Here is a 56,427-nt window from a genome sequence, read left to right on the forward strand (position 1 = left end):
TGGTCATCGAGCATTGCCGGGACCGCTGGGCCAGCGAGGAGCTGCTTCTCGCGCGCCTCGACGAGCTCAAGGGACTACAGCGTGGCGAGATTCGCATCGTCGCCGGGGAAGGATTTCTCGAACAACTCAGCCAGACGCTGACACTCGACTTCTGCAAGCGCTATCCGAACATCAACCTGAAGCTCGACCAGGTCAGCAGCTATGAGGTGGTGCGCATGGTGCTGGAGGACGAGGCGCATATCGGCATTGCGTACTGCTCGCCCGAGAGTGGATCCGTACGCCTGCTGCGGTCACGATCGCTACCGGTGGGGCTGATCGCGGCGCCCGGGCATCCGTTGGCACGAATGCGGGCACCCATCGCGCTTAAGGATGTGCTGCCGCACCGCGTGGCGCTGATGCAGGAACAGTTTGGTGTCAGGCAGTTGCTGGTGTCCGCCGAGTACGCGGAGGGAATCCAGTTCGTCCCGCACTTCAGCTCGAACTCGCTCGCCGCCGTGAAGAATCACGTGAAATCCGGCGCAACGGTCACCTTTCTGTCGGCCAACGCGGTCGCACGCGAGGTTGCCACCGGGGAACTGGTCCATATCCCTATCCGGAACAGCATCCTGGAGGCCGCCACGGTCCAGCTGATCGTTCGCGCCGGGCGAGCGTCTTCGGCCGCCCTGCAGGAAGTACAGCGGTGCATTACGCAGATGCCGCTTTTCGCCGGCGGGACCTAGGTCGGGGGGCGCAGTGTCGCCGAATCGTTGACCACAGGGCAACGATTTAGCGGCGGCGACTGCATTGATTCGGAGGGCGGCGGAAACCAATAATAGGTTCGCCGGCCGCAGGTTCGGCCACGCGACCGTTACCCGAATCATCCATTTCGCATGACTGCCATCATGAAGCGCCTTGCCCTCCCCCTTCTCGCCGCGACCGCCCTGCTCCTGCCGCTACTGGGAAAGGCCCAGTCCGACTCCCACTACCCGACCAAGCCCGTCCGGCTCATCATCGGCTACGCACCGGGCGGATCCGCAGATTCGCTCGCGCGGCTGATCGCCAATCGCCTGTCCGTCCAGATGGGACAGACCTTCGTCGTCGACAACCGGCCTGGCGCCGCAAGCAGCATCGGCGCCAATGCAGTCGCCAAGTCGAATCCTGACGGCTACACGATCTTTCTTGGCTCGAACGCGAACACCATCAACGTCACGCTCTACAAGAAGCTGCCATTCGACCTGCAGAAGGATCTTGCACCGATCGGGCTCGTGGCGAGTTTCCCGAACATCATGGTCGTCAGTCCTTCGCTTCCCGTGAAGAGCGTCAGCGACTTCATTGCCTATGCGAAGGCGCACCCGAACGCCGTCAACTATGGCTCGTCGGGACTCGGCTCTTCCACTTTCATCGCGGGCGAAATGTTCCGTTCCATGGCGGGCATCGAGATGCAGCACGTGCAGTACAAGGGTAGCGCTCCAGCGTTGACGGACCTGATGGCAGGACAGGTGCAGGTGATGTTCGACAATGCGCCATCCGTGCTGCCGTTCGTCCAGAGCGGAAAACTGCGCGCGCTTGCCGTCACCAGCCCGCAGCCGCAGGGCTTTCTCCCGGGTGTGCCCACCATGACGTCGTCCGGACTTCCCGGGTACGAGATCTCTTCCTGGTATGGGCTCTTCGCACCGGCCGCCACGCCTTCGGCCATCGTCGCGGCTCTGAACAAGGAACTCAATATCGCGCTGCAGGACAAGAGCCTGCGCGAAAAACTCGCGGCACTGGGCGCCACGCCCGAGGGTGGCACCGCCGAGGCGTTCAAGGCGCATGTCTCAAAGGAAATCCCGAAATGGGCAACGCTGATCCGCAACTCCGGCGCAAGCGCGGAGTGACACTGCACGATGCGAGCATCCAGCATGACCGTTTCAGTCCAGACCGCCGCTGAAGCCCTGACCGAACTGGTCGGCGCCGCCAACTGCACCGTAGCCGCACAGGACAAGCGGCCTTATCTCACGGATTACCGCGGCATCTTCCACGGCGAGGCCATGGTGGTGGTAACGCCTGTTTCGACGCAGCAGGTGGGCGATGTCGTATCGTGGTGTTACCGGCACGACGTCCCGGTCGTACCGCAGGGCGGCAATACGTCGCTGATGGGTGGCGCGGTCCCCGACGATACCGGCACGGCCGTCGTCATCAGCCTGCGAAAGCTGAACCGCGTGCTGTCGGTCGATGTCGTCAACGACACCATGACGGTGCAGGCCGGCGTCACCCTCGCGGCTGCGCGCGAGGCCGCGGAGAACGCGCAGCGACTCTTCCCGCTGCGCATTGGCTCCGAAGGATCGTGCCAGATCGGGGGCAATGTCTCCACCAATGCGGGCGGCACCGCCGTACTGCGGTACGGCAATATGCGAGACCTCGTGCTCGGCATCGAAGTCGTGCTGCCGGACGGCCGTATTTATTCGTCGCTCAAGGGGCTGCGCAAAGACAATACGGGCTACGACCTCAAGCAACTTTTCATTGGTGCCGAGGGGACGTTGGGCATTGTCACCGCCGTGGTGCTGAAGCTCGCGCCGCAGCCGAGGGCTACCGCGGCGGCTTTCATCGCGGTAAAGAACCCGCATGCGGCAGTCGCGCTCCTTCAGGCCGCGAAAATCGGCTCTGGCAACGCCGTGAGCGCATTCGAGCTCGTGTCCGCTCCCGCGCTAGAACTTGTTCTGGACTACCTTGGCGATGCGAAATCGCCTCTGCAACACGCGCACGAATGGATGGTTCTGATGGAGCTGACATCGGGCGGCACCGACGAGGCATTGCACGCGGCACTATTGGACATTCTCGAGCTCGGCTTCGCGGAAGGGCTGATCGAAGACGCCGCAATAGCGGCGAGCCTTGCCGATATTCAGGCTTTCTGGCGCATTCGCGAAGACATCTCCGATGCGCAAACGCGCGCGGGCGGCAGTATCAAGTGCGATGTGTCCGTACCGATCTCGCGCATTGCCGATTTTATCGACGCCGCGTCGGCCGAGGTGCTAGCGCTCGACCCCGAGATTCGCCTCGTCATCTACGGTCACCTGGGCGATGGCAATGTCCATTTCAATCCTCTGAGGCCTCGAGACCAGCAGGCGGCCGAGTTTCTGGCGCGGCACTACAGGGTAGTATCGGAGACCGTCGACGGCCTCGCACACCGTGAGCACGGTTCTATTTCCGCGGAGCACGGTATCGGTGTGGTGAAGCGCGACGACCTGCGGAAGTACAAGTCTGAGGTGGAACTGCAGTTGATGTGGCAAGTAAAACGGGCGCTGGACCCGAAGAATCTATTGAACCCTGGGCGTGTACTTCCCGAGCCCGACGACCCATGCGCCATCCACTGAGGACACCCAAGGAAGAGTTATCCGTATTGCTCGATGAAGTGAGGAACCGGCGGCAGGAAATACTGCGAGACGCTCGACACCGCCTTCCTCGGAGTGCGGGCGAAGGCGAGTACTGGCCGCTCGTCCTCGCCTCCCTCGGACATCAAATGAATGCGCGGACGATCAGGCAACAAGTCATCGGACTCGCCTGTGCCGTGGAGTTCGGCTTGCGAGTCTCGCCGCCTGCCGATCTGGCCGCACGCCTCCAGGCAGAAGCGGCGCCCCTCCGGACGCTGTACTGGGTCGCTCAACGGCGACTGCGATTGACAGCGACGCACCGAGATTACGGTCGGTAACGGCGTGATGAACGTGCTGGTTAGCGCAGGGCCGATGGCCCACGGACTGGCACATCGGCGCCGTGAATGAGCTCGTTGCGAAACTGTGGTCCCGGCATCGGAGCTTGACGCCGCGATTAAGGAAATCAAGAAACTGCAGCGCCTACTCGGGAAGACGACAATGGAGGTCGAAACATATCGACTAGGAGGCGACACACTTGCATCCCTCGCAAGGAGAGAGAGTGGGGTGCGATCCCAAAAAATGAAAAAGCCTTCCGCACTGAGAGCTTAGATGCGCAAGGCGCATCAGATCCGCACTTCCTGCACCCGAGTGGGTGCAAGTGACTACGCTGTCTTTCGGCGTGCACCACCGCCCTTCAACTGCGCGGCCTTCTCACGTTTCGCACGGCAGGCGGATGGAGATTGCCTGCATGCCTAAAGGCGAATCGACTTGCTCCTGAAGCGCCGTCGGTGCGACCTGCACGTATTGCTCATCCGCGCCCAGCGTACCGTTGTCCCATGCCTCGTCGGTACCTGGGATTTTGTTGGCTTGCGTCATGGCTTCTCCTGATTCCATCCTGTCACCGTGGGTGCCAGGCATGCAGAGCCTGCGTGGCAGGTCGCCAGTGTACATACGAGCGCGTGTGCTGCGTGATCTGCCCGATGTGGAGCGCCGCATTTAAAGGATCGCCCATCCAACCAATTCTCATCTATACCGATAACAAATACTATCGATACCGTCGCACTGCGCGCCTGCGACGAGGCCGTTCCTCGCGGGTCGCTGTTGAGCGCAACTGGCGTGAGCACGGACCCCTAGAGATCTCTTCGATTCAGAGACCAATGGGTGACACGACCACCGTCTGGTCCCATTGGACGCAAGTGACGAAAGGCCGCTGAGGGGGGCCACGATCTAACCCGCGGCGAGGCGCTCCGACATGCTGCCTTGCGCCAATAACGTCACGCCACCGACGCCCCGTCCTCCACACATGCCTCCCCGTCCCGCCACCCCCTCCAGACGACGCGGTTTCGGCCTTCTCTTTTGGCCTGGTAAAGGGCGTCGTCCGCCGATTTGGTCAGGTGGTCGATGGAGCCGGCGGGGGACCAGCGGGTCGTGGTGCCGCCGATGCTGACGGTGAATGGTGGGTGCGCTGACGACCCCTGACGTTCCACGTCATGGCGGATGGCCTCGGCGATGCGGATGCCGGTGCCTTCGTCGGTCTTGGGTAAGACAACCACGAATTCTTCGCCGCCGTAGCGGGCGGCGAGGCCATTGTGTTGTGTTGCATGACGCAGAAGGTGCGAGGCCAGTCGCTTGAGGGCCTCGTCTCCGATGGCGTGGCCGAACGCGTCGTTGTAGTCCTTGAAGTTGTCCGCGTCCACGAAAAGCACCGACAGGACCGCTGCGTGCCCGTCGCTCCTCTGCAATCGCGCCCACTCGCTTTCCAGCGCGGCGGACAACGCGCGGCGATTCTTCAGGCCGGTCAGGGAATCCGTTTGCGTGAGTTCCATCAGGTGCTGCTGCGCCCTCACCCGATCCCTGAGCGCGAAGGAAAGCAACCATACGACCGTGCAGAAGGCCACGCTGATCGCGAATGACGCGCTGCCAACGCCCCAGCATAGCCGCGTCCAGGACGCCAACGCCTCTTCTTTCGCGGGTGCCATGACCGCGATGAACGGTGTCCCCGGCACGCGCTGGTACGTGTAGAGCCGCACGACGCCGTCGATGGACGAACGGGCTTCATAGAAGCCCGATTGCTGGTTCACCATTCTGGGAAACGTTGGCGACAGCTTGAGGTCAGGCGCCGGCATGACGCCCGAGGATGGATTGCGCGCGATCACGCTGCCGTCGATACGCACGATCGCCGTCGCGCCGCGGCGGCCGACATCGAGCTGGGCAAGGAGCTGCCGGAAGTAATCGACGTCGATCGCAAGGACCGCCACCCCTGCAAACTCCCCGTCGGGCCGGGCGATTCGCCGACTCAGGGCGATGGCTTCGACGCCGCCGCGCGAGCGCGCCCGGTAGGCGGCAGACACGTAGAGCCCCACGTCTGCCCCGCTTCGATGCACCCGAAAGTAGTCTCTGTCGCGGAAGTCCCACTTGTGCGTGCTCGAGCAGCAGCCATCGATAAGCTGCCCCCGATCGTCCGTCACGCCCATCCCCGTCACGTACCTGGCCGCCGCCGTGCCGTTGAACAGCACTTCATGGCGCGTCTTCGGGTCCATGGCCCGAATGCCCGGCCTGGCCAATGCCGCGATCAGCATTTGCAGCGACTGGTCCGACGAGTCCATGGTCCTGGCAATGTTGTTGACCAGCACCGCAGCCACGTTCTTCGACGTCTCGTGGGCATGCAACAGCGCGGTTTCACGCGCTGACCAGAGCGTCAGCATGGAAATGCCAAACGCGACGAGAGTCAGCAAGGTACCGAGGACACCGACGAGCACCGGATGGCGACCCACCCAGGGGGCAACTGCTTTGGCGTGAATACGAGATAACACGATGAAAAGTCAGGACAGCTTGTCACATGCCCGTCAAAAAGCCTTCCTCCCACGGGAAAGACACCTCCGAGGCATGCGCCTGCCATGCGGGACGATAGCCAACCTCCCATGTTAACGGCGGTGCATGACAAAGATGAAGATGGGACATCCTCCCCCGGCGCGAATCGCCGTCGATTGTTGGCGAATGCCGGATGCTGTAACCAGCGCACGGGATTTATCGCCGAGCCAGGATCCTCAATACTCCTCGCACCAACACCGCAACCACACAGGAGTACTGCCATGCCATTCGCCAACTTCAAGTTTCCGGAGGGGATTCTCGATCATGCCCGCAAGGAGGAAATCATCCACCGCACCACGGCGATGTTCGTCGAGTATTTCGGTGAGGGCGTCCGCCCTTATTCGATGGTGCTCGTCGAGGAAGTCGCGGACGGCGGCTGGGGGCGCGCCGACGAGACGCTGACGCTGGAAAAGATGGGACTCGGAACTCGGGCCGACAAGGGCGGCGCGTAGTCCCCAGTCGCATCCGTCGCCGGCGCGGCAAACACGGGGATAGCCTCCAGGCTAGCCGAACTGCGCGGCGAATCGCTTCAGCGCGGCGTTCGTCTCCGCGGCGGCGAAGCAGAACTCGAGCGGCAACGGCACCGACAGGTCCCGCAACGCCACGAAGCGCACGCGCGCCGGCGGACGGTCGCGATTCGCGGCATTGACGATGGCGGCGCCCATGCCCGCCGATACCAGCGACAGGATTGCAGTCTCCGTCGAGGCTTCCTGGCGGATGTCGAGCGTGAGGCCGGCCGCCGCGCACACGGATAGCAAATGGTCGTGATATGCGGGATAGACGCGCCGCGGAAATGCGATGAACGGCTTTCCCGCCAACTCGGCGGCCGCAACGGAGGCCAGGCTAGCGAGCGGCCACGCCGCCGGCACGGCCAGCACGACGTTCTGCTCGAGGATGCGAACGCTCGCGATGCCTTCCGGCAGCGTGCCGAAGCGATAGCAGAAGCCTCCATCGAGGCGCCCTGCTGAAATCGCCTCCAGCTGTTCCGGCGTGTTCATCGGCATGAGCTCGAGCGCGATATGCGGTGCCGCTTGCTCGAAGGCATGAAGCGCGTCCGAGACGACGCCGCTCCACGCCGCGTTTTCCACGAAGCCGATACGCAGATGGCCCTGCACGCCTTCCGCGATCCTGCGTGCGAGGCGGTTGGCCGCATCGACGCGCGCGAGGATCTCGCGCGCTTCCTCCAGGTAAGCCTGCCCCGCCGGCGTCAGCTTGAGGCCGCGCGGGGTGCGCTCGAACAGCGCGGCGCCTATCGACTCTTCGAGATCCTGGATCTGCCGCGAGATGGCGGGTTGCGTCACGTGCAGCTGTTCCGATGCGGCCCGCACGCTGCGCAGTTCCGCGACGGCGGTGAAATAGCGAAGATGCCGGAGTTCCATGATGTTCCCGAACGGAGCGAAACGTCTGGCGATGATACCGTCACGCCATGGTGCGGGCGGGCAGAAACGTTGTATCTTCCCGCGAGAGCAACTGCACCACCGCGACTGCCACCACCCGACCGCCATGAAAAGCACCACTGGACGCCATCTTCCCGCGCTGACCAATCTCGTTGCCCTGGAGACCACTGCCCGCCTGGGCAGCGTGACGGGCGCGTCCGAGGAGCTTTGCCTGACGCAAGGCGCCGTCAGCAAGCAGATCACGGAGCTGGAGGACTTTCTCGGCGTGCGATTGCTGAATCGCCGCAAGGGCGCGATGGCCGCCACCCCAATCGGCGAGGAGTACCTGAAGACCGTGCGCAAGGCGCTAGCGATGTTGGAGGAAGCGACCCGCGAGGTGCAATCCGGATGGGCCGCAGGAGGCAGGCTGAACCTCTCCGTGCCGGTATCGCTCGGCAACATCTGGCTGCTGCCGCGGCTGCTCCGGTTCGCGAAAGAACAGCCGCAGATCCAGCTGAACGTGACCACGAAGGTCGGACCCATCGATCTCGAGAACGCCCAGCAGGATGCCGCGATCATGTACTGTTCGGACCCGCCGCCGCAGCATTACTCGATGAAGGTCATGCCGCTCGAGCTCTTCCCGGTCTGTGCCCCCGAGCTGCTGCCGGCCGGAGCGACGCTGGCCACGGCCACGAAGAAGCGCCTGCCGCTGCTGCATCAGATGGCGGCGCTCGAAGCCTGGCCGTCCTATCTGAAGCAGCAAGGCATCCGGCAACCCGAGCGCGACGGCCCACGCTACGGCCTGCTGACCATGGGTCTGCAGGCCGCGCTGGGCGGCATGGGTGTCGCGTTGTTGCCCGACTACGTGACGGGCGAGGATATTCGGGCAGGACGATTGATCCGCCTCTCGTCCACCGCTTACGTGTCGCCGAAGTCGTACTACTTCGTCTGCCTCGAAGAGAAGCTGGCCCACCCCGCGATGCACACCTTCATTGCATGGCTGCGCGAGCAGCGTTCGGAGGAGATGCCGGCGGCTTGACCGCATCGCTTTTCACAAGCGTCGAGCCCACGAAGCGTCCGGGCCGATTGCCGGTGGGCCGGCCATCGCGCAACGTCGCCTCGCCGGCAACGAGCACATGGAGAACGCCGACGGACGGCTGCACCGGATCGTCGAACGTGGCGCGATCCTGGATCGTCGCGGGGTCGAACACGGTAATATCCGCCACATGCCCCACGCGCAGTTCCCCGCGGCGTTCCAGGCCGAAGCGCCGCGCGGCGAGGCCCGTCATCTTATGGACGGCGCGCTCGAGCGGAAACAGGCCCAGATCCCGTGCGTACAACCCGAGCACGCGCGGAAACGTGCCCCACAGACGCGGGTGCGGGGTCTCGTCGGAGGGAATGCCGTCGGAGCCCACCATCGTGTCCGGATAGGCAAGGATGTCGCGGACATCGCCCTCGTCCATGATGAAGTACACCGCGCCACCGGGCGTGAGCGACTCCGCTACCTCGCGACGCGTGCGTCCCCATGCCTCGGCGATCTCTTCCAGATACCGGCCGGCCACCTCGGGGTGGGTCGCCGACCAGGTGATGAGGATGCGGTCGCACTGGTCCACGCGCTCGGGACGCAGCATCGTCGACGACGCGGCGTACGGATAGCAGTCCATGCACAGCGGCATGGTCTGCGCCAGCGCGTTCACCTGCGCAAGCGTCTCGCGGCTACGGCCATGGTTTTGCTTGCCCACGAGCTTGTGGTGCGAGATGACCGTGGACACGCCCAGCGCCTTGCCGATCCGCGCCGTTTCGTCGATGGACTCGCGCACACGGTCGCTCTCGTCCCGCATGTGCGACACCAGGACCCCGCCGAGCCGCCGCATGGGTTCGCACATGCGCACGATCTCGTCCTCGGACGCGGCGGCCGATGGTGGATAGAACGTGCCCGTCGACACGCCGATGGCGCCCTCCTGCAATGCCGTTTCCACATCCTCCCGCATGCGATCGATCTCGGCGTCGCTCGCAGCCGCGCCCAGTTGACCGACGTGCCGCGCGCGGAGGGTGGACTGCCCGACCAGCACCGCGACGTTGACCGCGGCGGGACTCGCGGCGAACGTCTCCCGGTACGCCTGCACGGATTCGAACCGGTAGCCGCCGCGCAGGATATCGAGCGGCGCCGGAGGAATCGCGTCGGTCACCAGCGGGAACAGGCTGATGCCGCAATTGCCTGCGATGATCGTGGTCACGCCTTGCGTCACCTTTGGCAGCATCTCGGGCGACTGGAACACCAGCCAGTCGTCATGCGTGTGCGTATCGATGAAGCCGGGCGTCACGGCCAGCCCGGTGGCATCGATATCGGTGACGGCCCGTGCATCGCGCAGGTCGCCGATCGCGACGATTTCCCCGCCGCGTATCGCGATATCGGCGGATCGCCGCGGAGCGCCCGTACCGTCGATAAGGTCGCCGTTGCGGATGATGGTGTCGAATGAAATGGTCATGCTCATCCTCAATCCACCTTGGCGCCGCTCTTGCGCACGAGCTCGCCGAATTTCACGGTTTCGGCGGCGATCAGCGCCTGAAAGTCGCGCGCAGTCCCGCCCAGCGGCTCGAACGACAGCCGGTCCAGCTGCGCGCGGAACTCCGGATCGCGCAGGATCGCGTTGACCTCCTTGTTCAGCCGCTCGACCGCCTCCGGAGGCGTGCCCGGCGACGCGACCAGCCCGGCCCACGCGGTGACCTCATAGCCCTTGAGACCCGCTTCCGACAACGTTGGAATATCGGGATAACGGGGCGAGCGATTGCGCGACGTCACGGCCAGCGCACGCACCCGATGCGACGACACGTAGGGGCCGATCGAGGGCACGTTGTCGAACATCAGCTGCACGCTGTTGCCGACGAGGTCCTGCAGGGCCGGCGTGCTTCCCTTGTATGGGACATGCGTGATATCGACCTGCGTCATGACCTTGAACAGTTCCCCGCCCAGATGGCTCGTGGTGCCGTTACCCGCCGAGCCCATCGACAACTTGCCGGGATTCGCGCGCGCATAGCTCACCAGTTCCTGGACCGACTTGACGGGCAGCGACGGATTGACGGCGAGAATGCTGAAGGTGGTCACGAGCCCGACGATGGGCAGCAGCTTGTCAGGATCGTAGGGGAGCTTGCTGTACAGGAAGCGGTTCGTGGCCAGCGTGGCATTGTTGCCGTAGGCCACGGTATAGCCATCGGCCGGCGCGGCCAGCAGCGCCTGGATGCCGATATTGCCGCCGGCTCCGGGCCGATTCTCGACCACCACAGGTTGCCCGAGCCGCCGGGAAAGCGCTTCTCCGAACAGCCTTGCCACGATGTCTGGCGAGCCGCCCGGTGCGGTTGGCACGATCAGCCTCACAGGCTTCTCCGGCCACGCGGCATGGGCGACGCTCATCCCTGACAGCGCTGGCGCTATCAGCCCGATGGCCATAGAGGCCAGGACGCTTCTTGTCGGACGCATCATCTCTCACTCTCCTCGATCCTTGATGTCACGACGAGGAGTATCGCCAGAGGGCGACGGCGGATCCTAGTGAAGTTTCGTCGATGATGTATTCCGACACGGAATAGTAGAGAAACGCTGGATGCGATGCCTGAAAGGCATCGGCGGCTGCAATCAACGGCAATTGTCCGCCGTCATCAAATCGTCAATAGTTTATGCATGCCCGTTCCCGTTCCAAGGAGATCCCCCCATGCATGCACGACCGTCCACCCCCACCTCCAAACCCTCACAGAAGTCGCTGATCTCGACCGACATCGACTATGACCGCGAGGGTTTCCAGACGGGCACGTTACGCATTCCTTATTCGCATGATCGCTCGGCCTACGGTCATATCCCCACGCCCATTGCCGTGCTCAAGCATGGCGACGGTCCCACGGTCCTGCTGACGGGCGGTAACCACGGCGACGAATACGAGGGGCCGGTGGCATTGATGAAGCTGCTGCAACGCATGCCGTCGATGCGTATCGATGGCCGCCTGATCGTCATCCCCGCGCTGAACTTCCCCGCCTTCCTCAACGGCTCGCGAACCTCGCCAATCGACCGCGGCAACCTGAATCGCATGTTCCCCGGCGATCGAAACGGATCGCTGACGGCGATGATCGCGCACTATGTCGATACGGAGCTCTTTCCGCGCGCGGACATCGTGTTCGATCTGCACGCAGGCGGCGCATCGTTCGACCATATGCCGACGCTGCTCGCCGCGCTGCCCGGCAATGCGGAACGGCATGCGGAATACATCCGGCTGGTGGACGCCTTCGCCGCGCCGCACACGATGATCATGGATCTGCTCGGTGAAGACCGGACCTATGGCGCGGCGGCGGAGCGCCATGGCACGCTGTTCCTGTGCGGCGAGTTTGGGGGCGGCGCCGCCTGCAACGTCGACGGCGTGAAGATCGTCGAGGACGGGTTGCGCAGATTCCTTCATGCGACGGGGCTCACGCGCGACGACCGGCCCGAGGCAGCAGCGCGCCCCACCGCGCTGATCCGCGTTGACGGCGCCCGTCACTATCTGTTCGCGCCGCGACATGGCGTGTTCGAGCCCTGCTTCCGGCGCGGCGACACCGTGGCCGCGGGCCAGCTGGCGGGGCGGCTCTTCGATCCGCACGCGCCGTGGGAGGCGCCGCGCGAACTGCATTTCGCCGGCGATGGCATGGTGGTCTGCGCGCGTACGTTTGCACGGGTCGAGCCGGGCGACTGCATCGCGCTGCTGGCGGCCGATGCGCGCTGGCAATAGCCCGCCGCCGATTGCACTTTTTTTATTTCGCTGCCGTTACCCCTCCCCCCTGCAAAACGACATGCCGAACAACCACCCTTCTTCCTCCGAAGCCACGACGTATCGCGCCTTCTCCCATGCGTACATCGTCGGGATGTTTTTCCTGTGCTTCGCGTTCTCGTACATCGACCGCCAGGTGGTCAGCATTCTGGTTCAGCCGCTCAAGGCGTCGCTCTCGCTGAGCGATATGCAGATCGGTCTTCTGCAAGGTATCACCTTCACGATGTGCTACGCGACGGCGGGCGTCTTCGTGGCGCGGCTTGTCGACCGGTCCAATCGAGTATTGCTCAGCGCGGCTTGCGTGGCCATCTGGGCCGTTTCCACCGCCATGTGCGGCACCGCCACGACGTTCTGGGAGCTTCTGCTCTGGCGCGCGGGAACCGCCATCGCCGAAGCGGCGCTGAGTCCTGCCGCGTTGTCGATCTTCAGCGACCTCTTCCCCCCTCGCAAGGTGGCGCGTGCGAGCGGCGCGTTCATGCTCGGCCCGTATGCAGGTGGCGGCGTCGCGCTGCTCGGCGGCGGCGCGTTGCTCGGATGGATGGAGCAGCCCGCGATGTCGGCGTGGTTGACCGCGCATGACCTCCACCCCTGGCAGATGGTGTTCTTTACGGTGGGACTCCCCGGCATCGCGCTTGCCGCGCTGGTGGCCCTGACGATCAAGGAGCCCGCGCGGCAAGGCACCCGCAATGCGGACGATGCCGGCGACGCGCCCCCGCTGCGCGAGGTGCTGAGCGAACTATTCGTGCGCAACCGCTTTTGCCTGCCCTACTTCTTCGGTTATGTGGCGCTGATCCTGCTGTTCTATTCGCACGCGGCGTGGTTTCCAACGATGGTCATTCGACGGTTCGGACTCAGTGCCAGCGAAGTGGGAAAGCTTGCCGGGCCGATGTATATGCTCGGCGGGATGGCGGGCGTGATCGCTGCCACGCTGCTCGTGGGGAAGGTCACCGACCGCGGGGCCCTGCGCAAGGTGTTGCGCATCGCCGCGTGCGCGGCCACCGCGCTCGTTCCGGCGGCGTGCATCGCGCCACTGGCCCCTTCGGCAATGGCCGCCCTCGCCATGTACGGCGTCTGCGCGTTCGCCGCCAGTGTCGTGATGGCGCTCGCGCCGGTGCCACTGCAGATTGCCATTCCCAACCGGATGCGCGGCCGTTCCATTGCGTTGCTCGTTTTTCTGACCAATGCCATCAGCGGTGGCGTGGGTCCCTTCGCGGTGGGCTGGATCAACGAGCGGCTGGCCGATCCGCAGAACGGCCTTGCCACGGCGCTCGCCATCGTGGGCACGGCCGCCGCGGCGTTGAGCGCCATGCTGTACTGGATTGCCACGCGGAATACGCCGCGCGTTGAGGTGGAGGCGCTTGCCGCAGTCCAGGTCTAACTGACGGCGGCGGCGACTTTGACCCAGCGATTAATTGCATTCCAAAATCCGGGTCACGCGCGCTTCCGGGTTCGGAGATGCGTACGGGTTATCACTCATTATTGGTAATTCCCATTCAACTGTTCACGGCCGTGACCTAGACTGCCTTGGACTCGGCATGCGTGCGGCGCAGCGGTGTGGTCGCGGGTATCCGGATCTGCACCCCGTATGAAGCAGAACGCAGGAGACCCGAGTGAACGACGACGACAATGGGAGCCGGCCAAAGCTACGCAGCCAGGCCTGGTTCGGCCGGCTAGACCGAGACGGCTTCATCTACCGTTCGTGGCTCAAGAATCGCGGTATTCCCCATGACCAGTTCGACGGCCGCCCGGTCATCGGCATCTGCAATACCTACTCCGAGCTGACGCCCTGCAATTCCCATTTCCGGGAGCTCGCTCAGCAGGTCAAGACCGGCGTGTGGGAAGCGGGCGGATTTCCGCTCGAATTCCCGGTAATGTCCCTGGGGGAAACCTTGCTCCGCCCCACCGCCATGCTGTTCCGCAACCTGGCCAGCATGGACGTCGAGGAGTCGATTCGCGGGAACCCGATCGACGGCGTGGTGCTGTTGATGGGCTGCGACAAGACCACGCCGGCGCTGATGATGGGCGCCGCGTCATGCGACCTGCCGACTATCGGTGTCTCGGGCGGCCCCATGCTCAGCGGCAAGTTCCGCGGACAGGAACTGGGCTCCGGTACCGACGTGTGGAAGATGTCGGAAGAGGTCCGCGCGGGACACATGTCGCAGGAAGACTTCTTTGAAGCCGAGAGCTGCATGCACCGTTCTCACGGCCATTGCATGACCATGGGCACGGCTTCCACGATGGCGTGCATGGTCGAATCGCTCGGCATGAGCCTGCCCGGCAATGCCGCGATTCCGGCCGTTGACGGGCGCCGCAACATTCTCGCGCGCGCATCGGGGCGACGCATCGTACAGATGGTCAAGGACAACCTCGTCATGTCAACGATCCTGACCCGCGCGGCATTCGAGAATGCCATCAAGGTCAATGCGGCGATCGGCGGCTCGACCAACGCGGTCATCCATCTGCTGGCCATCGCCGGGCGTATCGGCGTGGAGCTCGACCTCGATGACTGGGACCGCCTCGGCCACGCCCTGCCCTGCCTGCTGGATCTCCAGCCGTCGGGCCGGCACCTGATGGAGGACTTCTACTACGCGGGCGGCCTGCCTGCCGTGATCCGGGAAATGGGGCCGCTGCTGGCGCGCGATGCGCCGACGGTCAACGGCAGGACGCTCTGGGAAAACTGCAAGGACGCACCGAACTGGAACCGCGACGTCATCCATGCCTTCGACACACCCTTCAAGCCCCACGCGGGCATCGCCGTGTTGCGCGGCAATCTGTGCCCGGACGGGGCTGTGATCAAGCCTTCGGCCGCAAGTCCCGCCCTGCTCAGGCATACCGGACGCGCCGTGGTGTTCGAGAACAGCGACCACATGCATGAACGGCTCGACGACGAAGCGCTCGACGTCGACGAACACTGCGTGCTGGTCCTGAAGAACTGCGGCCCGCGCGGTTATCCGGGCATGGCGGAGGCCGGCAACATGCCCCTGCCGCCCAAGCTGCTGCGCAAGGGAATTACCGATATGGTGCGCATCTCCGACGCGCGCATGAGCGGCACCGCGTACGGCACCGTGGTGCTGCACGTGGCCCCGGAGGCCGCCGCGGGCGGCCCGCTGGCGCTGGTGGAGGACGGCGACCTCGTGGAACTCGACGTCGAGGCGCGCAAGCTCCATTTGCACGTGAGCGACGAAGAGCTCGCGCGGCGACGCGCCGCGTGGCAACCGCCGCAGGCGCCGATGGAACGCGGCTGGACGCGCCTTTACTTCGAGCACGTGCAGCAGGCCAACCGAGGCGCCGACCTCGACTTCCTCGTCGGCAAGAGCGGCGCGGGCATCCCCAAGGACAATCATTAGCAGCCCATAAGTGCGAGACCACGCGAGACAAAGGAGACAGAACGCATGGCATCGGTACAGATTCGGGAGGTGAAGAAAAACTTCGGCGGCACGCCGGTCATTCGCGGGGTCAGCATCGACATTCCGGACGGGCAGTTCACGGTACTGGTCGGCCCATCCGGGTGCGGCAAGTCCACGCTGCTGCGCATGCTGGCAGGGCTCGAGGAAATCACGTCCGGAGAGGTCGCCATTGGCAACCGCGTGGTCAACCGGCTGCCGCCAAAGGAGCGCGACATCGCGATGGTGTTCCAGAACTACGCGCTGTACCCGCATATGTCCGTCTACGACAACATGGCGTTCTCGCTGAAGCTGGCCGGCATTCCCAAAGACACGATCAAGCAGAAGGTCGACAAGGCTTCCGGCATTCTTGGACTTGGCCAGTTGCTTGACCGTTATCCGCGCCAGCTCTCCGGCGGCCAGCGTCAGCGTGTGGCGATGGGACGCGCGATCGTGCGCGATCCGCAGGTGTTCCTCTTCGACGAACCGCTTTCGAATCTCGATGCAAAGCTGCGCGTCCAGATGCGCGCCGAGATCAAGGAATTGCACCAGCGGCTGCGTACCACGTCGGTCTATGTCACGCACGACCAGATTGAAGCGATGACCCTCGCCGACCAGATCGTGGTGATGCGAGAAGGCCGCGTCGAGCAGCGCGGGCGGCCCCTGGCGCTCTATGACCACCCCGACAATCTGTTCGTGGCCGGTTTCATCGGTTCGCCGGCAATGAACTTCATTCCCGGCGTGTTACGCCGCCAGAACGGCAAGGTGAAGGTGGAGCTTGCCGATGGCACGCAGTTGCCATCGCCGGAGCGGCTCGCGGCGAATGCCGGCGTTGACGACCAGCGCGTCATTTATGGCGTGCGGCCCGAGCATCTGGAATGTGGCGCGCCAGGCGAAGGCATTCCGACCAGCGTCGCGGTGGTGGAACCGACGGGTGCCAATACCGAGGTGTATTCGCGCTTTGGGGACACCGACCTCATCGCGATGTTCCGCGAGCGACATGATTTTGTAGCGGGCCAGGCGCTGCATCTGGTGCCCGACCACAAGCACACGCATCTTTTCGATGCGGAGACGGGACAGGCACTGCCCCGACAATGATTCCATGCTGCAGCAATCGCGTTATCCACGGCGGTGACATACCCATAAACATGGAGGAGACAGGCGATGAGCAATTCCGGCAACTTCACAAGACGCGATTTCATCGTGTCCACCGCGGCACTGGCAGCCGCCACGACGCTAGGCAGCCCTGCGCATGCCGCCACCGCGTTGCAGTCCAAACCCGAACCCGACGCCAAGCTACGCATCTTGCGCTGGAAGCGGTTTGTGCAGGGCGACGAAGATCTGTGGATGGCGAACACGAAGAAATTCACCGAACAGACCGGCGTGGAGGTGCGCGTCGATAACGAAGGCTGGGAGGACGTACGCCCCAAGGCCGCGGTTGCCGCCAGCGTAGGCACCGGCCCGGATATCGTCCTCGGCTGGTTCGACGATCCGCAGCAGTATCCCGACAAGCTCGTCGATGTCAGCGACGTGGCGACCTACCTCGCCGGCAAGCATGGCGGCTGGTACGACGTGTGCAAAAAATACGGCATGCACGGCGGCAAGTGGATCGCGCTGCCGCTCGGCGTCGTGGGAAATGCGCTGGTCTATCGCGAAAGCCACGTCAAGGCCGCGGGCTTCGATGCGATTCCCAAGGACACGGCCGGCTTCCTCAAGCTATGCCAGGCGCTGAAAGCCAAGGGCACGCCGTGCGGCTTCGCACTCGGCAAGGCCGTCGGGGATGGCAACAACTGGGCGCACTGGCTGCTCTGGTCGCACGGCGGCATGCTCGTCGACGGCAAGGGCAAGGTCGTGGTCAATTCGCCCGAGACCTGGGCCGCGCTCGAATATGCCAGGCAGCTGTACGCGACGTTCGTACCCGGAACGCTGTCCTGGCAGGATCCGTCGAACAACAAGGCCTTCCTCGATGGCCAGGTCAGCCTGACTGCTAACGGCATCTCGGTCTACTACGCGGCCAAGAACTCGAAGGAGCCGAAATTGCAGGAGATGGCGCGAGATATCCAGCACGCCCATTTCCCGATCGGGTCCAGCGGCAAGCCGACGGAGCTGATGCAGATCACCCAGATGATGGTCTTCAAGTACTGCAAGTACCCGAAGGCCGCGAAGGCATATCTTCAGTTCATGATGGAGCCCGAACAATACAACCCCTGGATGGAAGCCGCGATCGGCTATGTAAGCCAGCCCCTCAAGGCCTACGAGGCGAATCCGATCTGGACGTCGGATCCCAAGCACACGGTCTATCGCGACGCGGCATCGCTGATGCTCGACAACGGCCATGCGGGTCCGCTTGGCACTGCCTCGGCGGCGTCGATGGCGGACTATATCGTGCTCGATATGGTGGCGGAGGCCGCCAGCGGCTCCCGGACGCCGAAGGAAGCCGCGGCGCGCGCGGCGCAGCGTGCCGAGCGCTACTACAAGGCCTAGCCCAACAAGCCCAGCCAAGGAGAGCCATGCTGTCCCGCCTGTCTAACAACCGCAATTCGCTGGGGCTGCTGTTCATGCTGCCCACCGCGCTGTTGCTGCTGGTGTTCCTCACTTACCCGCTGGGACTCGGCGTCTGGCTGGGCTTTACCGATGCCAAGATCGGCCGCGCCGGCGAATGGATCGGCATCGCCAACTACAGCTACCTGGCTGGCGATTCGATCTCGCAGCTTGCGCTCTTCAACACCATCTTCTACACGCTGATTGCCAGCGTGCTGAAGTTCGCGCTCGGCCTCTGGCTCGCGCTGCTGCTCAACCGAAACCTGCCATTCAAATCGTTTTTCCGCGCGGTGGTGCTGTTGCCGTGGATCGTGCCGACGGCGCTGTCGGCACTTGCATTCTGGTGGATCTATGACGCGCAGTTCTCCGTGATCAGCTGGACGCTGGTCAAGCTCGGGCTCATCGATCGCTACATCGACTTTCTCGGTGACCCGTGGCTGGCCAGATTCTCGACGATCGCCGCCAACGTCTGGCGCGGTATTCCATTCGTCGCCATCTCGCTCCTGGCGGGGCTGCAGACGATTTCCCCTACGCTGTACGAGGCCGCGTCGATCGACGGTGTCACGCCATGGCAGCAGTTCCGCTATATCACGCTGCCATTACTGACGCCCATCATTGCCGTCGTGATGACTTTCTCGGTGTTGTTCACGTTCACCGACTTTCAGCTCATCTATGTGCTCACGCGTGGCGGTCCGCTCAACGCCACGCACCTGATGGCGACGCTGTCCTTTCAGCGAGCGATTCCCGGTGGATCGCTAGGTGAAGGCGCCGCGCTGGCCACGATGATGGTGCCGTTCCTGCTGGCGGCCATCATGTTTTCCTATTTCGGGTTGCAGAGGCGCGCGTGGCAACAAGGGGGCGACAAGTGAAAGCGACGACCATCGAAAACGAACAGCAAGGAATGGAGTATCTGCAGTCCATTCCGCGGCGCTGGGTCACGCTTTATATTCCCATCGGCATCTTCCTCTTCGTATTGCTGTTTCCGTTCTACTGGATGGCCATCACGGCGTTCAAACCGGACGGCGAGCTGTTGATGCAGAGCGCGAACCCGCTGATCGTGCTCAAGCCGACGCTCGCCCACTTCAAGAAGCTGCTGTTCGACACGCCCTACCCCGCATGGCTTCTGAATACCGTGATCGTCTCCACGGTGTCCACGTTCGCCTCGCTCGCCGCCAGCGTGCTGGCCGCCTACGCGATCGAGCGCCTGCGTTTTCAGGGCGCGAAGCAGGTCGGCCTGGCAATATTCCTGGCCTATCTGATTCCGCCGTCCATCCTGTTCATTCCTCTGGCCTCGATTGTCTTCCAGCTGGGGTTATTCGATACCCGCTGGGCGCTGATCCTGACCTACCCGACGTTTCTGATCCCGTTCTGCACGTGGTTGCTGATGGGGTATTTCCGGTCGATTCCGTATGAACTCGAGGAATGCGCGCTTATCGACGGTGCCACGCGCTGGGAGATTCTGGTCAAGATCATCCTTCCGCTCGCCGTGCCGGGCCTGATATCGGCTGGAATCTTTGCATTCACGCTGTCATGGAACGAGTTTATCTATGCGCTGACGTTCATCTCGTCATCGGAGGTGAAGACCGTGCCCGTGGGCATCGTCACGGAGCTGGTCGAGGGCGACGTCTATCACTGGGGCGCGCTGATGGCGGGCGCCCTGCTCGGCTCGCTACCCGTGGCCGTGGTGTACTCGTTCTTCGTGGAGTATTACGTCTCCGGCATGACCGGCGCAGTCAAGGAATAGACGCCCATTACAGGAGTCGGCGCCTGAAGCAGCGGGTCGGCGCTATCGCGCCATCGCGGCGACCTCCGCATGGACCCACTGGCGAAACGCCGCGATGGCATCGTCCTCGGCACGTTCTTTCCGGTAGAGCAGGCAGTACTCGCCGCCGCTCTGCACGCGCTCGCGCACCGGCACGATCAGGTTGCCGCTCGCCACGTCGTCGGCCACCAGCACGTCGGGGACCAGTGCCACGCCACGTCCTTCGAGCGCCGCACGCATCGACATGAAGAAGTGCCCGAAATGCAAGGCGTCCGGTTTGCGCTCGTAGGCAATGTCCTGTGCCGCGAACCAGTCGGTCCAGGCCCGCAAGCGCGAGTCGGTGTGGATCAGCGGCAGCCGCGTCAGCGTGGCCGGGCTCACCGGTAGCCTGCCCTTGATCAGTTCGGGTTTACAGATCGGCACGAGCACATCGGGGAATAGCGGTTCCACCGCCACGCCGCGCCACTCGTCCGTCATCACGAGGTCGATGCGCGGCGCACCGTGCCGCGCGCGCTTGCCCGGTGGCTTGCCCACACGGATGGCCACGTCGATCTTGTCACGGCTGAACGATACGGCCTCGATGGATGTGATGAGCCGGATCTCGATGTGCTGGTGCGTCTGGGTGAAGTTGACCAGCCGCGGCATCAGCCAGCTGGACGCCAGCGTCGGAAGAATGCTCACCAGCAATTGGCGCGAGGTGGGGCGTCCGGTCAGCTCTTCTTCCACGGCTTCGATCTGCGCAAACGCCCCGGTCACCACCGCGAACAGCCGCGCGCCCTCGGCCGTGCATTCGATCGCGCGCGTCAGCCGGTTGAACAGCTTCACGCCGTAATGCGATTCGAGGTTGCGGATATGGCGGCTGACGGCGCTCTGCGTCACGCATAACTCGTCGGCCGCAAGCGTAAAGCTCATATGCCGGGCCACCGCCTCGAAGGCGCGTAGCGATACCAGCGGTGGGAGCAGGCGTTTCATGGTCGTGGGGACGAGTGACGCATCACTATAACTCATGCGTCGCTGCATTCAAGTTGTTTGTCCTGACCGCTTGCAGCGCTGACCATTGTGCACACGAACAACCAACGATCTTGCAGGAGATAACGACATGTCGGGCGACAAGGAGCTCAGGGAATTGCGCGTGGGTATCGCGGGCCTCGGTGCGGTGGGTACCAAGCTGGTCGAGCAACTGGATCAGGGCATCCATGGCCTGCGGCTGACGGCCGTGGCCGCGCGCGACAAGCATCGGGCCGCCGAGAAGCTGCGGGGCGTAAAGGGCCATATTGCCATCGTCGACATCGCGGAGCTGGCCGAGCATGCGGACATCGTCATCGAATGCGCACCCGCGGAGCTGGTGGGCGCGATCGCCGAACCGGTGCTGCGTGCGGGCAAGACGGTCATCGTGCTGAGTTGTGGTGCGCTGCTCGACCGCATGGACCTCGTGGATCTGGCGCGCGCGCATGGCGGCCAGATCATCGTGCCGACCGGTGCGCTGCTGGGGCTCGACGCCGTGACCGCTGCCGCCGAGGGGACCATCCACTCGGTCAGGATGATCACGCGCAAGCCCGTGCGCGGGCTGGTTGGCGCGCCGTACCTCGTGAACAACAACATCGATATCGACGACGTGACCGAGCCGATCAAGATCTTCTCGGGCACCGCGCGGGAAGCGGCGAAGGGCTTCCCCGCCAACCTCAACGTCGTGGTGGCGCTGGCGCTGGCGGGCATCGGTCCGGACCGCACGCAACTCGAGATCTGGGCGGATCCGGCGCTGACGCGCAACACGCACGAGATCGAGGTGGACTCGGATGCGGCCTCGTTCTCGCTGCGCATCCAGAACATCCCCACCGAGAACCCCAAGACCGGCCGCATTACGGCGCAGAGCGTACTCGCGGTGCTGCGCAAGCTGCGCAGCCCGTTGCGCGTGGGTACCTGAAGGCAGCAGTGCTGTCAGGCATGGATCTCGCTAAACGGATGCGGGCACGGTTGTCACCCCACTCAGGAAACAGGAGCTTTCGTATGTGCATCGCATTGCCCCGCCGTACCAGGTTGCGCCAGCGTTTGCGGCTTGCCGTCCTTTGCATGGCCGCCGCCGCCTCGGGCTGGCCACTGCTGGGCGCGGCGCAGACGCCGTTTCCGTCGAAGCCGATCCGCGTGATCGTGCCGTTCCCGCCCGGCGGCATCAACGATACGGTGGCGCGACCGATCTTCCAGAAAATGGGCGAGATCCTCAATGTCAGCTTCGTCATCGACAACCGTCCCGGCGCCAGCGGCACGATCGGTACTGCCGCCGCGGCCCGTGCGGAGCCCGATGGCTATACGGTACTGCTGGGCGCGGCGAGCACCATGGCGGTGGTCCCGCATATGATGAAGTCCGTCCCGTATGCACCGATGACTGATTTCGCACCAATCGGTGGCATTGCTTCGGTGCCGAGCGTGCTGATCACGGGGCGCGGCGACAAGTATCCGAACCTCGCTGCCGTGGTGGCGGAAGCGAAAATGCGTCCCGGCAGCCTGACGTATGGCTCGGCGGGACCCGGTACCTCGCATCATGTGCAGATGACCTACTTCGATATGCAGATGGGCATATCGATGCTGCATGTGCCCTACAAGGGTAGCGGCCCGGCGATGGCGGACCTGTTGGGCGGCCAGGTGGACTTCTTGATGGACCCGCTGCCCACCACGTTGCCGCAGGTGGGCGCGGGCAAGGTCGTGCCGATCGCCATCAGCAGCGCAAAGCGGTCGCCGTTGCTGCCCAGCGTGCCGACCTTCGCCGAACTCGGCGTGCCCAACTTCGAGGTCAGCACATGGTTCGGCCTGTTCGTCCCGGCCCGGACCCCGGCCCCGGTGCTCGGCAAGCTGGCCGCGGCGCTGGATGCCGCCCTCCATGACCCCGCGATCGTGCAAACCATGAACGCGCGGGGGATGACGCCGTTACTCAAGTCGCCGGCGGAGATGACGACCTATGTCGCGCAGGAGAACACGCTCTGGAAAGACGTGATCCGCAAGAACGCCATGGGTATGGAGTGAACGTCAACCGCGACGCTTCGTCAGGTCGTGACGCGAACAACGACCTCGACGAGTCCGCCGATGCTGGAAAGCATCGCCGCGGCCGCAACGATCCATGGCGGGAAACCGGCGCTTCGGCGCGTGTGGAGAAGGACCGCGCGCGATCGATGGCGTCCACATAACCAGACACCGGACGCCGTAGCGAGACAAAGAGCGCCGAGCAGCATCAGGGGCAGTGAACCGTCGGCAAAGCCGCCGCGGAGAATGGCGAGTGCGTTGGCCAGGACAGCGGCCGAAGTTCTCGTCCATGCCAGCGCTGTCCGCTCCGGTTGCCTCCCTGGATCGGGAAGGCGCGCCCCGCCTACCGGGTCGTCCACACGAAGGTCCCGATCAACGCCGCGCCGGCGGCCACCAGGCCGATGGACAACATGCGAATGGCGGACGAAGTCGGCAGGCTCTGCTTGTGCCGCATCGCAATCTCGTTCGCACGCCACCGACGATAGGATTGAAGGCTCATCGCCATCGCCACCGCGCACATGCCGATGGATATCGCCGAGACCGTCATCGATGCGAGCTTGTTTGCAAACTGCTCGAGCAAGACCCCTCCGGCCAGGATTGCCAGCGCGGTTCGAATCCACGCAAGGAAGGTCCGCTCGTTCGCGAGGGTGAACCGGTAATCCGGGTCCTCACCCTCGAGACGCCAATCCTTCTTCCGCGGTAGCGACGGTGGCGCCGGCCGAACCGGTTCGCGTTCATGCAAGAAAACGTGGGGACGAGGCATCTCTATGGCCAGCGGTAGTGTGGGGATCCGCGGAGCGGAGTTCCGCAGACTATAGCCCTCGCTGCCGATGTCCGACATTCCCGTCGAACGTGAAAGGCATGCCTGCTGGGCATATACCACCCGCCGCTCTTACGCGAGTTCTTTTACTCGCGTTCTCTTATTCGCGTTCTCTTATTCGTGTTCTCTTATTCGATTTGTTCCGGTCGCGATCGGATCAGGATGTCGCGGAACGTCTGCATCAGCGGCGACCATTTCCCGGAAGGATGGGACAGCAGCACGAAGGTGCGTTGGATCAGCATCTGCGGCATCTGGACGGGCACGACGCGGCCGAGCCATCCCCGAAGCGCGGCCGCCGGCACCAGGGCCAGCAGGTCTGTCGCCATGATGAGCCCCATGACGGCATCGGACACATAGTCCACTTCCACGACGACCCGGGGTGACGGTGCGGCCTCGCGCTCGAAGATCTCCCCCATCAGCTTGCGCGCCACGCTTCGCCGGTTCGGCATGATCCAACCGAACTCCCGCAGATCGGCGATACCGGCATTCGACATTGCGAACACCGGATGATCTGCCCGCGCCACCACACGCATCTGGTCCTCCCCGACTTCCATCTGCGCGCAACTGAACGAGTAGCCCGGATAGGACGGCACCACGGCCAGATCCAGGTCTCCGGACTCCACGGCGACATTGAGCGCATCCGATTTGCCGATGACGAGCGACACGCGCATGCCGGGCCGCTTGCCGATCATCTCCGACAGCACGCGCAGCGGCAGGCTGTCGCTCGCGGGACTGGTGACACCGATACGCAGCAAGCCGGAATAGCGCGCACGCATTTCGCCGGCACTACGCACCATTTCGGCGTACTGGCGCTCAAACCGGTGCGCCGACTCCACAAACAGGTGCCCCTCGCTCGTCAGCCGCGCGCCATGCGCGCCACGCTCGAACAGCGAGACACCAATTTCGTCTTCAAGACGGCGCAGCGCTTTCGACACCGACGGCTGCGTAATGCCGATGTCAACAGCGGCACGGCTTACGTTGCCGTGCCGGACCACGGCGAGGAATGCGGAGATATCGGCGGGATTGAAGACCATTCTATTTGTGCATGAAGGCATGCCCGTCAAGGCATGGCCATGGGCCGGGCTCTTGCTTGATCTGAAGCGCAGGACCGGACGGAATCGATGCTGACGAAGCATCTTGCGGGCCAGCGTGCGGAGCCGGGGCCGCAGGGCACGCCGCGGACCGCCGGCCGACCGCCATACCAAAGCGAACCATGAACATGCCAACAACGAAGACAAACATTGTGCTGATCGTCGCCGACAACCTCGGCTGGGGAGAACTCGGCTGCTACGGAGGCGGTGCGCTGCGCGGGGCGCCGACACCGCGCATCGATGCTCTCGCGCGAGAGGGGTTGCTGCTGCAGAACTTCAATGTCGAGAGCGATTGCGTGCCGACACGCTCGGCGCTCATGACGGGGCGCCATCCCATCCGAACGGGCTGCCTCCAATCGGTGCCCCCCGGGCTGCCACAGGGCCTGAAGCGCACGGAACGCACGCTCGCGCAGGCCCTGTCGGCGGCCGGCTATGCGACGGCGCACTTCGGGAAGTGGCACCTCGGCGATATCGACGGCCGCTTTCCTTCCGATCGCGGCTTCGACGAGTGGTATGGCATCCCGCGCACCACCGACGAAAGCCAGTTCACATCGAGCGTCGGTTACGACCCAACCGTGGCGGACCTCCCTTACATCATGGCCGGCAAGGCGGGGACGCCCTCCGAGAATGTCAGGCTCTATGACCTCGACAGCCGGCGCACCATCGACGCGGAACTCGTGGAGCGCTCGGTGACCTTCATGCGCGGCGCCGTCGATCGCCAACAGCCGTTCTTTCTCTATCTTCCGCTGGTCCACCTGCACTTCCCCACGCTGCCGCATCCGGACTTCGCGGGCAAGAGCGGGCACGGCGACTTCGCGGACTCCATGATGGAGATGGACCATCGCGTGGGCCAGATCATCGATGCCGTCGACGCGCTGGGCCAGCGCGACGACACGATCTTCGTGTTCTGCAGCGACAACGGTCCCGAATTTCGCGCGCCGTACCGTGGCACGGCCGGACCCTGGCGCGGCACTTACCACACGGCCATGGAGGGCAGCCTGCGCGTGCCGTTCATCGTGCGTTGGCCGGGCCGGATCGCGCCCGCCATCAGCAACGAGATCGTGCATGTGACGGACATCTTCACAACGCTGATCCGCCTCGCCGGCGCCCCGTTGCCCGACGACCGCCCCATCGACGGCGTCGATCAGCGCGGATTGTTCCTCGACGGCGCGAAGTCGGCGCGGGAAGGGTTTCCCTTCTATATCAAGAACGAGCTCCGTGCCGTGAAGTGGCGCGACTGGAAGCTCCACTTCTACTGGGAACCCGAAGTCAACGAAGGAAAAGGAAAACTGGAGTCGCCGTACCTGTTCAACATCACGCGCGACCCGAAGGAGGAGACAGACGTCCTGGTGTTCAACACCTGGGTCATGGGGCCAATCCTGCGGCTGATCCGGACGTTCAACCAAAGCGTCGCCGAGTTCCCGAATACCGCACCCGGCGAACCCGACGATCCCGAGGGCAACGCGGCGCCCGCACGCCGTTAGCAAAGTGGCCAGCGCACGCCCGAATACGACCGATACGCTTCTTCTCCATACGCCATGTCTCTGAAATCTCTCGTTACCCGCCAGCTCGGCGTTGCCGTGCTCCTCTGCGCTGCCGCGCTCTCCGCTCACGCCGACGGCACCGCCTGGCCGAAAGCCAAGCCCATCACCTGGTTCGTCGGCTTCGCGCCCGGCGGCACCGTGGACGTGCTGACACGTACCATCGCCAAGACGGTTTCCGACAAGATAGGCCAGTCGATTGTCATCGAGAACAGGCCCGGCGCATCGGGCGCGCTCGCCTTGCAGGCCGCCGCGCGCGCCCCGCACGACGGCTACACGCTCGTCACGTTCCCCGGTCCCATCCTGCAGACCACGCGTCAACCCGAGATCGGACGCGAGCTCAGCGCGGTTTCGCTGATGTCGCAGGGGCCGATCGTGCTGGTAGGCTCGGCGGCCAATGCCCCGGCCACGCTGCAGGACCTGATTGCCGTCATGCGCAAGCAGCCCGGCAAATGGAGCTACGCCAGTTCCGGCACGGGGACCGGCCAGCACCTGGCTGGCGAACTGCTCAACTCGCTCGCCGGCACGCAGATGGTCCATATCCCCTACAAGGGCGGCGGCCAGGCCATCAGCGACGTGCTCGGCGGACAGGTTTCGCTCGGCATGCTCGGTGTGACCCCGGTTCTCGCGCAAATCAAGGCAGGCAAGCTGAAGGCCTATGCGGTGACGACGCGCTTTCGCATCGACAGCCTGCCCGATGTGCCGACGATGGAAGAGGCAGGCCTGAAGGGCTACGATGCTGCGCAGTTCTTCGTCGCCGCCGTTCCCGCTGGTACCGATGCGGAGATCGTGACAAAGCTCAATGCCGCGATCAACGATGCGGTACAGACGCATGAGGTCAAGACGATTCTTTCAGCGTCCGGGCAGGTGGCCGGCAAGCTGTCGCCCAAGGAATCGCAGGCATTCACCGTGACGTCGCTCGACAAGTTCAAGGCGCTCGCGCACCGCGCGAAGATTTCCCTCGACTGAGTGCAATCGCCACAGCATTGGAAGGAGCTCTCCATGACAGCGGGAACACGCCCGAATCTGATTTTCATACTGGCCGACGATCTCGGCTATGCCGACCTTGGCTGTACGGGTGCCCGCGATCGCCATGGCAGGCCCGCGGATGTGTCGCCTAATCTCGACCGCATGGCCAGCGAAGGCGTGCGATTCACGCGCGGGTACGCAAACTCCGCCGTGTGCTCGCCCACGCGTTTTGCGCTTGCGACCGGCCGCTGGCAATACCGGTTGCGCGGCGGCGCCGAAGAGCCGTTGCCCACGGTCTCGGCCGACAAGGTGCTCGGCCTGCCGCCGAGCCATCCCACGCTGGCCTCGCTGCTCGCCGGGCAGGGCTACCGGACCGCCCTCTTCGGCAAATGGCATCTGGGCTATCCACCCCACTTCTCGCCTCGCCAATCGGGCTATCAGACGTTCTACGGCTTCCACGCTGGCGGTAACGACTACTTCGCGCACTGCAATCCTCGCGGCCAGCCAGACCTCTGGCAGGACGAAACGCCGATCGACGAAGCCGGCTACCTCACGGACATGTTGAGCAGAAAGGCTGCCGCATGGATTGGCGAGCAGCCCAGGGACCAGCCATTCCTGCTTAGCCTGCATTACAGCGCGCCGCATTGGCCCTGGCTGACGCGCGACGATCATGCGGAATCGGCGCGGATTGCAGGCGTAGGCAAGCATCTGGACGGCGGCTCGCTCGAGACCTACCAACGCATGATCCATCATATGGATGAAGGCATCGGCTGGGTCCTCGAGGCACTTGCGCAAGCGGGCCTGTCGGACGACACGCTGATCGTCTTCACCAGCGACAACGGCGGTGAACGTTTTTCCAACAACTGGCCTTTCGTGGGACAGAAGATGGATTTGCTCGAAGGCGGCATTCGTGTGCCGCTTCTCGCGCGCTGGCCGCGGGCCATCGCCCCCGGTCGGGTCAGCGATGCGCCCAACCTCACCATGGACTGGACTGCGACCCTGCTTGACGCCGCCGGCGTCGCGCCGCATCCGAGTTATCCGCTCGATGGTGTCAGCCTGCTGCCCCATTTGCGAGACGGCACGGCGATGCCCGCTCGCAATCTGTGCTGGCGCATGAAGCATCGCATGCAACGTGCGTTGATCCACGGCGATTGGAAGTATCTTCAGGTAGACGGCAACGAGTATCTGTTCAACCTCGATGCCGATCCGCGCGAACGCGCCAACCTGCGGCACCTGCACCCCGAGCGCCTTGCGGCGATGCGCGCCGAATGGCAGGACTGGAACGCTTCGCTGCCGCCGATTCCCGACGACGCCCGCGCCTATCTCGTCTTTACCGAAGCCGAACTGCCTCGCGCGACGTTCTGACTTCCCTCCCCGCCGCCCGCATCCTGCATCGGCTCCACAGCCGTGCGGGATCTCCCAAACACGTCGCATCCTGCACCAATCCGATCCGTAGCGCGCGCCGCGGTGCCTGAGCGGATCGCTGCATCGCGGTGACAAGCCCGGCCGATTCTCCGAGTCCGCGCTGCCGGACACGTTTATCGGGTAGCCATCCGGGAGAACCCCGGCTGTGGATCGCAACGAGCCACGATCGTCCGCGCCCATACCGTCCAGCATGCCGGCCTCGCATGGAAGTCTCGCCGCAGAGGCATGAAGACCGGCACTGCACTCGCTTTCTCTCTTGGTATCCGGCTGACGCAGGTCAGATGCGACGCAGCACGCGTTCCCGGAATCACCATGATTGCGCACGCCGCAATCGATCCATCGAACCCCGGCGGCATAACGCCGCCCAGTCAATCAGGTGACACATGAAGTTTCTTCCACAAGCCGCGGTTGTCGGCACAGTCATCGCCGCGGCAGCCGGAGCGCATGCCCAAAGCAATGTCACGCTATACGGCGTGGTCGACACCGGCATCGAGTATATGAGCCACGCAAACGCGCGGGGCCAGGACAATGTGTACCGCGTGTCGTCCGGCAATACCGCGGGCTCTCGCTGGGGGCTCCGTGGCAAGGAAGATCTTGGGTCCGGCATGTCGGCGATCTTCGCGCTCGAAAGCGGCTTTGCCACCGATACGGGGACATCGGTGCAAGGTGGCCGGTTGTTCGGCCGTCAGGCCTGGGTTGGCCTGAACTCCGCTTGGGGGCGCATCACGCTGGGGCGGCAGGTCAACACGCTCTATGACCTGTTTCCCGCGTTCGAGCCGACGCGCTACACCACCTACGGCCTTCTGGCGCAGGATGCGCAGTTCACCAACCGCGTCGACAACGCCGTCAAGATCTGGCGCGACATCGGCCCGGTCGCCGTGACCGCGCTGTACAGCACCGGCTATGACTCGACGATCGCGAACGGTTCGGAAGTGCCCGGCAACCTGCGCGTGGGACAGGAGATGAGCGTCGGTGCGCGGTACAACGGCAATGCGCTATCGATGGCAGCCGCCTATGATCAACGGCGCGGCACTACAGCCGCGTCCGCCGGTTCCCTGGAGCGCCGCTACACGACGGCCGTGAGCTACGACTTTGCGTCGGCCGGCGTGGTCGCGGGCTATCGCTATCTCCAGAGCGACCTGACCGCGCCGCAGTATCGCGCGAATCTCTACTGGCTCGGCGGTTACTACAAGTTCCATCCCAGGCTCGTATTGCGCGGCGGCGCTTACTGGAACGACAGGCGTCAATCCGGCAACGACACGCTGAGTTATGTGCTTGCGCTGCAGTACGGGCTCTCGCGACGCACGATGGCCTACGCGAATGCCACCTATGTGAACAACCGGGGGACAGCCACCACAGGCGCGGCTGTCGGCACGCGGGTCGCAGCGGGCGCGAACCAGACCGGCGTGGTCATCGGCATCAAGCACATCTTCTGATCGTCGCTTCCCATACGAGGGGCCTGCGGCCTGCCCGCTTTCGGGCACGGCGCAGGCCGTACCGCACGGTCGACATCGACGCTCACTCGACATCAACGCTCGCATCGGCATCATGAAACACATCTTTGGCTTCGGCGCCGCCCAACACACCTATCTGGAGGATATCGTCGCGCTGCTGGTCGGCGCCATGCTCGCCGCGCTCGGCGTGCAGATACTCAAGGCGTCCCATCTGCTCGTGGGCGGCGTGGCGGGCCTTGCCTTCCTTGCGCATTACGTCTGGCACGTGCCGTTCGGCACGGCATTCTTCCTGATCAACCTTCCCTTCTTCGTCATGTCCGCGCGCCGCATGGGATGGATCTTCACCGTGAAGGCGCTGGCCGGAATCGCCACCCTCTCCGCCCTCAGCAATCTGCAGCCGGAGCTGCTGCATATCGACGCCGAGTTCCCAGCCTATGCCGCCATCGCCGGCGGGTTGCTGCTCGGCGTCGGCTTCCTGATCATCTTCCGCCACGGCTTCAGCGCGGGAGGCACCAGTATCGTCGCCATGCGCCTGTTCCAGACGCGAGGACTTCCGGTCGGACGTACCCTGCTCGTATTCGACCTGATGATCTTGCTCGCCTCGGCCTGGTCCGTCGGGGGCGCCAGCGCGGCATGGTCCTTTATCGGGGTGGCCGCGCTGAACATGGTCATCGTCATGAACTTCAACGCGGGCCGATATCTCTCCTAGAACCCTTCCGTCAGCAGCCCATACATCGTCCTCACCCCACTCGAATAATTCCCGAGCCGCAAGTTCTCGTTCGCCGCATGCTGGTTGTTGTCCGCGTTCACCAACGGCACGATCACGAACGGCACCTTCAGGACCTCGACGATCTCCGCCGTCGGCACCGTCCCGCCCATCATCCGGATTCGCACCGGATCGGGGTGGGTGCCGAACGTTCCCGTCAGCGCCGCGTACGCCCACTTGGCCACGCCGGAATCGATTGGCGATCCGGCCGCGTTGCCGCCTTCGCTCTGATACGTGAAGCTCGCCAGCTTGTCATACTTTGCGCGGTCTTCGTCGGTCGGTGTGCCCGAGACGAGGTGGTAGCCCTGCTTCACGATATGCTGCTCCACCAGCTTGCCGAGGTAGGCGGCGTCGGAATCGGGCGTCGTGCGGAGGTCCAGTTCGGCCTCGGCCTTGTCCGGGACGATGTTGGCAACCTTGTCGCCGACCGCCGCCGCGGCCATGCCGCGGACGTTCAGCGAGGGGTATTGCATCGCCTCTTGATAGTTCTTGCCGACCTTGTCCGTCTGCGCGATGCCGAGGCGGCGCTTCAGGGCGGCCTCGTCGTCGGGTACGGCGGCCATGATCTTGCGTTCGGCTTCGCCGAGCTTGACCTTGCTGTAGTAGCCCGGAATCGTGACGCGGCCCGTGTCGTCCTTCATCGAGGCCAGCAGCGTGGCCAGGCGCTGCGCGGGGTTGGGCGCGTAGTTGCCGTAGTGGCCGCTGTGCAGCGGCGACTTCGGGCCGTAGACGACCAGCCTGGCCTTGGCGGCACCGCGGTTGCCGAACACCAGCGTGGGGCGGTTCGTGGCATGCATCGGGCCGTCGTGGATCACGATCGCGTCGCAGGCCAGCAGGTCTCGGTGGGCCTTCATGACCTTGGCGATCGACGGGGAACCCTTTTCTTCCTCGCTGTCGAGAATGACCTTGACGTTCACGGCCGGCTGGCCGTTGGCGCCCTTCAGCGCGTCGATCGCGGCCAGCATCATCATGATGGGGCCCTTGTCATCGGAAGACGAGCGGCCGAAGACGCGCCATTCGGGGTCCACCGTGCCCGAGAACAGCTTGCTGGTATCGATCTCTTCCCAGTTGCCATTGGCGCCCTTCTGCTTCAGCACCGGCGTCCACGGGCTCTTCTGTTGCCATTGCGACGGGATGACCGGTTGGCCGTCCAGGTGCATATAGAACAGGACCGTCTTGCGATTGGCTTGCTTGCCGGGATACTCGGCGAACAGCATCGGCTTGCCGTCGTTGTCGAGCGATTGCGTCGTGAAGCCGCGCTTCCTGAACGCCTGTTCGAGCCACGCGACGTTGCGCTGGATATCCTCGGGGACGATCGAATCGTTGGGGATGCTCAGCAGGTCCAGATATTCCTTGTAGCTGGCCGCGGCCTGGGTCTGTGCGGCTTCTGGTGTCAGGGCTGCGGCCTGCACAGCGCCGATGGTCATGCATGACGTGGCGACCAGCATGCCGATCTGGCGGGCGGATTTGGCTCTCATTATCTTCCTTGTCGTGGTAAGCCATGGAAGCATAAGGCCAAATCCGCCCGATGCGAAGCCGCGTCAGATCTTTAACCCGAGCAATAGCGGCTATGGCGATTGCCACGGCGGGAATCGCGCCAGTAATCGTCGCGGTAATTAAAGGTCATCAGGCCCGGGCGCACATAGTCGTACGGGTCATGAAGGCCGCGGATTTCCGGCCGGTCGGCGGCCGGGATATTGAAGATATCGAATTGCCGCTGAATGGCCTGCAGATAGAACATCGATGCGCCAATATTGAAGTTATCGGTGTGGTCCATGAAGAAGACCTTGGGCTGCAACGCCTGGATATACATCGTGATATCGCGCACGCCATTGTTCGCTTCGCCGATACTCACGCCCGCGCCGAGTTCGACGTCGGTCTTCGGCAGCGTGGTGAAGAATTGCAGCAGCGCCGGCGCCTGTTCCTTCAGCGGACCGGCCGTGTCGTGCCATGTGAACGTGAAGTCCGATCCGCCGACCGTGAACTGGTACATGATCGGAATCGGGCCGCCTACGCCCGCGTTGGTACGCGTATCGAGCGCGGGCGCGGGATTCGGTGGGAACAGCGTGTCCACGCGCGGGTCGCGCACGGGGTTGATCGGATTCGGCGGGTAGGCGGGGTCCACGGGCACCGTCGCGGAATGGACGTGCTTCCACGCGGTGATGCAGAGATCCGGCGCGAGCGGCCGCAGCGTCTTGACCTCGGCGCCCGGCGCGGAACCGGCCGTCGTGATGGCTTCGCACTTGACGGTGGTGCCCGCGCCGAAGATGCGCGCGGCGTCGCCCTTCATGGCATCGCAGTGCTCCGCGGCACCGTAGATCGTGGCGCCCGTGAGCTTCGCGATATAGGCGGCGTTGTCGGCATGGTCGCCATGACCGTGCCCGAGGAAGATGAATTCGGGGCGGACGTCGACCAGATCCTGCACGGTCGCCGGGACGTAGGCGCGCTTGTCCGCGAGCCGATAGATGTACGAGTCGAGCAGGAAGACGCGGCCTTTCGCGGCCACGGCGAACGACGCCACGCTGAACCACGAGAAGATGACCTTGTCTTCGCGGACCTTGCCGGTCCGCTCGTCGACATTCTCGGGGCCAAAGAAATGCTGTCGCGCCTTGACCATCGCGGCCAGCTGCGCGGAGTTTCCTCGTCGGAACGACGACGCGTCGTCGTTGCCCTGCGCTACCCCGATGGAAGGAAAAATCGCCGCCATGATGGCCGCGCCAATCAGTCCAAGCTGGAATGCTCTCATCGCTTGTCTCCTTGAAAGAACGTCCCGCGAGCCGTTGGTTTGCTCGCGGTACGAAGCATAGGAATCGAACGCTGATTCGCAAACGTATGGACATTACGTCGCGTCATGAATTGGTGCAGTGCAGGTTCAGTGCACTGTCATTACCTTGGCCGCATTCGGAGGGCGGCCTTTCTCGGGGATGGGGATGTGGTGAGCGCGGTGGCGCGTCGATTGCTCTACCCCGGCTCCACCCCGGCTCTACCCCGCGCGAACAAATTTGCGCGGTGCGGTGCAGCACGTCAGCCAGACGCCGGCTCCGACGTGAAGCGCTTGAGATAGTCCCTCGGGCTGATGCCCACGCGCCGGATAAACGCCTTGCGCAATACGTCCACGCTCTGGTAGCCATGGCGCCGCGCGATGTCCTCGATCGTTCTGCCGCCCATCTCCAGCGCCCGGCGGATGGCCTCGATGCGGACTTCTTCCACATACCGTGCCGGCGTGGTGTTCAGCTCCCGCTGGAACAGCCGGATCAGGGTCCGCACGCTCATGGCGGACCGGCTGGCTAGCGCTTCCACGCTCAAGTCCGCGTTCAGGTTCTCCGCAATCCAGCGGCAGAGCCGTTCCAGAGTCGAGCCCGGTGTGTTCTGCGAGCGCAGCGTGGTGCTGAACTGGGCCTGCCCGCCTGGGCGGCGCAGATAGAGCACGAGCTCTTTGGCGATGGCCAGTGCGATCTCGTCGCCAAGGTCCTCGGCCACCAGCGCGAGGGCGAGATCGATGCCGGCCGAGACCCCGGCCGAGGTGTAGACGTTGCCGTCCTTGATCCAGATGGGCGTGGGGTCTACGTCGACCTTGGGATACCGCTCGGCCAGCCGCTGTGCGGCGCCCCAGTGCGTCGTGGCCTTGCGGCCGTCGAGCAGGCCGGCCTCGGCCAGCGCGAAAGCGCCGACGCAGATGGCGCACATGCGGCGCACCGTTGTTGCCCGCTTCTGGATCCATGCAATCGCCGCGGGGTCGGCGGCGCCGATCGCGCTGAATCCCGTGGCGACGATCAGGGTGTCGATCGGCCTGGCGGCCCTGCGCTCCTGATCCAGCGTTCGGTGGCCCATCAGCGCGATGCCCGTTTCGCTCTCCACGCGTGTCTCGTCGTTCGCGGAGACGAGCTCGAGCACGTATGGCGGCTTCCTGGCGTGATGGATGCGGTTCGCGTTGGCGAAGACCTCCGCCGGGCCGATCACGTCCAGTGCATCCACGGGTGGCAGGCCGAGGATGACCACGCGTCTGGGTTGTGCTGGGGACGGCATGTTGAAGCGGGTGGCGACGAAGGGTTTTCATTCTGGCACAAATCGACCGAAAACAGTCATTTGTGTCATGACGGGCATGCCTACACTTGCTCTCATCAAATTCGTATCGAGCGTCAACCGTGAACACCATTGCCACGATCGGCGGCGTGATCGCCCCGGACTCCGAACTGTCTCGCAAGGCCGCCGCCCTGGCCGAGCGCGTGCATTCGCGCGTCATGCTCAACCATGTCCATCGCACATGGTGGTTCGCCGAGCTGCTGGGGCGCAAGCGTGGTCTGTCCTATGACCGGGAGGCGGTCTACCTCGCGTCGCTGCTGCATGACCTCGGATTGACCGAAGACTTCATGGCCGACCAGCGATTCGAGGTCGACGGGGCCGATGCGGCCAGCCGCTTTTTGCGTGCCAATGGCTACGCCGATGCGCGGGCGCAACTGGTTTGGGATGCCATCGCGCTGCATTCCAGCGCGGGCATCGCCGACCGGCGCGAACCCGAGGTGGCGCTCGTCAATCTGGGCGCGCACGTCGACGTGATGGGGCTGAACCTCGACGAGCTCGCGCCGTCGCTCGTCGATGACGTATTGCAGCTTTATCCGCGGCTTGGTTTCAAGGCGGCCTTTCAGGAAGCGCTGGCGGAGGTCGTGAGGAAGAAGCCGCATACCGCGATTGGCACGGGGCTGGCCGATATCGGCCGGCGCCACGTGCATGACTGCGCGATTCCGGATGTGTGCGACCTGCTCGACCACGCGCCGTTCGAAAGCTAATGCATGACCATCAACGAGTGGAGTGAAAACATGACGAAGTTCTCCGAATACGAATTCCGGACGCAACCGTGGTTCGATGCATCGTGGTTCGCGCCGGACAGCACGGACCGGTTCAACCAGTTCATCCCGATGAAGACCATCGTGATCCACTGTTTCGATCCCCGCGCCGCGGAGATTCCGCAGGCGGTGGCCGACTATTTCGGCGACGAGGTCTATCCGGGCGAAAATATCCTCGACGAGGCGGGCAACCGTATCGGCAACACGCGCACGTTGTTTGCCGTGTCCAACGCGGGCGGCAGAGCCATTGCGGCACTGCAATCGGTGGCCACGATGGATTACCTCTTCCGCGTGCAGAACGTCGTGGTCGTTCATCACTCGTTCTGCGGCGCCACGGCCTTTACGCCGGACACGCTGATCGGCGAGTTTCATGACCATCATCACGCCGATATCGAGAGCCTGTTCGATCACGACAGCCTCGCGATCGGGCACTACGAAGACTCCATCCGGCATGACGTCAAGCTGCTGCGCGCGAGTCCCGCCGTGCCGAAGAACGTGAAGCTCTATGGGTTCTTCTACGAGATGAACTCGGGCAAGCTGACGGAGGTGGTGCGGGACGTTCCGGCGGAGCGCGGTACGCCGTAACGACGGCTTGCAGCGTTCTTCCGCTATCGAAGCGTTTTTTCCTGAAAGGCTGCCGGCCTGCGGTCGGCTACTTTCGGAACATCGATAGCCCGCTTTTATCGCCATGACCTCGGATCAGACCGCCCCCACCTGCCAACTCGTCCGCCCCGGTGCCGAATTCGTCGGCAAGCAGGGCCTTCATTACGCGGTGGGTATCTCCGCGGAGACCGTCGGCGCCCGGCATATCCACTTCCAGCTGGCGACGATTCCGCCCGGCGCGCGCGCCAAGGCGCATATGCATGCCGAGCACGAGACCGCGATCTACGGCATGAGCGGTGCCTCGGGCTGCTGGTATGGGGACCGCCTCGAGCATCATGCGGTCGTGAACGCTGGCGATTTCTTCTATATCCCCGCCGGGGTGCCCCATCTGCCGTACAACCTCAGCGCCGACGAGCCCTGCGTGGCGCTGATCTCGCGCACCGATCCCAACGAGCAGGAGAGCGTGACGATGCGCCCGGATCTCGATGGTTTGCCCGATTGGTCGAAGGTGCAGCGATAAACGTATGCCGTACGCGGCACTTATTAGGGTTTTCACCTAGCGTTTCTTCGTGGTGGGGTACAATCTGCGCAACTTTGAACAGTGAAGCCCCCTATGACTCAGACGGACAACAGCACGGCCGCGACGCGCGGCCGTGAGCCTTTTACCCGGCGCAAGTTCCTTGGCGCAGCGATAGGCGCCGCGGCGGTATGGGGCGGATATTCGTACTTTTTCGGTAGCCAGTACCGCGCCGCAAAGGCCGATCGTGGCGTCGATGTGCTGCTGATCGGCGGCGGCATCATGAGCGCGACGCTCGGCGTCTATCTGAAGGAACTGGAGCCGAACTGGACGTGCGAAGTGTTCGAGCGCCTGGACAAGGTGGCCGAAGAAAGCTCCAACGGCTGGAACAACGCCGGCACCGGCCACTCCGCGCTGTGCGAGCTGAACTACACGCCGATGGACGACAAAGGCAACGTCCATATCGCCCAGGCCATCAATATCAACGAGAACTTCCAGATCTCCCGCCAGTTCTGGGCGCATCAGGTCCGCAAGGGCGTGCTGGGCAATCCGCGCGAATTCATCAACTCCACGCCGCATATGAATCTTGTCTTCGGACAGGAGAATCGCGAGTTCATCCGCAAGCGCGTCGAAGCACTGAAGGCTTCCCCGCTCTTCGCCGGCATGGAGATGACGACGGACCCGGCGAAGATCGCCGAGTGGATTCCCATCATGATGGAAGGCCGCAAGCCCGACGAAGTGGTCACGGCCACGCGCTCGCCGCTCGGTACCGACGTCAATCTAGGCGAGATCACGCGCCAGTTCTACCGGCACCTAACGGGCAAGTCGGGCGTGAAGGTCACCACCGGCTATGAAGTGCGTTCGATCACGCGCAACGACGATGGCACATGGCGTGTCTCGGCGTTCGACGTGAACGACGGCACGAAGATCCAGACCGTGGATGCGCGCAACGTGTTTATCGGCGCGGGCGGCGCGGCACTGCCGCTGTTGCAGCTGTCGGGCATTCCCGAAGCGAAGCAGTATGGCGGCTTCCCCGTGGGTGGCGAGTTCCTGGTCACCGACAAGCCCGAGCTCGCGGCACGCCATCTGGCCAAGGTCTACGGCCTGGCGGATACGGGCTCGCCCCCGATGTCGGTGCCCCATCTGGATACGCGCGTGCTCGACGGCAAGCGCGTGATCCTGTTCGGACCGTTTGCCACGTGGTCCAGCAAGTTCCTCAAGAACGGCTCGTACTTCGACCTCCCCAAGGCGGCAACGCCGTCGAACATCGTGCCGCAGTTGCAGGTCGGCGTTCACGAGTTTGCGCTCGTGAAATACCTTGCGCAGCAGCTGGCGCTGTCACGCGAGGAAAAGATGGCGGCATTGCGCCATTACATGCCCGAGGCGAAGGACGAGGACTGGCGCCTGTGGGAAGCGGGCCAACGCGTGCAGATCATCAAGAACGATCCCGAGAAAGGCGGCGTACTGAAGCTTGGCACCGAGGTCGTGGTGTCCGCCGACCGTTCGGTATCGGCGCTGCTGGGCGCATCGCCGGGCGGCTCGACGTCCCCGGCGATCATGCTGTCGCTGCTGGAGCGCGTGTTCCCCGAGCAGATGAAGACGCCGGCGTGGCAGCAGAAGATTCGCGAGATCGTGCCGAGCTACGGCAAGAAGCTCAACGAGAATCCGCAGATGCTGGCGACGGAATGGGCGACCACGGCGGAAACGCTGCAACTGGCCATCGCACCGCCGAGCCTCGACGGCATCGTCCCCGCCACCACCCCGATCGCGAACCCCGGGGTGGTGAAGAAGGTGCCGGATATCGCGCTATAAGGGCAACGTTGCGCCGGGGTCGCCCTCCCCGCGCAACGCTTCAGGAAGCTAAAGGCCGATGAGTTGAAGCAACTCCGCCAACGCGGGCTCAACCCGCGCGATGCGTTGAAGTGCCGCAGCATGGATGATCTCGGAGAGCTCCTGAGCAGCCATGTTCTTGCGGTACCGAGGCCACTCTTTGAGCAACGCGCGTTCTGAAGCGACAGTAGTTGGCGGTTTCATATTGTGGCAATTCTCGAGATGACGAAGAAGTAGCGCCTCGTGACAAGGGTCCTGCCAAATAAGGCGGAATCCGTATTCAGCCGCCGACTTTTCGATCCGCTGATCTCGATCGGGTGCTCGCCCCAAGAGGTCGCGGTCCAACAGGATGAACTTCGCAACGAACGCGTCTCGCGCCAACTGCCGCTCCTGTCGCAAGGCCTTGATAGCCGCTTCGACAATCGCCAACGGGTCTCCTCCATTCAGCACGGGCGTGACCAGATGGTGACGAGCGTTCAACCCCAAGATTCGCTGCAGTACCGTGACATAGCTGCGCTCGCTCTCCCCCTCGCAGCCCACGAACACGCGCTTTCGTTGTGCAAGCTGTCTGGGCATGGTCAACCGAGGCTAGGGACCGCGCCGTAGACGCCGCCCATGTACTTGCGATAGTAGTTGTCGACTCTTCTGACCCCCTGGATATCCGTCAGTCCATAAACTGCCGTGGCTCCCTGGTTGTCTTTCTCGCAAAAATAGATCTCCTCTTTCGCAAGATATTCAAGAAGAGAAGCATTTTGGCAACTGATCCAAAGCTGCGCTTCGTGAGGGTTGCGATCGGCGTCGTAGAACCATCGGAGTATCTCCGGCAGTACCAGTGGATGAATGGCCAAATCCATTTCATCGATCACCGCGATACCCCCGAATTTGAGCGCAACGGCGATAAGCGGATAAATCTGAAGAAATTGCCGCGTGCCATGACTCTCCAGTTGCAGAGGCACCGGATGAATGAGTCCTTCATGCTCGAACAAGGCCCTCGGCCCATCGTTCGCCATAGTGATGGACATCGAACGGATACCAAGATCGATGCGCGTCAGGTCCTTGTTGACCCCGCTCAAGATGTCCGGATTGTCCTGATATAGCCGCAGCATGGCGGCGTCGTTGATGACCGTCTTCTCGATGAAGATATTCGAGATGATGCGGGAGGCTGCGTCTCTGAGCATCAGTGACGGCTTGTGTTCAAGCTGTGCCAGTGTGGCGACAACACTTGCGTTGTCGCGCAGTATCTTTCGGAGAACGGGACCATGCCCCGAGAGCTGAAAATCTTTCCCTGCGACGACCTCCGAGTCCTTGCGTTCGAACAGCCTCACCTTTCGAGCCGCCGACGAAGGCCAGAAATACAACGACTCGGCCAGCACGACCCGCCGCCGATCCAGGGTGTGAAACTGGACCTCGTAGAAATAGCGGCACTCCTGAACGTCCTCGTCTCCCGCCACCGCATTGGCGATATCCGCGGGACCGCTGAATTGGATCGCGATTCGAGTGGGACGAGTGGCGTTGTCCGCCGTCCATGAGGGCTCTGCGAGAATCCCCGCGTTCGGCGCGAGCTGGAAGCTATGCTGCGTGAACCAGCTGAGAAGCGCCAACGCCCTGAGAACGGTCGACTTCCCCGAAGCATTCGGGCCGAACAAGGCAACTACCTTCGGTACGCGCTCTTTCGCACCGCGCCAGGCGCTGGCAAAGCGTTCAGGCGTGTCGTCCACGTTGGCGGGGACGCGCAGATCGATGACCTGCGTGTCGCGGATGGACATGTAGTTCTCTATTTCGAGATGGCTCAGCATAAGTGGCGGCTTCGAGGCGGGACAAAAAGCCCTGTTCTTCGAATTTCGACAGAATTTTGTCGAAATTTGGCGCCCATCTTATCCTCAACTCCCTGACTAGGCAATTCGCGCGTCGAAGATGCGCTGGAAGTTTGCCCCGAAATGATAATTTCGAGGCACTTTTCTTATATTTTTTTCGGTCACCGCAGATAGCCGATCGCCTGTACGGCCAGCGATACGACCGCTAGCGCCAGCCCACCAAATGCCGCGAAGCGCAACCCCGCGGACTGCGTCGTCTGCTCCGCGCGCACACTGTCGACGATCGACTTCGACGCACTGGCGAACCGGTCGTTCATCTCGGTGAGCAAGCCTGCATGGCTCTGGGTCATCTTCGCTTCGGCCTGCTCCACGCGCTGCACGCATCCGACGAGCTTCATCGCCTGCTCCTGCGTGAGGCCCTTGGCCTCCATCAGGCCTTGGTTGGCGGCGTTGATCTGATCCTGCTGGGTGGACAGCTGCGCTTGCTGCTCGAGGATTTTCGTATTCTGAGCGGCCAGCGCGTCGGCCTGTGAACGCAGGACCTGTTGCTGGCGCAGCAGGGTTTCCTGCTGGTCGCTCAGTACCTTCGAGATGGCCGTGTTGATGACCAGCAGTTCGGCCGAACGTTGTGTCAGGCTGCCGATCGACTGGCTCAGGTCGAGGCTCGCACTCTGGATGCGGTCGTCGAGGTCGTTCCACCAGTTGGTGACGAAATTGCCGTCGGCCTTCTCGCGGCGCAGGCGCGACAGGCGCGCCCCGTCGTCGTCGATCTCGCTGCGGGCATCCGCCATCCGCTGGATCAGTTCGGGAATTTTTCCCGCGGCGAAGATCTGCTGCGGCAGCTCCACCGTGGAAAATGCCTCAACGATCTGCAATTCGTGTTTGCCAGCGTAACTCATGCTTTGAATACCTGTTTATCGGTTGTTCAGGAAGGTTTCGATGTCGACCTGCGTCGATGCTATGTAGGCGACCGTTGCGTCGCTGCGTGCGATCTGCTCGCGTGTGGCCTGGTTCGTACTCTCCAGGCTAGCCAGCGTGGCGGCGGCGGCGCGGCCGGCGGTGCCGTAGGCTTCCCCGATCTCCACGTAGCCGCGAATGGCCTGCGCACACTGCTCGAAGGCGCGCAATGACAGCACGTAGTTCTCCTGCAGCGCATCGGCCATCTTCGCGCGCGATTGCGCGTCTTCCATCAACTGGTCCAATGCCCGTTCGTTGAGCGCGTGGCGGTCGAACGCCGAGTCGATCACGAACGCGAGGTAGGCCGACAGCAGGCCCGTCAGAATGCCGACCAGCGCGGGTGCCACCACGTCCGCAAATGGCGCCAGGAACGGCACGCTCATCATGAACGCTGCCACGCTCTCCGTGAGCAGTACGCCTGCGACCGTGGTGACGGCCGTCGACAGGATCTTGAGCGCCTCCTGCATGGCCTCGCGCGGCGTCATGTCGGCGGGACGCATGGCCACCATCTTGAACGCGCGATAGAGGCTTAGCAGCACCTCACGGAGCGCCGTGACGATCCGCTGCGCGGTGGTGACGAACGAATTGATCAGGAACGTCAACAGGTTGCTCATGAATCCGCTCACGCCGCCTTCCAGCAACTGGCTCATCGCGTCCGGCAGCTTCGCCGCCACGCGCTGGATGACACGCGCCAGACGTTCCTTGATTTCCTCGAATAGCGATTTGCCGGCCGCGACACCGCGGCGGATCAGCACCTTGAACTCGTTGAACAAGCCATTGACGAGCTCGGTCAGAAGCAGGCCCAGTGCCTGCCGTACGGCCATGCGGCCCGCCTGATCCAGACCCGTGCTCAGCACTTCACCAGCCTGCTTCTTGAGCAGGCTCCTGTCGACGGTCGTGTCGATGTTCTTCTTCGCTGTCTGGTAGGCCTCTTCCAGCTTCGCTTCGTCAACACCATAGTGCTCGGCGTTGGTCTGGCCATCGCCGCCGGCCTTCTTCGCGGCCGCCCACTTCATGGCATCGAGATCCCGCTTGGACGAGTTCAGACTGCCATCGGTCATGACGAGGTTGCTGTCGTCGTTGACCATCGCTTTGATCCTGCCGACGTCAGCCTTGCCATCCTTGACGTCGCCCAGCGACAGGTGGGTCTTTGCGTCAGTTGCGATCGACTTCACCGGCATGATGTGGTCGAGGTCGCTATCCTCGGAGAGCGTTTGCCCCGTATAGCCGTCGATGCCCGACGCGCTGTGCTTCGCGCGCCGTGCCTGCCAGTCTTTGTCGCTGACCTCGTACGCACCACGGTCGTATGCGTCGGCGCTTTGCCGGTAGCGGTCGTAGCGCACCTTGTCGTCGTCGCTCGCCACCACGCCCTTCGCGAAATTCTGCGTCGTGGTGACGCTACCGCCGGTCTTGTCGTCGAACATCGCCATGGACAGGCCGAATGGGCCGATCACCTGCTGCAGGACCTGCCGCTGACAATCGTCGAACAGACGCTGCAGCCGTGCCTCGCGCATTTGCGTTGCGGTTTCTCGCATGAGTCGCCTTGTGTGCCTAGTACCGTTGCGCGACAGCGTGCGTGAACCATTCGGCGAAGCTGTGCGCGACCCGCGTGCGCTTGCCGTCGTCATGCCAGAGCGTGATCACTTGCCCCACCGTGCCGCCCGGCGCGGGGGACATATCGACGCAGAGATGGTCGCCGGCGCCGTTGTATGTAAAAGGAATCCATCCGGGATGCCACCAGGTGGGCAATATCCCGTCGTCGGCGATCGCCGCGACCTCGCTGAGTTCGCCGCTCTGCCAGAGGTCGTGCCAGATGCTCCATCGGCGCATCACGCGCGAGGACGAGAGAAGCTCGCCCTCCGGGAACAGCCACGGCGTGTTGGCGGCCTGCCCGTCGTGCAGACGGAGGCTGTCGACATAGTCCTGCGGCAATGCGATGGCCACATGCCGCTGTAGCTGTTCGATGGCTTCCATCGTGGCGGGTGGATTGAGCGGGCTGCTACCGTGCATTGCCAGCGCGAGTTCCAGCGCGCGCCATGGCGCGTCGATCGTCTCTATATGCATGTTCTTGTTCGACGGTGACATCTATCCCTCATCGTCCGCAGCCGGGCAAACTTGAGGCGATCGATACCCGACATCGGAGGGATAGCCAGGCCGCCCCATCGTTGCCTAGATTGGCAGCCGCTTGTCTTGCCTCACTGTCTTATGTCTCTGACCGAATTCGATTACCTCACCCTCAAGGTCCTGCGCGTCCACGAAGGAAAATGGCAGCGCTCGGGCGATCTGATTCGCGAGGTCATCGCGCGGGATAGCAGTGCGTATCCCAAGAAAGTGACACGTGCATTCGAGCGCCTCGAGCGGCAGCGGCTCGCGGAACGGCGCGGCGAGGATATCCATCGGGAATGGCGCTCCGTATCGGGGCTGTCCGTCAACAAGGACGCGCTGCGGCCGCCCGTCGATCTTGCCGTGGCGTTGCTCAAGCTGCGTCAGCTCGCGAATCGCCATGTGCCCGCCACGATCGCGAGCGGACTCGAGGACTACTTCGATGGCGCGGTGCGCGTGCTGCGGGAAAGCGCCGCCGCCACGCCGCTGAGCGCGGCCAATGCGTGGCTCGGCAAGACCACACGCATCGAGGTGGGCTATCCATTGATCGCGCCAGCGATCGAACAGAACGTTATCGATGGCGTGCTCGATGCCTTGTATCGCGATGCCTGCATCACGGTCGCGTATCGCAGCGCGCGGCTGGACAGCGGCGCGTCGCAGTTCGATGTCCTGCCGCTGGCGCTGGTCGAGAAAGGGCCTGTGCTGTTCCTGGTGGCCGATCGGCCGCGGCGTGCGGGGGGCACCAAGCGCTATCTGCTTCGCCTGGACCGAATCGGCGCCGTCGCCCCCTGCAATACGGTACTCGCGCGCGACCCGGCGTTCTCGCTTGACACCTATATTCGCGAGGAACGGATGTTCGCGTTTTTCTCCGAGCCGCCAGTGGAACTCGTACTCCGTGTGCGCGAGGATGAGACCGTGCAGAGTCCATTCCGCGAATTGCGATTCGCGGACGATCAGGCCATCGTCGAGGAAGATGGCGGCTTCCTCCTCACGGCAACGGTCGTCCCCTCCATTGCATTGAGGAACTTGCTGATGGAGCGGTCGGAGTCGGCGGAGGTCCTCGCGCCGGCATCCCTTCGCGCCGATATCGCCAACCGCTTGCGTCGCGCCGTCGCCGCCTATGGTGTGACCGGCTGACATGCTCACGACGCGTCAAAGGTGACGTGCGGCGCAGCCAGTTCCAGGGCGCGACCGCGCCACGTTTCCCCCGCAGACTCGTAACCGGTCAGGATCGCGTCGAGCAGCGTTCGTACTGCCGGGGCAAAGTCCTGCGTGCCCGACACGATCCAGCAGCCCAGGCGAGATGCCGGCAACTGCCACACGTCTCCCCTGCAGAGCGCGACGACCGGCGTGCCCGCGCGATGGGCATTCCGTAGAGCGTGAATGGGGCCCATGACGTTCCACGGGGCCGCGTTGGTGCTCCCAACCAGAGCGCGGATATCCACAAGATGCACGATAAGATCGGCAGGCTGCCCGGACCGGTGGCTGACCCATGCGACCGCTGGATGGGTCGCATTGAGTCCTCGCAGAAGATCGGGGATATCCGTTTCGCGGATGCCCCAGCGTTCCACCGCGATGCGGAAGCGAGCGGGTGCCTGGGAGGTGCAGGAATCGGTGGCAGTAGCCAGAGCGTGCATGAATGTCTCCTGTCTCGATGACGACATTCATGAGTCTGTCCGCCGAAGTGGACGGATGCTGTCCACTCCGGATTCATACGCAAGGGCAAGCTGCTTTACACCGCCGCCTGCAGCACCTTCCGGCTGACATCGAGGGAGATGTCGCCGTGCTCGCCGAGCGCAGTCATCCCGTGCTCGCCGAGCTTGGCGACGATGTCGCCGATGCTGCTGCCGTCGATGCCGTACGCGGACAGTCGCGTCGGGGCGCCCATGCGTTCGAAGAACGCGCGGGTGGCGTCGATGGCCGCGGTGATGCGCGCGTCTTCGCTGCCCTCACGGATGTTCCAGACGCGCTCCGCGTATTGCAGCAGCTTCTCGCGCTTTTGATCGCGGCGGGCGTTCAGTAGCGACGGCAGCACGATGGCCAGCGTTTGCGCGTGGTCCAGGCCGTGCATGGCCGTGATCTCGTGGCCGATCATGTGCGTGGCCCAGTCCTGCGGGACGCCCGCGCCGATAAAGCCGTTCAGCGCCATAGTGGCCGCCCACATGATGTTGGCGCGCGCGTCGTAGTCCTCGCCGTCGGCCAGCACCTTCGGACCGTCCTCGATCAGCGTCTGCAGGATGCCTTCGGCCATACGGTCCTGCACCTTGGCGTTCACCGGATAGGTCAGGTATTGCTCGGTCGTGTGGACGAACGCATCGACCACGCCGTTGGTGGTCTGGCGTGCCGGCAGCGTGAACGTCGTCACGGGGTCAAGCACCGCGAAGCGCGGGAAGCAGTGCGGCGAGTGGAAGTCGAGCTTGTCGCCGGTCTCCCGGCGGCTGATCACGGCGCCGGCGTTCATCTCTGAACCCGTGGCCGGGAGCGTGAGCACCACGCCGAACGGCACGGCCGATTTGATCTTCTGGGCACCGGTGCCACGCTTGGCGAGGATGTCCCACGCGTCGCCGTCGTAGTGCATGGCGGCCACGATGAACTTCGTGCCATCGGCCACGGAGCCGCCGCCGACCGACAGCACGAAGTCCACTTTTTCCGCGAGGCCGAGTTCCACGGCCTGCATCAGCGTGGCGTAATCGGGGTTCGGTTCGATGCCGCCGAATTCGAAGACGACGCGGTCGCCGAGTGCCTTGCGCACGGCTTCCAGCACGCCATTCCGCTTGATGCTGCCACCGCCGTACGTGATCAGCACGCGGGCGTTCGCCGGGATTTCCGCGGCGATGCCCGCGATCTGGTCCTTGCCGAACAGGACTTTGGTGGGGGCATGCAGGTTGAAGTTGAACATGGGGATCGTCCTTTCTTGAAAACTCCGTGGAATATAAGAGCTACCGCCCCCATCCAGAAGAGCGATCTTCGTTGAAGGACTGAGAAACCCCATTTCATAATCGCTACATCACGACCCCACCGTCACGAAGATCGGGTTCGAGTAGAACCACAGATCGTTGTAGTTGCGCGCGTTGATCGCATTGAAGCGGGCTGTGTCCTCGGTCACGCTCGTCTGCAGGTCGGGCAGCGGATTGCCGTTCGACGTCTCGCCCGGTACGTTCATGCCGAGGTTCGTGCCGCGCAGGCGGAAGTACTGGCTCCTTGCCGCCTTGTACGTGAACGTCATCGTGTTGTAGCCGTCCGCATCGAGCTTCCAGTCGGCCGACGTGAACGTGGCGACGACCTTCGTCGAGTCGTTGGTTTCCTTGCTGTACTCGGCCGTGCCCGAGGCCGCGCGCGGGGTGACGTCGCCGGCAATCAGATCGACGTGGTTCACCGTGGGACGCACGTTGACGTTGACGCCGCTGTCTAGCGGGAACTCGAAGTTGTTGCGGTCCGGGCTCTTGAAGCGGATGGTCACGGTCACGGTCTCGCCGGCCTTGACCTTCAGTTCGCCGCCCATCTCGCTCTTGGCCGTACCGTTGCCGGCGTTGAAGTCGAGCGCGTTGATCAGGTCACCGAACACCGAGAACATCTTGCCCGAGCGCATGCCTTCGAGTACCGCCTTCACGCCCGTGTACTTGTTTTCCAGCCACACGTAGGTCTTGGCGTATTCGCCCGGGAAGTAGCCGCTGCTGTTGGCACCGATGACCTTGAAGTGGTGATCCGAGTCCGCCACGTTCCAGAAACGGCGGCCATCGCCGAGCAGTGCGTCCCAGATGCCGCCGACCTGCGCGACCACGTAGTCCACGCCGCCATAGACGCGGTTCTTGAGGTTGGCGTCGACGTACGCGGCCGTGTAGCCGCCACGGTTCGGCTCCATCTGGTTGCCGACCATGCCCTCCACGCCGAACGCGATGTTCGGCGCTGTGTCGTTGAACTCGCGGTAGTTGGCGGCGGTGTACATGCCGACGTTGCGCGACGGGTGGTTGATCAGCGCGTAGCTGGTGTCGGGGAAGTTGTCGCGCAGCCAGGCGAACGCCTTGACCGCGTCCGCGTGCGTGGTGAATGCGCGCGGGCCCTTGGCGCTCCATGCGGTGACGTCCACCGCGTTGAATTGCGCGACGTTGCGGTTCGTGAAGAAGTATTCGAACTCGTTGGCGGCCTTGGTGGCCGTGGCGAGCGGCGTGCCCGTGAAGATGCCGACGTTCACGTGGTCATGCGTCGGCATGTCCCATTCGAATGCAGAGAAGATCAGCTTGTTGGCGTAGCGGCCGCTGGCCTGCAGTTGCTTGACGGCGGGAATCTCGTAGGTGGCCATGGCCTGCGAGTACGGCAGCGGACCGCCGGCGATCGCCACGCCGTCCTGGTCGCGCGAGGACGTGCGCAGGTGGTTCGAGATCGCGGTCCAGTCCAGACCGAACTTGTCGAAGGTCTGGTCGAGCACCGTGGACAGCTTGTCCTGCGCGTCGTCGGACTCGATCGTATGCATATGCAGATCGCCCGTGGTCCAGCGGCCCGTGGCCTCGGCCGGCTTGGCGGGGTCGGCTGGCGTGGCTGGATTCGTGGGGGTGGTCGGCTGGCTGGGCGAAGACGGGCTGGCCGGCGTGGCCGGTGCATCGTCGCTGCCGCCGCAGCCATAAAAACCCAATGCCACGACCAGACCGGCCGCGACTGCGGTGATGGTTTTGCTGTAACGCATGAACTTCCCTGTTGGCGCTGATTTCTCGATGACCCTGATTGGCCGGTACACCGACTCTTGTGGGCGCCGATGATGCCGGGCGTTCATGACAGGAAAGTGATGCGCAGGTGGATTCTTGCAGGTTGCTTGCCCGCCTTCGTCTGACAAATGAATCAGAACAGGCCGGCTTTTACGGACAGGGCCATCTCGGGGAATCTAGTACAAGGCACTTTCCGAACCGCCAAACCTACAAAACTCTGGGAGTCATGATGAAACGTACGCTCGCTCTTGCCCTCACCGCTGCTTCCATTTCGCTTGCTCCGCAGGCCTTTGCCCAGGTTGCCGGGCAAGCTTCGCTCGGGGTTTCCGTCGAAGAACTTCGAATCGTTATCCAGGGCGCAAGCGTCAAGAAGCAGATTCTCGGAAAACCCGTCTATAACGAGAACAACGACAAGGTTGGCAATGTCGTCGATCTGATCGTTGCGCCGAATCGCGCGGTGTCGTTCGCGATCATCGGCGCGGGCGGGTTCGTCGGCGTGGGACGCCACGACGTGGCCATCCCTGTGACCCAGTTCGACCTGTCGGGCGACAAGATCGTGTTGCCGGGGGCGACCAAGGAAGCGGTGAAGGCGCTGCCAGAGTTCGAGTACGCGAAGAAGGCCAAGCCGGCCAAGTAATCCTTGGCCCTGTCGAGATCATCAACCAGCGAGCCGAGGCGCCATGGAACAGCCATTTCACCCGTTCTCCCAACTGTTCGCGCAGCTCGGGCTGTCTTCTGACGAGTCCGATATCCGGGCCTTCATTGCGGAGCATTCGCCGCTGCCGGAGGACAAGCAGTTGTGGGAGGCGCCCTTCTGGACGCCGGCTCAGGCCACGCTGCTGCGCGACGAACTCGTCGAGGATGCCGACTGGGCCGTCGTGGTCGATCAGTTGAATCTCGCGTTGCGCGCGCCGGCCTGATTCCTGGCGGCCGACGCTTTCAGACAAACACTGACGCCAAGTTAGCCACGCAGGCGGCATCGGTTATCTCGCCTGCTGCATAGACTCATGTGTTGTACGGGGGCGAGAAATATTCCCGCTCCTGTTCCCCGACGGCACCGCCGGCGCCTGTCTCACGACGCAAGCGCTGCCGGTGCCCCCCGCGATCCGATATGGAGGAAAGAACATGAAGACGCCATTCATCTTCGCCATCGCCGTGGCAGCGCTCGCAGGCTGCGCCGCCTCACCCTACACCCCGCCGCCGACGTCGGCGACCACCGCCGTCGGTGAAAGCAAGCTCGCGCCCAAGGCCGCTGCGCAATGCATCGGGCAACAGTGGGCCAACAGCAGCAACCAGACTGTCATGATGCAGTACATGCTCGCCAACGATCAGGCGTTCGACGTGTACGTGCCGGGCCAGCAGCCGCCGAATGGCTCGGCCGCGATCGTCCGCAAGTCGGCGAACGGCCCGGGATCGTGGATTGGCTTCCGCGGCAGCGATACCACGGCATCGGGCGCGATCAGCCAGTGCCAGTGATCGTGTAGCCAGGTCTGCCTGAATCAGTCTGACGGGGGACGCGCAGGCGTGTGCTGGCGTGCCAGTACCGCCGAGCCGGGAGGCGCGCGTCCCCCGATTTGCATTATTTCGCGACGAGCATTCGCCGGGCTTCCGCCACGGCCGCATCCATCTCCGATTTCTCGTCCTTCCCCCGCGTCACCACATCGGGTGACACGCCCACCTTGTCCACATTTCGCCTCGATGGCGGGTACCACTGCGCCGCCGTGAACCTGATCGCGAGGCCGGGGCCGACGCGCTGGATGGTCTGGATGGACGCGCGGCCGAAGGTCGTGTGGCCGACGATGCGGGCGCGGCGGTTGTCGCGCAGCGCGCTGGCCAGGATCTCCGCGCCGGAGGCAGTGCCCTCGTCGACGAGCACGACGATCGGCATCTCGCGGAACGCGGCGGGAATATCCGGGATCGGACCCGTGCCGCCATAGCGCGTCACGTCGGCCAGATAGACGTTGTTGACGCTCGCCAGGCGGCCTTCCGTTTCCGCGACCATCGCGTTGGGTGGCAGGAACAGCGAGGCGACGCCCACCGAGGCTTCGAGCAGGCCGCCGGCGTTGTGGCGCAGGTCGATGACCATCGCGCGGAACGGACGGCGTTGCCACTGCGCCGACAGCGCCGTGGCGATCGTTGCGGTGGTATTGCCCGAAAAAGCCGGCACGCGTAGCACTGCGACGTCGTCACCCGCGATGGATACCTCGGCACTACGTGGCTGAATGCGGCCGCGTTCGATGCGCAGCGTGCGGACGCCTTCCACGCCGATCGACCGGATACCGACCTCCACCGTGCTGCCGAGCGGGCCGCGCAGCGCCTTGACGGCCCATGCGGTACGGGTGCCCACCGCGACGCTGTCGATGGACACGAGCACGTCCTTCGGGTGGATGCCCGCGGCCTGCGCGGGGCTTCCCGGCAGCGGCGCCACCACCATGACGACGCCGTCGCGCGCGACCATCTCCAGTCCCACGCCACCGATGGTGTTGGTCGCGGACGGCGTGGCTTCCATCTCCGATGGGATGAGCACATCGCCGCCCTCGGGATCGATCTCGCGCACCATGCCGCGGATGGCGGCCTGCAGCAGTTCTTCCGCCGATACCGGCTTGACGTACGAGCGGCCCAGTGTGCCGACCGTATCGACGAAGGCACGCAGCGTCTCGGGTGGCAAGGGTCCGGCCTGCGTCTGTATCTGCGCGATGGCGGCAACAGGTGCGAGGGCAAATGCAAATGCAACCGGCGCGGCGCTTGCGATCAGGCGTCGGCGGGTCATTGCGGCCGGAACGACAACGAGAGCTTGGGCGGGACGCTGCCGTTATCGGCGGGCGGGAATGGCGCCGAGCGCTGCACCGCGCGCAGCACCGCGGTATCCCATGCGGTGCTGCCGCTGGCCTTCGCGAGCGTCGCGGCACGCAGCGTGCCATCGGGCGCGAGTTCCAGTTGCACGACGGCGACGGGGTTGCCCTCGAGCGGGCCATCGGCCCGTACGTTGGGCAACACGTGACGGCGAATGCGTTCGGCGTAGCTGACGGCCCCATCCGTCGCCGCCGCGCCATGGGTCAGGGCCTGCAGCCTTGCCAGCTCCGCCTTGCGTTCGCGGTTGGCGGCCGCTTGCGGGAGCAGCCCGCCAAGTTCCTGGAGCGAGACCGTCGGCGCCGTGGCCGGTGCGGGCGGTGCGGGCGGTGCGGGCGGTGCTGTCGCGGGAACCGGTCGCGGACGGTGCACGACAGGCGACGATGTCGCCGCGGGTGTAGCGGACGGCGCGTCACCAGTCGCCTGCTCGAGCCGCTCCCCGCGTCCCAGCGGAACGCTCCGGCAGTCCGCGCCTTGCATCAACGCGTCGTCCTTGAGGCTGTTCGACAGGTCGATCGCAAACACGGCGCCACGTTCGGCCAGCGTAATCACGGTGCCACCACGGCCGAACTCGAAGCCGCCGCGCCAGACCGCGCGCCGCTGCGCGATATCGCGAAGCGTGGCGCTGTAATGGATAGAGACGCGATTGCCCGCGGGCATCATGACCACGCCGCCGCCCTGCGCGATAAACAGGACCGTATCGGCGTTGAACTGCGTCGCGCGGTTCGCGATCGTCCGCTCCAGATCGAGCTCGAGCCCGCTCACCTCCTCGAACGTGGTGACGATGCCGCACTGGCTGCCGATCTCGCTGAACTTCTGCTGGAACGCATCGCTGAACTCGGGACCCCACCCCATGCCCTTGCCGGCAATCACGAAGAGCCGTTTGGGCGTGCCCGTGTAGTCGGTGGCGCGATTGGTCTGCTTGACCGTTGCCGGCGCGCAGCCGGCCAGCGTTGTGACGATAAGCGCGACGGCCGCGCCGACCGTGAACCACCGGCATCGTGGTGCGCGGCTTGCCATAGGTGCTGTCATGTCTTGTTATTCTGCTGACGTTTTTTTGTGCGACGCCAGCGTAGCAGCACCCCGATCGCCCCGCAGGCCCCATCAGGGGGATGTTGTGACAGCACAACGACGGGGTCCGCCTGTCCGCAGTGGCCTACCCTCGCTCGAGCACGATCTTGCCCACGGTCTTGTTCGCTTCGAGCGCCGCATGCGCGAGGCGCAGATTGGCCGCCGTCATCTCGCCGAAATGCAGGCCGACGGTCGTGGTCAGCACGCCTTCGTCGATCAGCGCGGCAACGCGTTCCAGGAGCCTGTGCTGTTCGGCCAGATCCGCGGCACGATACATCGATCGCGTGAACATGAACTCCCAGTGCAGCGAAATGGATTTGCGCTTGAGCGGCATGGCGTCCAGCGTCGCGGGATCGTCGATGAGCGCCAGTTGCCCCTGCGGCTTGAGGAGTTCGACGATCTGCGCGTAGTAGCTGTCCGTATGCGTGAGGCTGATGACGTGATCCACCTGCGCGAAGCCCGCCGCCGCGAGCTGAGGCTGCAGCGCGACACTGTGGTCGATCACGTGGTGCGCCCCACGCTCGCTTACCCACTGCCGCGTTTCCGGACGCGATGCGGTACCGATCACCGTCAGGCCCGTGAGCTTCCGCGCCAGCTGGACGAGGATGGAGCCCACGCCTCCGCTGGCGCCGATGATCAGCAGGCTCTGCCCCTGCCCGCCGCCTTCGGGAATGCGCAGGCGATCGAACAGCAATTCCCATGCGGTGATGGTGGTCAGCGGCAGTGCCGCGGCGTCCGCGGCGGACAGCGTCCTGGGCGCGTGGCCGGCAATCCGTTCGTCCACGAGCCCGTATTCCGCGTAGCTGCCCTGCCGCGTGATATCGCCGGCGTACCAGACCGCATCGCCGGCCTTGAACCATTCGACCTCGGCACCGACGGCTTCCACGATGCCCACGGCGTCCCAGCCCAGCACGCGCGGGCCCGGGGGCTGCACGCCGAGCCGAAGCTTGCTGTCCACGGGGTTGACCGCGATTGCGTCGATCCTGACCAGCAGATCGCGCGCGCCCGGCTCCGGCCGGGGCAATTCGGCGTCGTACAACGCGCGCGGATCGTCGATGGAGAGCCCTGCCTTGTCGTAGACGACTGCTTTCATGATGTTGCCTTTCATCGCTGAGGAGATCAGGCAATATCATTGCTGCTTGGCGCGAATTCTTCGACGACGTTTACCGTCGCGTTTTCGGACACCCCCGCGTGGCTCGCTTATTTTTGGCCCGAGGTCACGGCAGACAGGGCCAGCATATCCGCCGAGCGGCGGAATACCTTGCGCGGGCTGGACGTCAGCAGCGCATCGAGGTCGGTATAGCCCCATGCCACGGCGCCGAACGATACGCCCGCGCGCGCTGCCGCGACGGCATCGCGGATCTCGTCGCCGATATAGATGATCTGGTCCCGGTCCACCTGCGTGGTCTTGACCACGCGTTTGAGGCGATGGGCCTTGCCGAACAGCGCGGCGCCGCACTCGACCGCGAGGAAGCGCGCCATCAACTGGGCGCCGAGCACCGACTGCACGTTGTCCGCGGAATTCGACGTGGTGACGGCGACGGCCACCCGCGCGTCGAGCATCTGGTGCAGGACCTCCTCGATACCGGGAAAGAGCCGGACCTCGCCGATGCGCGACTGCATGATCGCGCGGTAATCCGCCATGACCGCGGGCACCTTCCACAACGGCAGCTGCAGTTCGCGCAACACTTCCTGCGCGCTGAGCCGGCGCAGGCCCGGGCGCTCGCCCTCGGATACCTCGCGGAAGCCGTGCTTGCGCGCAAGGCCGTTCAGCACCTCGGAGAACAGCGGGTACGTATCGGCAAGCGTGCCGTCGAAGTCGAAGATCGCGAGGCGGACAGACATGCATCGCTCCTGGGCAGGGGAATGGGCAGAATCTGCCCCCAGTGTATCGCCGCCCCGGACCCTCGACAAACGCCCGCGCAAACGAGCAAACGGGGGCCCCGCAATGGTGCAGGCCCGCCGTGTCAGCCGCTTATTCCGGGACCACGCCGGCCGCCTGAATCACCTTGCCCCATTTCGTGACCTCCGCGCGCTGGAACGCCGCGAACGCATCGGTCGTCTTGCCCTCGGGCTCCACGCCCAGCGTGCGCAGCCGCTGCTGCACGGCCGGCGAGGCCACCACCGCGGCAATTTCCTTGCCCAGCTTGTCGACGATCGGCCGCGGCGTGCCCGCCGGCGCGAAAATGCCCTGCCACGACTGCATCTCGAAGCCCTTGATGCCCTGCTCCGCCAGCGGCCGCACATCGGGCAGACTCGGCAGCACGTGCGTCGACGTCACGCCCAGCGCGCGCACGCGCTTGCCGTCGAGCATCGGCTTGGCGGCCGCCACGGTCTCGAACACGAGGTCGATCTGGCCGCCGATCAGGTCCGTCATCGCGGCCGCGCCGCCCTTGTACGAGATCTGCTGCAGCTGCGTGCCGGTAATGCTCTGGAACAGCTGACCCGACAGCTGCTGCGAACTGCCCGGTCCCGCCGTGCCGAACGTCAGGCCACCCGGCTTGGCCTTGAGCGCGGCCACGATCTGCTCGACGGACTGGTACTTGCTGTCGTTGGCCACGACCAGCACGTTGCTGACGGTACCGACGAGGTTCACGGGCACGAAGTCCTTGACCGGGTCGTAGCCAAGCTTCTTGTAGAAGAACGGATTGACCGCATGCGTCGTGATCGTGCCGCCCATGATCGTGTAGCCATCCGGCTCCGCGCGCGCGACGGCCTGCGTGCCGAGAATGCCCGACACGCCGGGCTTGTTGTCGATGACCACGGGCTGGCCCAGTCGCTGCGACAGGCCTTCCGCGACGATGCGCGCGGTGGCATCCGAAACGCCGCCCGGCGAGAATGGGACCACATACTTGATGGGTTTCGATGGCCACTGGTCGGCCGCATGGCATGCCATGCCCGCGGCCAGCCCCGCGATCGCGAGGATGCTGCTGAGTGTCTTCACTGTCGTCTCCTGATGTTGTCTTTTTGGGGTGTGCGGGGTCGCGCTAGTACGAGAGGCTGCCTCCCGCGCGTCCGGCCGTGGCGGCCTGGCGAAACGCCGCCGTGATCAGGCTCGTGGCCACGGTCGCGAAATAGCGCGCACCCATCGCGCGATAGTGCTGTTCGTCCTCGGCGGTCAGCGCAAGCACGCCCGGGCACTTGCCAGCCCGATCGACCGCGCGCAGCGCCTGCTCGATGGCGGCGGCTACCTCGGGGCGCTTCCAGTCGCTGCCGAACCCCATCGCGTGGGACAGATCGTTCGGCCCGACGAATACCGCATCGATGCCCTCGACGGCCGCGATGGCCTCGGCATTGGCGACACCCTCGGGCGACTCGATCATGGCGATCAGCGCGATGCCCTCGTTGCTGCGCTCGGTATGCGCGGCACCGGGAAACGCGCCATATCCAGCCGCGCGGCCGCTGAACGCGCTGCCGCGCCGGCCAACGCCGGGATACCGTACGCGTTGCACGAGTTCGCGCGCGTCGTCAGCGGTTTCCACCATCGGAATCTGCACGGCACTCGCTCCCATGTCGAGGATGCGCGCAATGTTCTCCACGAAGCAGCGCACCACGGGCACGATGCCGCTGGCCCGCGCGGCGCGTAGCATGTGCTCGGTAGTCTCTAGCCCGGCCGCGCCGTGTTCGTTGTCGATGATCACGAAGTCGAAGCCGGCATAGCCGCACATCTCGACGATCGCGGGGCTGGGGAGCGCGCTGAAGATTCCGCGCAACGGGCTACCGCCGCGCAGCATCGCCGGCAGGCGGGTATCGAGGGGGTGCTGGATGGTCATGTCTCTCTTCGTTATCTGAGCGGCTCATGGGGGGCGGCCGGTGGAGACATTCTCGCGACGGCTGGATTATATTTCCAATATTACTTTTGTATTGGATTTATACAGGCCCTGTATATGTACAGTCCGCTGGAATTCCGCGTCCTCACCTCGTTTCTGGTGCTGGCCGACGAACTGAGCTTTACCCGCGCGGCGCGCCGCCTGAACATGACGCAGCCGCCGCTGAGCCTGCAGA

General features: G+C 64.1%; 55 protein-coding genes (2 of these 55 running past the window's edge). 28 read left to right on the forward strand and 27 right to left on the reverse strand.

Translation table 11 applies throughout. The annotated features are described in order from the left end of the window. From AAHB16_RS06755 to AAHB16_RS06765, 3 genes are all read left to right on the forward strand, one after another. Positions 1-719, forward strand: the 3' portion of a protein-coding gene (locus AAHB16_RS06755) for a LysR family transcriptional regulator (RefSeq protein WP_150371711.1). The gene continues 208 nt to the left of window position 1, outside the view; 719 of the gene's 927 nt are visible here — the last part of the coding sequence; its start codon lies off the left edge, out of view; its stop codon occupies positions 717-719. 162 nt (positions 720-881) lie between these two features. After that, positions 882-1,856, forward strand: coding sequence for a tripartite tricarboxylate transporter substrate binding protein (locus AAHB16_RS06760; protein ID WP_150371710.1), 975 nt, complete (start codon positions 882-884; stop codon positions 1,854-1,856). 24 nt (positions 1,857-1,880) lie between these two features. After that, complete coding sequence (locus tag AAHB16_RS06765; protein ID WP_150371709.1) at positions 1,881-3,332, forward strand: FAD-binding oxidoreductase; 1,452 nt, start codon at positions 1,881-1,883, stop codon at positions 3,330-3,332. A gap of 17 nt (positions 3,333-3,349) precedes the next feature. Here the strand turns inward: AAHB16_RS06765 and AAHB16_RS06770 are convergent, their stop codons facing one another. The 3 genes from AAHB16_RS06770 to AAHB16_RS06780 all read right to left on the reverse strand — a co-directional run bounded on the left by AAHB16_RS06770 (position 3,350) and on the right by AAHB16_RS06780 (position 6,034). Further along, entirely contained in the window at positions 3,350-3,622 is a 273-nt protein-coding gene (locus AAHB16_RS06770; protein ID WP_150371708.1) for a hypothetical protein, read from the reverse strand. 418 nt (positions 3,623-4,040) lie between these two features. Then, a complete protein-coding gene (locus AAHB16_RS06775) occupies positions 4,041-4,205 on the reverse strand; it encodes a hypothetical protein (RefSeq protein WP_342050427.1) in 165 nt (54 codons plus the stop codon). 398 nt (positions 4,206-4,603) lie between these two features. Next, positions 4,604-6,034, reverse strand: a complete 1,431-nt coding sequence (locus AAHB16_RS06780) for a GGDEF domain-containing protein (protein WP_342050558.1) — start codon at positions 6,032-6,034, stop codon at positions 4,604-4,606. 387 nt (positions 6,035-6,421) lie between these two features. On the opposite strand from AAHB16_RS06780, the gene AAHB16_RS06785 reads away from it, so the two are divergent. Further along, a complete protein-coding gene (locus AAHB16_RS06785; protein WP_150371707.1) occupies positions 6,422-6,652 on the forward strand; it encodes a tautomerase family protein in 231 nt (76 codons plus the stop codon). A 51-nt stretch (positions 6,653-6,703) separates the two neighbouring features. On the opposite strand, the gene AAHB16_RS06790 is transcribed toward AAHB16_RS06785, so the two are convergent. Beyond that, complete coding sequence (locus AAHB16_RS06790; RefSeq protein ID WP_342050428.1) at positions 6,704-7,579, reverse strand: LysR family transcriptional regulator; 876 nt, start codon at positions 7,577-7,579, stop codon at positions 6,704-6,706. A gap of 124 nt (positions 7,580-7,703) precedes the next feature. On the opposite strand from AAHB16_RS06790, the gene AAHB16_RS06795 reads away from it, so the two are divergent. After that, the gene (locus tag AAHB16_RS06795) at positions 7,704-8,615 is read left to right on the forward strand and encodes a LysR substrate-binding domain-containing protein (protein WP_342050429.1); all 912 of its coding nucleotides are present in this window, start codon (positions 7,704-7,706) and stop codon (positions 8,613-8,615) included. Here the strand turns inward: AAHB16_RS06795 and AAHB16_RS06800 are convergent. Then, complete coding sequence (locus AAHB16_RS06800; RefSeq protein WP_342050559.1) at positions 8,566-10,059, reverse strand: N-acyl-D-amino-acid deacylase family protein; 1,494 nt, start codon at positions 10,057-10,059, stop codon at positions 8,566-8,568. The two genes, AAHB16_RS06795 and AAHB16_RS06800, sit on opposite strands and share 50 nt — an antisense overlap. A gap of 14 nt (positions 10,060-10,073) precedes the next feature. Further along, complete coding sequence (locus AAHB16_RS06805; RefSeq protein WP_223851432.1) at positions 10,074-10,988, reverse strand: Bug family tripartite tricarboxylate transporter substrate binding protein; 915 nt, start codon at positions 10,986-10,988, stop codon at positions 10,074-10,076. Positions 10,989-11,283: 295 nt separating this feature from the next. Here AAHB16_RS06805 and AAHB16_RS06810 point away from each other — a divergent pair, with 295 nt between their 5' ends. The 7 genes from AAHB16_RS06810 to AAHB16_RS06840 all read left to right on the forward strand — a co-directional run bounded on the left by AAHB16_RS06810 (position 11,284) and on the right by AAHB16_RS06840 (position 20,034). After that, positions 11,284-12,327, forward strand: coding sequence for a succinylglutamate desuccinylase/aspartoacylase family protein (locus AAHB16_RS06810; protein ID WP_150371704.1), 1,044 nt, complete (start codon positions 11,284-11,286; stop codon positions 12,325-12,327). Positions 12,328-12,388: 61 nt separating this feature from the next. Continuing rightward, positions 12,389-13,744 carry an MFS transporter gene (locus AAHB16_RS06815; protein WP_342050560.1) on the forward strand — a complete coding sequence of 452 codons (1,356 nt, stop codon included), beginning with the start codon at positions 12,389-12,391 and terminating at the stop codon, positions 13,742-13,744. Positions 13,745-13,976: 232 nt separating this feature from the next. Continuing rightward, on the forward strand, positions 13,977-15,713 hold the full coding sequence (locus AAHB16_RS06820; protein ID WP_342050430.1) for an IlvD/Edd family dehydratase: 1,737 nt from the start codon (positions 13,977-13,979) through the stop codon (positions 15,711-15,713). Between the two features lie 45 nt (positions 15,714-15,758). Further along, positions 15,759-16,847: an ABC transporter ATP-binding protein gene (locus AAHB16_RS06825; RefSeq protein WP_342050431.1), complete on the forward strand. Its 1,089-nt coding sequence runs from the start codon at positions 15,759-15,761 to the stop codon at positions 16,845-16,847. Between the two features lie 66 nt (positions 16,848-16,913). Then, a complete protein-coding gene (locus AAHB16_RS06830; RefSeq protein ID WP_150371700.1) occupies positions 16,914-18,233 on the forward strand; it encodes an ABC transporter substrate-binding protein in 1,320 nt (439 codons plus the stop codon). Positions 18,234-18,259: 26 nt separating this feature from the next. Continuing rightward, entirely contained in the window at positions 18,260-19,159 is a 900-nt protein-coding gene (locus tag AAHB16_RS06835) for a carbohydrate ABC transporter permease (protein WP_150371699.1), read from the forward strand. 32 nt (positions 19,160-19,191) lie between these two features. Continuing rightward, on the forward strand, positions 19,192-20,034 hold the full coding sequence (locus AAHB16_RS06840) for a carbohydrate ABC transporter permease (protein WP_150373764.1): 843 nt from the start codon (positions 19,192-19,194) through the stop codon (positions 20,032-20,034). 42 nt (positions 20,035-20,076) lie between these two features. Here the strand turns inward: AAHB16_RS06840 and AAHB16_RS06845 are convergent, their stop codons facing one another. Continuing rightward, entirely contained in the window at positions 20,077-21,024 is a 948-nt protein-coding gene (locus tag AAHB16_RS06845; RefSeq protein ID WP_191002204.1) for a LysR substrate-binding domain-containing protein, read from the reverse strand. A 127-nt stretch (positions 21,025-21,151) separates the two neighbouring features. On the opposite strand from AAHB16_RS06845, the gene AAHB16_RS06850 reads away from it, so the two are divergent. Continuing rightward, a complete protein-coding gene (locus AAHB16_RS06850) occupies positions 21,152-21,976 on the forward strand; it encodes an aspartate dehydrogenase (RefSeq protein ID WP_150371697.1) in 825 nt (274 codons plus the stop codon). A gap of 146 nt (positions 21,977-22,122) precedes the next feature. Continuing rightward, a complete protein-coding gene (locus AAHB16_RS06855; RefSeq protein ID WP_342050432.1) occupies positions 22,123-23,070 on the forward strand; it encodes a Bug family tripartite tricarboxylate transporter substrate binding protein in 948 nt (315 codons plus the stop codon). 20 nt (positions 23,071-23,090) lie between these two features. Here AAHB16_RS06855 and AAHB16_RS32740 read toward each other — a convergent pair whose 3' ends face one another. The 3 genes from AAHB16_RS32740 to AAHB16_RS06865 form a co-directional block, all read right to left on the reverse strand. Beyond that, a complete protein-coding gene (locus tag AAHB16_RS32740; protein WP_446718069.1) occupies positions 23,091-23,426 on the reverse strand; it encodes a DUF202 domain-containing protein in 336 nt (111 codons plus the stop codon). Next, the gene (locus tag AAHB16_RS06860) at positions 23,411-23,908 is read right to left on the reverse strand and encodes a YidH family protein (protein ID WP_342050433.1); all 498 of its coding nucleotides are present in this window, start codon (positions 23,906-23,908) and stop codon (positions 23,411-23,413) included. Before AAHB16_RS06860 ends, AAHB16_RS32740 begins: the two co-directional genes overlap by 16 nt. Before the next feature lie 107 nt (positions 23,909-24,015). Then, positions 24,016-25,023, reverse strand: a complete 1,008-nt coding sequence (locus AAHB16_RS06865) for a LysR family transcriptional regulator (protein ID WP_342050434.1) — start codon at positions 25,021-25,023, stop codon at positions 24,016-24,018. Between the two features lie 77 nt (positions 25,024-25,100). Between AAHB16_RS06865 and AAHB16_RS06870 the strand changes: the two genes are divergently transcribed. The 5 genes from AAHB16_RS06870 to AAHB16_RS06890 all read left to right on the forward strand — a co-directional run bounded on the left by AAHB16_RS06870 (position 25,101) and on the right by AAHB16_RS06890 (position 31,076). Further along, the gene (locus AAHB16_RS06870; protein ID WP_150371692.1) at positions 25,101-26,462 is read left to right on the forward strand and encodes an arylsulfatase; all 1,362 of its coding nucleotides are present in this window, start codon (positions 25,101-25,103) and stop codon (positions 26,460-26,462) included. Between the two features lie 54 nt (positions 26,463-26,516). After that, on the forward strand, positions 26,517-27,488 hold the full coding sequence (locus tag AAHB16_RS06875) for a Bug family tripartite tricarboxylate transporter substrate binding protein (protein WP_342050435.1): 972 nt from the start codon (positions 26,517-26,519) through the stop codon (positions 27,486-27,488). A gap of 33 nt (positions 27,489-27,521) precedes the next feature. After that, positions 27,522-28,853 carry a sulfatase family protein gene (locus AAHB16_RS06880; protein WP_150371690.1) on the forward strand — a complete coding sequence of 444 codons (1,332 nt, stop codon included), beginning with the start codon at positions 27,522-27,524 and terminating at the stop codon, positions 28,851-28,853. A 443-nt stretch (positions 28,854-29,296) separates the two neighbouring features. Next, positions 29,297-30,349 carry a porin gene (locus tag AAHB16_RS06885; RefSeq protein ID WP_342050436.1) on the forward strand — a complete coding sequence of 351 codons (1,053 nt, stop codon included), beginning with the start codon at positions 29,297-29,299 and terminating at the stop codon, positions 30,347-30,349. A 112-nt stretch (positions 30,350-30,461) separates the two neighbouring features. Beyond that, a complete protein-coding gene (locus tag AAHB16_RS06890) occupies positions 30,462-31,076 on the forward strand; it encodes a YitT family protein (RefSeq protein ID WP_342050437.1) in 615 nt (204 codons plus the stop codon). Here AAHB16_RS06890 and AAHB16_RS06895 read toward each other — a convergent pair. The 3 genes from AAHB16_RS06895 to AAHB16_RS06905 all read right to left on the reverse strand — a co-directional run bounded on the left by AAHB16_RS06895 (position 31,073) and on the right by AAHB16_RS06905 (position 35,159). Then, positions 31,073-32,560 (reverse strand): M20/M25/M40 family metallo-hydrolase, encoded by a 1,488-nt coding sequence (locus AAHB16_RS06895; protein WP_446718073.1) that lies wholly within the window; start codon positions 32,558-32,560, stop codon positions 31,073-31,075. The two genes, AAHB16_RS06890 and AAHB16_RS06895, sit on opposite strands and share 4 nt — an antisense overlap. Positions 32,561-32,682: 122 nt before the next feature. Next, entirely contained in the window at positions 32,683-33,879 is a 1,197-nt protein-coding gene (locus tag AAHB16_RS06900) for a hypothetical protein (protein WP_342050438.1), read from the reverse strand. A gap of 278 nt (positions 33,880-34,157) precedes the next feature. Further along, the gene (locus AAHB16_RS06905; protein ID WP_342050439.1) at positions 34,158-35,159 is read right to left on the reverse strand and encodes a GlxA family transcriptional regulator; all 1,002 of its coding nucleotides are present in this window, start codon (positions 35,157-35,159) and stop codon (positions 34,158-34,160) included. 119 nt (positions 35,160-35,278) lie between these two features. On the opposite strand from AAHB16_RS06905, the gene AAHB16_RS06910 reads away from it, so the two are divergent. The 4 genes from AAHB16_RS06910 to mqo all read left to right on the forward strand — a co-directional run bounded on the left by AAHB16_RS06910 (position 35,279) and on the right by mqo (position 38,909). Next, positions 35,279-35,920, forward strand: a complete 642-nt coding sequence (locus tag AAHB16_RS06910) for an HD domain-containing protein (protein ID WP_342050440.1) — start codon at positions 35,279-35,281, stop codon at positions 35,918-35,920. A gap of 30 nt (positions 35,921-35,950) precedes the next feature. Further along, complete coding sequence (locus AAHB16_RS06915) at positions 35,951-36,562, forward strand: carbonic anhydrase (protein WP_342050441.1); 612 nt, start codon at positions 35,951-35,953, stop codon at positions 36,560-36,562. A gap of 103 nt (positions 36,563-36,665) precedes the next feature. Next, positions 36,666-37,100 (forward strand): cupin domain-containing protein, encoded by a 435-nt coding sequence (locus tag AAHB16_RS06920; RefSeq protein ID WP_150371682.1) that lies wholly within the window; start codon positions 36,666-36,668, stop codon positions 37,098-37,100. A 93-nt stretch (positions 37,101-37,193) separates the two neighbouring features. Next, positions 37,194-38,909 carry a malate dehydrogenase (quinone) gene (mqo, locus tag AAHB16_RS06925; RefSeq protein ID WP_342050442.1) on the forward strand — a complete coding sequence of 572 codons (1,716 nt, stop codon included), beginning with the start codon at positions 37,194-37,196 and terminating at the stop codon, positions 38,907-38,909. A gap of 48 nt (positions 38,910-38,957) precedes the next feature. On the opposite strand, the gene AAHB16_RS06930 is transcribed toward mqo, so the two are convergent. From AAHB16_RS06930 to AAHB16_RS06950, 5 genes are all read right to left on the reverse strand, one after another. Next, positions 38,958-39,503 carry an RloB family protein gene (locus tag AAHB16_RS06930; protein ID WP_342050443.1) on the reverse strand — a complete coding sequence of 182 codons (546 nt, stop codon included), beginning with the start codon at positions 39,501-39,503 and terminating at the stop codon, positions 38,958-38,960. A 2-nt stretch (positions 39,504-39,505) separates the two neighbouring features. Further along, complete coding sequence (locus tag AAHB16_RS06935) at positions 39,506-40,693, reverse strand: AAA family ATPase (protein ID WP_446718070.1); 1,188 nt, start codon at positions 40,691-40,693, stop codon at positions 39,506-39,508. Positions 40,694-40,902: 209 nt separating this feature from the next. Then, the gene (locus AAHB16_RS06940; RefSeq protein ID WP_342050445.1) at positions 40,903-41,640 is read right to left on the reverse strand and encodes a hypothetical protein; all 738 of its coding nucleotides are present in this window, start codon (positions 41,638-41,640) and stop codon (positions 40,903-40,905) included. Positions 41,641-41,655: 15 nt separating this feature from the next. Next, positions 41,656-43,233: a hypothetical protein gene (locus AAHB16_RS06945; protein ID WP_342050446.1), complete on the reverse strand. Its 1,578-nt coding sequence runs from the start codon at positions 43,231-43,233 to the stop codon at positions 41,656-41,658. Between the two features lie 16 nt (positions 43,234-43,249). Then, positions 43,250-43,783, reverse strand: a complete 534-nt coding sequence (locus AAHB16_RS06950; protein ID WP_342050447.1) for an SMI1/KNR4 family protein — start codon at positions 43,781-43,783, stop codon at positions 43,250-43,252. Between the two features lie 120 nt (positions 43,784-43,903). Between AAHB16_RS06950 and AAHB16_RS06955 the strand changes: the two genes are divergently transcribed. Beyond that, positions 43,904-44,938, forward strand: a complete 1,035-nt coding sequence (locus tag AAHB16_RS06955; RefSeq protein ID WP_342050448.1) for a helix-turn-helix transcriptional regulator — start codon at positions 43,904-43,906, stop codon at positions 44,936-44,938. A 5-nt stretch (positions 44,939-44,943) separates the two neighbouring features. Here the strand turns inward: AAHB16_RS06955 and AAHB16_RS06960 are convergent, their stop codons facing one another. From AAHB16_RS06960 to AAHB16_RS06970, 3 genes are all read right to left on the reverse strand, one after another. Further along, positions 44,944-45,438 (reverse strand): hypothetical protein, encoded by a 495-nt coding sequence (locus AAHB16_RS06960; RefSeq protein ID WP_342050449.1) that lies wholly within the window; start codon positions 45,436-45,438, stop codon positions 44,944-44,946. Positions 45,439-45,533: 95 nt separating this feature from the next. After that, positions 45,534-46,700 (reverse strand): alcohol dehydrogenase, encoded by a 1,167-nt coding sequence (gene yqhD, locus AAHB16_RS06965; protein ID WP_342050450.1) that lies wholly within the window; start codon positions 46,698-46,700, stop codon positions 45,534-45,536. Between the two features lie 108 nt (positions 46,701-46,808). After that, positions 46,809-48,482: an S-layer protein gene (locus AAHB16_RS06970; RefSeq protein WP_150371679.1), complete on the reverse strand. Its 1,674-nt coding sequence runs from the start codon at positions 48,480-48,482 to the stop codon at positions 46,809-46,811. A 248-nt stretch (positions 48,483-48,730) separates the two neighbouring features. Here AAHB16_RS06970 and AAHB16_RS06975 point away from each other — a divergent pair, with 248 nt between their 5' ends. From AAHB16_RS06975 to AAHB16_RS06985, 3 genes are all read left to right on the forward strand, one after another. Further along, a complete protein-coding gene (locus tag AAHB16_RS06975) occupies positions 48,731-49,138 on the forward strand; it encodes a PRC-barrel domain-containing protein (RefSeq protein ID WP_342050451.1) in 408 nt (135 codons plus the stop codon). Between the two features lie 43 nt (positions 49,139-49,181). Continuing rightward, positions 49,182-49,421, forward strand: coding sequence for a DUF2789 domain-containing protein (locus AAHB16_RS06980; RefSeq protein WP_150371678.1), 240 nt, complete (start codon positions 49,182-49,184; stop codon positions 49,419-49,421). 205 nt (positions 49,422-49,626) lie between these two features. Beyond that, entirely contained in the window at positions 49,627-49,977 is a 351-nt protein-coding gene (locus AAHB16_RS06985) for a hypothetical protein (protein WP_150371677.1), read from the forward strand. Positions 49,978-50,080: 103 nt separating this feature from the next. Here AAHB16_RS06985 and AAHB16_RS06990 read toward each other — a convergent pair whose 3' ends face one another. The 6 genes from AAHB16_RS06990 to AAHB16_RS07015 form a co-directional block, all read right to left on the reverse strand. Next, a complete protein-coding gene (locus AAHB16_RS06990; RefSeq protein WP_342050452.1) occupies positions 50,081-51,271 on the reverse strand; it encodes a S41 family peptidase in 1,191 nt (396 codons plus the stop codon). After that, positions 51,268-52,383, reverse strand: a complete 1,116-nt coding sequence (locus tag AAHB16_RS06995; protein ID WP_342050453.1) for an energy transducer TonB — start codon at positions 52,381-52,383, stop codon at positions 51,268-51,270. The genes AAHB16_RS06990 and AAHB16_RS06995 overlap by 4 nt, the downstream gene beginning before the upstream one ends. Positions 52,384-52,507: 124 nt before the next feature. Continuing rightward, a complete protein-coding gene (locus tag AAHB16_RS07000) occupies positions 52,508-53,515 on the reverse strand; it encodes a zinc-binding alcohol dehydrogenase family protein (protein WP_342050454.1) in 1,008 nt (335 codons plus the stop codon). 107 nt (positions 53,516-53,622) lie between these two features. Further along, entirely contained in the window at positions 53,623-54,267 is a 645-nt protein-coding gene (locus AAHB16_RS07005) for an HAD hydrolase-like protein (RefSeq protein ID WP_150371673.1), read from the reverse strand. A gap of 130 nt (positions 54,268-54,397) precedes the next feature. Beyond that, positions 54,398-55,366: a Bug family tripartite tricarboxylate transporter substrate binding protein gene (locus AAHB16_RS07010; protein WP_223851431.1), complete on the reverse strand. Its 969-nt coding sequence runs from the start codon at positions 55,364-55,366 to the stop codon at positions 54,398-54,400. Positions 55,367-55,409: 43 nt separating this feature from the next. Next, positions 55,410-56,195: an HpcH/HpaI aldolase family protein gene (locus tag AAHB16_RS07015; RefSeq protein WP_342050455.1), complete on the reverse strand. Its 786-nt coding sequence runs from the start codon at positions 56,193-56,195 to the stop codon at positions 55,410-55,412. Positions 56,196-56,309: 114 nt separating this feature from the next. Between AAHB16_RS07015 and AAHB16_RS07020 the strand changes: the two genes are divergently transcribed. Continuing rightward, a protein-coding gene (locus tag AAHB16_RS07020) for a LysR substrate-binding domain-containing protein (RefSeq protein ID WP_342050456.1) crosses the window boundary here: on the forward strand, positions 56,310-56,427 show its 5' portion. It continues 806 nt past the right edge of the window; the window shows 118 of its 924 coding nt (coding positions 1-118); the start codon lies at positions 56,310-56,312; its stop codon lies off the right edge, out of view.

The sequence above is a fragment of the Cupriavidus sp. OTU4054 genome (assembly GCF_038440175.1).
GTDB lineage: Bacteria > Pseudomonadota > Gammaproteobacteria > Burkholderiales > Burkholderiaceae > Cupriavidus > Cupriavidus pauculus_D.

Excerpts from the sequence above, each read along its gene's own strand:
- AAHB16_RS06760 (WP_150371710.1), top strand. The coding sequence starts at position 882 with ATGAAGCGCCTTGCCCTCCCCCTTCTCGCCGCGACCGCCCTGCTCCTG.
- AAHB16_RS06765 (WP_150371709.1), top strand. The coding sequence starts at position 1,881 with ATGACCGTTTCAGTCCAGACCGCCGCTGAAGCCCTGACCGAACTGGTC.
- AAHB16_RS06775 (WP_342050427.1), bottom strand. The coding sequence starts at position 4,205 with ATGACGCAAGCCAACAAAATCCCAGGTACCGACGAGGCATGGGACAAC.
- AAHB16_RS06780 (WP_342050558.1), bottom strand. The coding sequence starts at position 6,034 with ATGCTGACGCTCTGGTCAGCGCGTGAAACCGCGCTGTTGCATGCCCAC.
- AAHB16_RS06785 (WP_150371707.1), top strand. The coding sequence starts at position 6,422 with ATGCCATTCGCCAACTTCAAGTTTCCGGAGGGGATTCTCGATCATGCC.
- AAHB16_RS06790 (WP_342050428.1), bottom strand. The coding sequence starts at position 7,579 with ATGGAACTCCGGCATCTTCGCTATTTCACCGCCGTCGCGGAACTGCGC.
- AAHB16_RS06795 (WP_342050429.1), top strand. The coding sequence starts at position 7,704 with ATGAAAAGCACCACTGGACGCCATCTTCCCGCGCTGACCAATCTCGTT.
- AAHB16_RS06805 (WP_223851432.1), bottom strand. The coding sequence starts at position 10,988 with ATGAGCGTCGCCCATGCCGCGTGGCCGGAGAAGCCTGTGAGGCTGATC.
- AAHB16_RS06810 (WP_150371704.1), top strand. The coding sequence starts at position 11,284 with ATGCATGCACGACCGTCCACCCCCACCTCCAAACCCTCACAGAAGTCG.
- AAHB16_RS06815 (WP_342050560.1), top strand. The coding sequence starts at position 12,389 with ATGCCGAACAACCACCCTTCTTCCTCCGAAGCCACGACGTATCGCGCC.
- AAHB16_RS06825 (WP_342050431.1), top strand. The coding sequence starts at position 15,759 with ATGGCATCGGTACAGATTCGGGAGGTGAAGAAAAACTTCGGCGGCACG.
- AAHB16_RS06830 (WP_150371700.1), top strand. The coding sequence starts at position 16,914 with ATGAGCAATTCCGGCAACTTCACAAGACGCGATTTCATCGTGTCCACC.
- AAHB16_RS06835 (WP_150371699.1), top strand. The coding sequence starts at position 18,260 with ATGCTGTCCCGCCTGTCTAACAACCGCAATTCGCTGGGGCTGCTGTTC.
- AAHB16_RS06840 (WP_150373764.1), top strand. The coding sequence starts at position 19,192 with ATGGAGTATCTGCAGTCCATTCCGCGGCGCTGGGTCACGCTTTATATT.
- AAHB16_RS06845 (WP_191002204.1), bottom strand. The coding sequence starts at position 21,024 with ATGAAACGCCTGCTCCCACCGCTGGTATCGCTACGCGCCTTCGAGGCG.
- AAHB16_RS06850 (WP_150371697.1), top strand. The coding sequence starts at position 21,152 with ATGTCGGGCGACAAGGAGCTCAGGGAATTGCGCGTGGGTATCGCGGGC.
- AAHB16_RS06855 (WP_342050432.1), top strand. The coding sequence starts at position 22,123 with ATGGCCGCCGCCGCCTCGGGCTGGCCACTGCTGGGCGCGGCGCAGACG.
- AAHB16_RS06860 (WP_342050433.1), bottom strand. The coding sequence starts at position 23,908 with ATGTCGGACATCGGCAGCGAGGGCTATAGTCTGCGGAACTCCGCTCCG.
- AAHB16_RS06865 (WP_342050434.1), bottom strand. The coding sequence starts at position 25,023 with ATGCTTCGTCAGCATCGATTCCGTCCGGTCCTGCGCTTCAGATCAAGC.
- AAHB16_RS06870 (WP_150371692.1), top strand. The coding sequence starts at position 25,101 with ATGAACATGCCAACAACGAAGACAAACATTGTGCTGATCGTCGCCGAC.
- AAHB16_RS06875 (WP_342050435.1), top strand. The coding sequence starts at position 26,517 with ATGTCTCTGAAATCTCTCGTTACCCGCCAGCTCGGCGTTGCCGTGCTC.
- AAHB16_RS06880 (WP_150371690.1), top strand. The coding sequence starts at position 27,522 with ATGACAGCGGGAACACGCCCGAATCTGATTTTCATACTGGCCGACGAT.
- AAHB16_RS06885 (WP_342050436.1), top strand. The coding sequence starts at position 29,297 with ATGAAGTTTCTTCCACAAGCCGCGGTTGTCGGCACAGTCATCGCCGCG.
- AAHB16_RS06890 (WP_342050437.1), top strand. The coding sequence starts at position 30,462 with ATGAAACACATCTTTGGCTTCGGCGCCGCCCAACACACCTATCTGGAG.
- AAHB16_RS06895 (WP_446718073.1), bottom strand. The coding sequence starts at position 32,560 with ATGACCATCGGCGCTGTGCAGGCCGCAGCCCTGACACCAGAAGCCGCA.
- AAHB16_RS06900 (WP_342050438.1), bottom strand. The coding sequence starts at position 33,879 with ATGAGAGCATTCCAGCTTGGACTGATTGGCGCGGCCATCATGGCGGCG.
- AAHB16_RS06905 (WP_342050439.1), bottom strand. The coding sequence starts at position 35,159 with ATGCCGTCCCCAGCACAACCCAGACGCGTGGTCATCCTCGGCCTGCCA.
- AAHB16_RS06915 (WP_342050441.1), top strand. The coding sequence starts at position 35,951 with ATGACGAAGTTCTCCGAATACGAATTCCGGACGCAACCGTGGTTCGAT.
- AAHB16_RS06920 (WP_150371682.1), top strand. The coding sequence starts at position 36,666 with ATGACCTCGGATCAGACCGCCCCCACCTGCCAACTCGTCCGCCCCGGT.
- mqo (WP_342050442.1), top strand. The coding sequence starts at position 37,194 with ATGACTCAGACGGACAACAGCACGGCCGCGACGCGCGGCCGTGAGCCT.
- AAHB16_RS06930 (WP_342050443.1), bottom strand. The coding sequence starts at position 39,503 with ATGCCCAGACAGCTTGCACAACGAAAGCGCGTGTTCGTGGGCTGCGAG.
- AAHB16_RS06935 (WP_446718070.1), bottom strand. The coding sequence starts at position 40,693 with ATGTCCATCCGCGACACGCAGGTCATCGATCTGCGCGTCCCCGCCAAC.
- AAHB16_RS06940 (WP_342050445.1), bottom strand. The coding sequence starts at position 41,640 with ATGAGTTACGCTGGCAAACACGAATTGCAGATCGTTGAGGCATTTTCC.
- AAHB16_RS06945 (WP_342050446.1), bottom strand. The coding sequence starts at position 43,233 with ATGCGAGAAACCGCAACGCAAATGCGCGAGGCACGGCTGCAGCGTCTG.
- AAHB16_RS06950 (WP_342050447.1), bottom strand. The coding sequence starts at position 43,783 with ATGTCACCGTCGAACAAGAACATGCATATAGAGACGATCGACGCGCCA.
- AAHB16_RS06955 (WP_342050448.1), top strand. The coding sequence starts at position 43,904 with ATGTCTCTGACCGAATTCGATTACCTCACCCTCAAGGTCCTGCGCGTC.
- AAHB16_RS06960 (WP_342050449.1), bottom strand. The coding sequence starts at position 45,438 with ATGCACGCTCTGGCTACTGCCACCGATTCCTGCACCTCCCAGGCACCC.
- yqhD (WP_342050450.1), bottom strand. The coding sequence starts at position 46,700 with ATGTTCAACTTCAACCTGCATGCCCCCACCAAAGTCCTGTTCGGCAAG.
- AAHB16_RS06970 (WP_150371679.1), bottom strand. The coding sequence starts at position 48,482 with ATGCGTTACAGCAAAACCATCACCGCAGTCGCGGCCGGTCTGGTCGTG.
- AAHB16_RS06975 (WP_342050451.1), top strand. The coding sequence starts at position 48,731 with ATGAAACGTACGCTCGCTCTTGCCCTCACCGCTGCTTCCATTTCGCTT.
- AAHB16_RS06980 (WP_150371678.1), top strand. The coding sequence starts at position 49,182 with ATGGAACAGCCATTTCACCCGTTCTCCCAACTGTTCGCGCAGCTCGGG.
- AAHB16_RS06985 (WP_150371677.1), top strand. The coding sequence starts at position 49,627 with ATGAAGACGCCATTCATCTTCGCCATCGCCGTGGCAGCGCTCGCAGGC.
- AAHB16_RS06990 (WP_342050452.1), bottom strand. The coding sequence starts at position 51,271 with ATGACCCGCCGACGCCTGATCGCAAGCGCCGCGCCGGTTGCATTTGCA.
- AAHB16_RS06995 (WP_342050453.1), bottom strand. The coding sequence starts at position 52,383 with ATGACAGCACCTATGGCAAGCCGCGCACCACGATGCCGGTGGTTCACG.
- AAHB16_RS07000 (WP_342050454.1), bottom strand. The coding sequence starts at position 53,515 with ATGAAAGCAGTCGTCTACGACAAGGCAGGGCTCTCCATCGACGATCCG.
- AAHB16_RS07005 (WP_150371673.1), bottom strand. The coding sequence starts at position 54,267 with ATGTCTGTCCGCCTCGCGATCTTCGACTTCGACGGCACGCTTGCCGAT.
- AAHB16_RS07015 (WP_342050455.1), bottom strand. The coding sequence starts at position 56,195 with ATGACCATCCAGCACCCCCTCGATACCCGCCTGCCGGCGATGCTGCGC.